The 48,155-nt window shown below is 68.9% G+C and carries 51 protein-coding genes (1 of these 51 only partly in view); 27 read left to right on the top strand and 24 right to left on the bottom strand.

All coding sequences use genetic code 11. The annotated features are described in order from the left end of the window. Positions 1–51: 51 nt before the first annotated feature. Entirely contained in the window at positions 52–684 is a 633-nt protein-coding gene (locus tag EV651_RS39390) for a transposase (RefSeq protein ID WP_238157501.1), read from the bottom strand. Between the two features lie 151 nt (positions 685–835). Between EV651_RS39390 and EV651_RS39385 the strand changes: the two genes are divergently transcribed. Genes EV651_RS39385 through EV651_RS39370 form a run of 4 tightly spaced genes read left to right on the top strand, consistent with a single transcriptional unit; the run spans position 836 to position 4,837 of the window. Continuing rightward, positions 836–1,681, top strand: coding sequence for an NAD(P)-dependent oxidoreductase (locus EV651_RS39385; RefSeq protein WP_238157499.1), 846 nt, complete (start codon positions 836–838; stop codon positions 1,679–1,681). Then, entirely contained in the window at positions 1,682–2,947 is a 1,266-nt protein-coding gene (locus EV651_RS39380) for an enolase C-terminal domain-like protein (protein ID WP_133791004.1), read from the top strand. A 48-nt stretch (positions 2,948–2,995) separates the two neighbouring features. Continuing rightward, positions 2,996–4,261, top strand: a complete 1,266-nt coding sequence (locus tag EV651_RS39375; protein ID WP_133791002.1) for an ROK family protein — start codon at positions 2,996–2,998, stop codon at positions 4,259–4,261. An 18-nt stretch (positions 4,262–4,279) separates the two neighbouring features. Continuing rightward, positions 4,280–4,837, top strand: coding sequence for a GNAT family N-acetyltransferase (locus EV651_RS39370; protein ID WP_133791000.1), 558 nt, complete (start codon positions 4,280–4,282; stop codon positions 4,835–4,837). 93 nt (positions 4,838–4,930) lie between these two features. Here the strand turns inward: EV651_RS39370 and EV651_RS39365 are convergent, their stop codons facing one another. The 3 genes from EV651_RS39365 to EV651_RS39355 form a co-directional block, all read right to left on the bottom strand. Beyond that, the gene (locus EV651_RS39365; protein ID WP_133790998.1) at positions 4,931–6,019 is read right to left on the bottom strand and encodes a Gfo/Idh/MocA family protein; all 1,089 of its coding nucleotides are present in this window, start codon (positions 6,017–6,019) and stop codon (positions 4,931–4,933) included. Positions 6,020–6,087: 68 nt separating this feature from the next. After that, positions 6,088–9,957: a glycosyl hydrolase family 28-related protein gene (locus EV651_RS39360; protein ID WP_238157498.1), complete on the bottom strand. Its 3,870-nt coding sequence runs from the start codon at positions 9,955–9,957 to the stop codon at positions 6,088–6,090. A gap of 136 nt (positions 9,958–10,093) precedes the next feature. Then, complete coding sequence (locus EV651_RS39355) at positions 10,094–11,206, bottom strand: tyrosine-type recombinase/integrase (protein WP_133790996.1); 1,113 nt, start codon at positions 11,204–11,206, stop codon at positions 10,094–10,096. Positions 11,207–11,332: 126 nt separating this feature from the next. On the opposite strand from EV651_RS39355, the gene EV651_RS41725 reads away from it, so the two are divergent. After that, complete coding sequence (locus tag EV651_RS41725; RefSeq protein WP_166658940.1) at positions 11,333–12,526, top strand: hypothetical protein; 1,194 nt, start codon at positions 11,333–11,335, stop codon at positions 12,524–12,526. A gap of 83 nt (positions 12,527–12,609) precedes the next feature. Here EV651_RS41725 and EV651_RS39350 read toward each other — a convergent pair whose 3' ends face one another. Continuing rightward, a complete protein-coding gene (locus EV651_RS39350; protein ID WP_133790994.1) occupies positions 12,610–13,407 on the bottom strand; it encodes an NAD(P)H-binding protein in 798 nt (265 codons plus the stop codon). A 56-nt stretch (positions 13,408–13,463) separates the two neighbouring features. Between EV651_RS39350 and EV651_RS39345 the strand changes: the two genes are divergently transcribed. Continuing rightward, positions 13,464–13,859: a helix-turn-helix domain-containing protein gene (locus EV651_RS39345; RefSeq protein WP_166658939.1), complete on the top strand. Its 396-nt coding sequence runs from the start codon at positions 13,464–13,466 to the stop codon at positions 13,857–13,859. Positions 13,860–13,904: 45 nt separating this feature from the next. Here EV651_RS39345 and EV651_RS39340 read toward each other — a convergent pair whose 3' ends face one another. The 3 genes from EV651_RS39340 to pepN form a co-directional block, all read right to left on the bottom strand. Next, positions 13,905–14,312, bottom strand: a complete 408-nt coding sequence (locus tag EV651_RS39340) for a hypothetical protein (protein ID WP_133790992.1) — start codon at positions 14,310–14,312, stop codon at positions 13,905–13,907. Between the two features lie 276 nt (positions 14,313–14,588). Further along, positions 14,589–15,947 carry a septation protein SepH gene (gene sepH / locus EV651_RS39335; RefSeq protein ID WP_133790989.1) on the bottom strand — a complete coding sequence of 453 codons (1,359 nt, stop codon included), beginning with the start codon at positions 15,945–15,947 and terminating at the stop codon, positions 14,589–14,591. A gap of 204 nt (positions 15,948–16,151) precedes the next feature. Beyond that, entirely contained in the window at positions 16,152–18,602 is a 2,451-nt protein-coding gene (gene pepN / locus EV651_RS39330) for an aminopeptidase N (RefSeq protein WP_133790987.1), read from the bottom strand. Between the two features lie 34 nt (positions 18,603–18,636). Between pepN and EV651_RS39325 the strand changes: the two genes are divergently transcribed. The 3 genes from EV651_RS39325 (at position 18,637) to EV651_RS39315 (ending at position 21,208) form a co-directional block, all read left to right on the top strand. Further along, positions 18,637–19,581 (top strand): aldo/keto reductase, encoded by a 945-nt coding sequence (locus tag EV651_RS39325; protein WP_202870733.1) that lies wholly within the window; start codon positions 18,637–18,639, stop codon positions 19,579–19,581. Positions 19,582–19,696: 115 nt separating this feature from the next. Further along, positions 19,697–20,458: a YaaA family protein gene (locus EV651_RS39320; RefSeq protein WP_133790986.1), complete on the top strand. Its 762-nt coding sequence runs from the start codon at positions 19,697–19,699 to the stop codon at positions 20,456–20,458. A gap of 108 nt (positions 20,459–20,566) precedes the next feature. Next, positions 20,567–21,208 (top strand): HNH endonuclease family protein, encoded by a 642-nt coding sequence (locus EV651_RS39315; protein ID WP_133790983.1) that lies wholly within the window; start codon positions 20,567–20,569, stop codon positions 21,206–21,208. On the opposite strand, the gene EV651_RS39310 is transcribed toward EV651_RS39315, so the two are convergent. Further along, the gene (locus EV651_RS39310) at positions 21,205–22,152 is read right to left on the bottom strand and encodes a MarR family transcriptional regulator (RefSeq protein ID WP_133790981.1); all 948 of its coding nucleotides are present in this window, start codon (positions 22,150–22,152) and stop codon (positions 21,205–21,207) included. The two genes, EV651_RS39315 and EV651_RS39310, sit on opposite strands and share 4 nt — an antisense overlap. 156 nt (positions 22,153–22,308) lie before the next feature. After that, positions 22,309–23,262 carry a DUF389 domain-containing protein gene (locus tag EV651_RS39305; RefSeq protein WP_133791028.1) on the bottom strand — a complete coding sequence of 318 codons (954 nt, stop codon included), beginning with the start codon at positions 23,260–23,262 and terminating at the stop codon, positions 22,309–22,311. Positions 23,263–23,302: 40 nt separating this feature from the next. Here EV651_RS39305 and EV651_RS39300 point away from each other — a divergent pair, with 40 nt between their 5' ends. Continuing rightward, a complete protein-coding gene (locus EV651_RS39300; protein ID WP_133790979.1) occupies positions 23,303–24,712 on the top strand; it encodes an APC family permease in 1,410 nt (469 codons plus the stop codon). Here the strand turns inward: EV651_RS39300 and EV651_RS39295 are convergent. Beyond that, the gene (locus EV651_RS39295; protein WP_133790977.1) at positions 24,654–25,853 is read right to left on the bottom strand and encodes a Cmx/CmrA family chloramphenicol efflux MFS transporter; all 1,200 of its coding nucleotides are present in this window, start codon (positions 25,851–25,853) and stop codon (positions 24,654–24,656) included. The genes EV651_RS39300 and EV651_RS39295 overlap by 59 nt on opposite strands. Positions 25,854–25,963: 110 nt before the next feature. Between EV651_RS39295 and EV651_RS39290 the strand changes: the two genes are divergently transcribed. Next, a complete protein-coding gene (locus EV651_RS39290) occupies positions 25,964–26,572 on the top strand; it encodes a rhomboid family intramembrane serine protease (protein WP_133790975.1) in 609 nt (202 codons plus the stop codon). Here EV651_RS39290 and EV651_RS39285 read toward each other — a convergent pair. Then, positions 26,565–27,485 (bottom strand): threonine/serine dehydratase, encoded by a 921-nt coding sequence (locus tag EV651_RS39285; RefSeq protein ID WP_133790973.1) that lies wholly within the window; start codon positions 27,483–27,485, stop codon positions 26,565–26,567. The genes EV651_RS39290 and EV651_RS39285 overlap by 8 nt on opposite strands. Positions 27,486–27,545: 60 nt before the next feature. Here EV651_RS39285 and EV651_RS39280 point away from each other — a divergent pair, with 60 nt between their 5' ends. Beyond that, positions 27,546–29,432: a propionyl-CoA synthetase gene (locus tag EV651_RS39280; RefSeq protein ID WP_133791026.1), complete on the top strand. Its 1,887-nt coding sequence runs from the start codon at positions 27,546–27,548 to the stop codon at positions 29,430–29,432. Here EV651_RS39280 and EV651_RS39275 read toward each other — a convergent pair. Continuing rightward, positions 29,397–30,182 (bottom strand): alpha/beta fold hydrolase, encoded by a 786-nt coding sequence (locus tag EV651_RS39275; RefSeq protein WP_133790971.1) that lies wholly within the window; start codon positions 30,180–30,182, stop codon positions 29,397–29,399. The two genes, EV651_RS39280 and EV651_RS39275, sit on opposite strands and share 36 nt — an antisense overlap. Before the next feature lie 17 nt (positions 30,183–30,199). Between EV651_RS39275 and EV651_RS39270 the strand changes: the two genes are divergently transcribed. Continuing rightward, positions 30,200–30,850 carry an SDR family oxidoreductase gene (locus EV651_RS39270; RefSeq protein ID WP_133790969.1) on the top strand — a complete coding sequence of 217 codons (651 nt, stop codon included), beginning with the start codon at positions 30,200–30,202 and terminating at the stop codon, positions 30,848–30,850. Between the two features lie 69 nt (positions 30,851–30,919). After that, complete coding sequence (locus tag EV651_RS39265) at positions 30,920–31,327, top strand: OsmC family protein (RefSeq protein WP_238157497.1); 408 nt, start codon at positions 30,920–30,922, stop codon at positions 31,325–31,327. Here EV651_RS39265 and EV651_RS39260 read toward each other — a convergent pair. Then, on the bottom strand, positions 31,317–32,120 hold the full coding sequence (locus EV651_RS39260; protein ID WP_133790966.1) for an alpha/beta fold hydrolase: 804 nt from the start codon (positions 32,118–32,120) through the stop codon (positions 31,317–31,319). The two genes, EV651_RS39265 and EV651_RS39260, sit on opposite strands and share 11 nt — an antisense overlap. A gap of 68 nt (positions 32,121–32,188) precedes the next feature. Between EV651_RS39260 and EV651_RS39255 the strand changes: the two genes are divergently transcribed. Continuing rightward, positions 32,189–32,632, top strand: coding sequence for a MarR family transcriptional regulator (locus EV651_RS39255; protein WP_202870732.1), 444 nt, complete (start codon positions 32,189–32,191; stop codon positions 32,630–32,632). Here the strand turns inward: EV651_RS39255 and EV651_RS39250 are convergent. Genes EV651_RS39250 through EV651_RS39240 form a run of 3 tightly spaced genes read right to left on the bottom strand, consistent with a single transcriptional unit; the run spans position 32,621 to position 34,713 of the window. After that, positions 32,621–33,397 (bottom strand): sugar nucleotide-binding protein, encoded by a 777-nt coding sequence (locus tag EV651_RS39250; protein ID WP_133790964.1) that lies wholly within the window; start codon positions 33,395–33,397, stop codon positions 32,621–32,623. The genes EV651_RS39255 and EV651_RS39250 overlap by 12 nt on opposite strands. After that, on the bottom strand, positions 33,394–34,233 hold the full coding sequence (locus EV651_RS39245; RefSeq protein WP_238157496.1) for a hypothetical protein: 840 nt from the start codon (positions 34,231–34,233) through the stop codon (positions 33,394–33,396). Before EV651_RS39245 ends, EV651_RS39250 begins: the two co-directional genes overlap by 4 nt. Positions 34,234–34,251: 18 nt before the next feature. After that, complete coding sequence (locus EV651_RS39240; protein WP_133790962.1) at positions 34,252–34,713, bottom strand: Lrp/AsnC family transcriptional regulator; 462 nt, start codon at positions 34,711–34,713, stop codon at positions 34,252–34,254. A gap of 93 nt (positions 34,714–34,806) precedes the next feature. Between EV651_RS39240 and EV651_RS39235 the strand changes: the two genes are divergently transcribed. Both EV651_RS39235 and EV651_RS39230 read left to right on the top strand, forming a co-directional pair. Then, the gene (locus tag EV651_RS39235) at positions 34,807–35,658 is read left to right on the top strand and encodes an LLM class flavin-dependent oxidoreductase (RefSeq protein ID WP_133790960.1); all 852 of its coding nucleotides are present in this window, start codon (positions 34,807–34,809) and stop codon (positions 35,656–35,658) included. Continuing rightward, positions 35,655–36,080, top strand: coding sequence for a nucleoside deaminase (locus EV651_RS39230; RefSeq protein WP_133790958.1), 426 nt, complete (start codon positions 35,655–35,657; stop codon positions 36,078–36,080). Before EV651_RS39235 ends, EV651_RS39230 begins: the two co-directional genes overlap by 4 nt. Positions 36,081–36,114: 34 nt before the next feature. Here EV651_RS39230 and EV651_RS39225 read toward each other — a convergent pair whose 3' ends face one another. After that, the gene (locus EV651_RS39225) at positions 36,115–36,714 is read right to left on the bottom strand and encodes a hypothetical protein (RefSeq protein WP_238157495.1); all 600 of its coding nucleotides are present in this window, start codon (positions 36,712–36,714) and stop codon (positions 36,115–36,117) included. Positions 36,715–36,729: 15 nt separating this feature from the next. On the opposite strand from EV651_RS39225, the gene EV651_RS42825 reads away from it, so the two are divergent. Next, positions 36,730–36,972, top strand: coding sequence for a hypothetical protein (locus EV651_RS42825; protein WP_238157494.1), 243 nt, complete (start codon positions 36,730–36,732; stop codon positions 36,970–36,972). Positions 36,973–37,067: 95 nt separating this feature from the next. On the opposite strand, the gene EV651_RS39220 is transcribed toward EV651_RS42825, so the two are convergent. Then, positions 37,068–38,027, bottom strand: a complete 960-nt coding sequence (locus EV651_RS39220) for a YafY family protein (protein ID WP_133790954.1) — start codon at positions 38,025–38,027, stop codon at positions 37,068–37,070. 93 nt (positions 38,028–38,120) lie between these two features. Between EV651_RS39220 and EV651_RS39215 the strand changes: the two genes are divergently transcribed. Next, positions 38,121–39,068, top strand: coding sequence for a YafY family protein (locus tag EV651_RS39215; protein ID WP_133790952.1), 948 nt, complete (start codon positions 38,121–38,123; stop codon positions 39,066–39,068). Positions 39,069–39,082: 14 nt separating this feature from the next. After that, a complete protein-coding gene (locus tag EV651_RS39210; RefSeq protein ID WP_133790950.1) occupies positions 39,083–39,385 on the top strand; it encodes a DUF1905 domain-containing protein in 303 nt (100 codons plus the stop codon). Positions 39,386–39,395: 10 nt separating this feature from the next. Here the strand turns inward: EV651_RS39210 and EV651_RS39205 are convergent, their stop codons facing one another. Then, positions 39,396–39,926 (bottom strand): hypothetical protein, encoded by a 531-nt coding sequence (locus EV651_RS39205; protein ID WP_133790948.1) that lies wholly within the window; start codon positions 39,924–39,926, stop codon positions 39,396–39,398. Between the two features lie 109 nt (positions 39,927–40,035). On the opposite strand from EV651_RS39205, the gene EV651_RS39200 reads away from it, so the two are divergent. Continuing rightward, positions 40,036–40,584 (top strand): isochorismatase family protein, encoded by a 549-nt coding sequence (locus EV651_RS39200; RefSeq protein ID WP_133790946.1) that lies wholly within the window; start codon positions 40,036–40,038, stop codon positions 40,582–40,584. 29 nt (positions 40,585–40,613) lie between these two features. Here EV651_RS39200 and EV651_RS39195 read toward each other — a convergent pair whose 3' ends face one another. Further along, the gene (locus EV651_RS39195) at positions 40,614–41,477 is read right to left on the bottom strand and encodes a LysR family transcriptional regulator (RefSeq protein ID WP_133790944.1); all 864 of its coding nucleotides are present in this window, start codon (positions 41,475–41,477) and stop codon (positions 40,614–40,616) included. Positions 41,478–41,552: 75 nt separating this feature from the next. Here EV651_RS39195 and EV651_RS39190 point away from each other — a divergent pair, with 75 nt between their 5' ends. Further along, positions 41,553–42,062: a cysteine dioxygenase family protein gene (locus tag EV651_RS39190; protein ID WP_133790942.1), complete on the top strand. Its 510-nt coding sequence runs from the start codon at positions 41,553–41,555 to the stop codon at positions 42,060–42,062. Positions 42,063–42,103: 41 nt separating this feature from the next. Here the strand turns inward: EV651_RS39190 and EV651_RS39185 are convergent, their stop codons facing one another. Continuing rightward, positions 42,104–42,943 (bottom strand): aldo/keto reductase, encoded by an 840-nt coding sequence (locus tag EV651_RS39185; protein ID WP_238157493.1) that lies wholly within the window; start codon positions 42,941–42,943, stop codon positions 42,104–42,106. A 165-nt stretch (positions 42,944–43,108) separates the two neighbouring features. Between EV651_RS39185 and EV651_RS39180 the strand changes: the two genes are divergently transcribed. Then, on the top strand, positions 43,109–43,948 hold the full coding sequence (locus EV651_RS39180) for a phosphotransferase (protein ID WP_133790939.1): 840 nt from the start codon (positions 43,109–43,111) through the stop codon (positions 43,946–43,948). 30 nt (positions 43,949–43,978) lie between these two features. Further along, complete coding sequence (locus tag EV651_RS39175; RefSeq protein WP_133790937.1) at positions 43,979–44,731, top strand: cyclopropane-fatty-acyl-phospholipid synthase family protein; 753 nt, start codon at positions 43,979–43,981, stop codon at positions 44,729–44,731. Here the strand turns inward: EV651_RS39175 and EV651_RS39170 are convergent. Then, the gene (locus EV651_RS39170) at positions 44,702–45,184 is read right to left on the bottom strand and encodes an NUDIX domain-containing protein (RefSeq protein ID WP_133790935.1); all 483 of its coding nucleotides are present in this window, start codon (positions 45,182–45,184) and stop codon (positions 44,702–44,704) included. The two genes, EV651_RS39175 and EV651_RS39170, sit on opposite strands and share 30 nt — an antisense overlap. Before the next feature lie 160 nt (positions 45,185–45,344). Between EV651_RS39170 and EV651_RS39165 the strand changes: the two genes are divergently transcribed. The 3 genes from EV651_RS39165 to EV651_RS39155 are packed head-to-tail and all read left to right on the top strand — an operon-like array spanning position 45,345 to position 46,967. Further along, complete coding sequence (locus tag EV651_RS39165; RefSeq protein WP_133790933.1) at positions 45,345–45,740, top strand: tautomerase family protein; 396 nt, start codon at positions 45,345–45,347, stop codon at positions 45,738–45,740. A 1-nt stretch (position 45,741) separates the two neighbouring features. Beyond that, positions 45,742–46,227 (top strand): NUDIX domain-containing protein, encoded by a 486-nt coding sequence (locus EV651_RS39160; protein ID WP_133790931.1) that lies wholly within the window; start codon positions 45,742–45,744, stop codon positions 46,225–46,227. After that, the gene (locus tag EV651_RS39155; RefSeq protein WP_238157492.1) at positions 46,227–46,967 is read left to right on the top strand and encodes a DUF3626 domain-containing protein; all 741 of its coding nucleotides are present in this window, start codon (positions 46,227–46,229) and stop codon (positions 46,965–46,967) included. Before EV651_RS39160 ends, EV651_RS39155 begins: the two co-directional genes overlap by 1 nt. Here EV651_RS39155 and EV651_RS39150 read toward each other — a convergent pair. Continuing rightward, a protein-coding gene (locus EV651_RS39150; RefSeq protein ID WP_133790927.1) for an RNA polymerase sigma factor crosses the window boundary here: on the bottom strand, positions 46,952–48,155 show its 3' portion. Its footprint extends 23 nt past the window's final position; only the last 1,204 of its 1,227 coding nucleotides appear in the window; its start codon lies off the right edge, out of view; its stop codon occupies positions 46,952–46,954. The two genes, EV651_RS39155 and EV651_RS39150, sit on opposite strands and share 16 nt — an antisense overlap.

Raw genomic sequence — 48,155 nt, 5'->3', positions numbered from 1 at the left:
CCAACGGTCGACAGATCCAAGCCAGGACACACCGGTCTGCTCTCACGCGAGTCAAACCGCGGTCCGGGACAGCACGCCATCATCCTCACAGCTCTCACGATTCTCTGGTGCGCAATGCCCGCAGTCGCTGCATGTCTGCGACGTGTACGCAGGGTGGACTTTCTCGACCCGTCCGGGTCCTTTGTCCTGCAAACGGCGTACCAGGCCACCCCATCCGTTGGCGAGGACCGCCCGGTTGAGACCAGCTTTCGCTCGGCGTCGGTTCGGCAGGTAGACATCTGGGCGTTCGGGGTCGGGTTTGGGTTTGGGACGCCTGGTGAGCTGAACGATTCGCAGGTCTTCGACACGGATGACGTCGAATCGCCGGGCAAGCTCGGTGCTGGTCTTCTCCACCCAGTCCTTGCGCCGGTTCCGTGCCCGAGCGAACAGCTTCGCGACCGCCGCCTTCACCTTGCGGCGTCGGGCGGAGCCGCTGCGACAGCGAGCGAGGCGTCGCTGCAGGCTTTTGAGTCGGACAGACGCAGCTCGTGCCTCGGTAAGCTGCCGACACTGCTCAGTAAAGGTCGGTGCCGGGCCCCGGTCCCGTCTCCACATCGACCATTGTTCGAGCGCCAGGTTCCAGACGTACCGGGCATGCCTGCACTGCTCGAACAGGTCGCACCGCTGCACAGGCGAGGGGTACATGCGGAACCGCGACATGCAATCGATCCAATCATCCGGAACCGACAGTTCCGAATGTCGGAATGGAGGACCTGTGGATCCTCTCGAGTCTGACCGACAGAACCTCCTCGATTCTCCCTCCTTCACCTCTTCGCTCAACGGTCGGCGGGTCCTGGTGACGGGGGCCGCCGGCCGGATCGGGCTGGTCACGGTCGAGCATCTGAACGGGTTGGGTGCCAAGGTGACCACGCTGTCGAACGTCGAGCACCCGGATCTGAAGGCGGACCGGGTGCTGATCGGAGACACGCGGTCCGAGACGGACGTGGCGCATGCCCTGGAGGGCGCGGAGTACGTCGTCCACCTGGCAGCGCTCCCGCACCCCTCGGCCGGTACGCCGTACGAGGTGTACTCGATCAACGTGGTGTCGACGTTCAACGTGCTGGCCCAGGCCGGTGCGCTCGGCATCGACCGGGCCGTGATCGCGAGCAGCATCAACGCGACCGGCGTACCGTTCAACCCGCACGAGATCCGGCCGCCGTACTTCCCGTGGGACGAGCAGGCGGCGAGTGATGTCGGCGACGCGTACTCGCTGTCGAAGCAGAACGACGAGAACACCGCGCGGATGGCGTGGCGGCGATGGGGGATCGACGTGGTCGCGTTCCGGTTCCCGCACGTGAACTCGCCGGAAGTGCTGCAGCAGATGTCCGACCATGTCCGGGAGCATCCGGGCAGCGGACTGCGGGAGGGGTGGAGTTACCTGGACACCCGAGACGCGGCGTACGCCGTGGAGCTCGGACTGACCGCGCCGTTGTCGGGCGCCCACACCTTCTTCGTGACCGCGAGCACCACCACTGCGCCGTACCCGACCGAGGACCTGCTGGACGCGTACGCGCCGGACGTGCCGCGGTCGCGCCGGTTCGCCGGACGCGAGGTGCCGATCGACCTGACCGCCGTACGGACCGTGCTCGGCTTCGAGGCCCGGCACGAACTCGACCTACCCACCCTCTCCCTGGAGCACTGAATGCCGCATCACATTCCGGCGAACTTCGACCAGCCGTGGCCCGTGCGGGACGACCTCCGGATCCGCGAGGTGAAGGCGATCGTCACGGCACCGCAAGGCATCCCGCTGGTGGTCGTGAAGATCGACACCACCGAACCGGGCCTGTACGGGCTCGGGTGCGCCACGTTCACGCAGCGCTGGAAGGCGGTCCAGACGTTCGTCGACGAGCACCTGTCCCGGCTGCTCGTCGGCCGCTACCCGGGTGACATCGGCGACCTCACCCGGCTGGCGTCGTACTCCGGGTACTGGCGCGGCGGACCGGTCACGAACAACGCCATCTCCGGCATCGACCAGGCGCTGTGGGACATCGCGGGCAAGCGCGCCGGCATGCCCGTGTACGAGCTGCTCGGCGGCAAGGTCCGCGCCGCCGCCGACACCTACATCCACGCCAGCGGCAAGACGATCGAGGACACGATCGACCACGCGCAGAAGCTGATCGCGCAGGGCTGGCGGCACATCCGGCTGCAGATCTCCACACCGGGCGGTGGCGGGTACGGCGCTCCGCAGGTGCCGACGCTCTACCCGGACGCGCCGTACCGCAACGGCTGGTCGGCGCGGGACTACCTGCGGACCACGCCGGAGCTGTTCGCCGAGGCGCGGCACGCGCTGCCCGACAACATCGAACTGCTCCACGACGTGCATTCGCGGCTGACGCCGAAGGAGGCTGTGCTGCTGGCTCGTTCGCTCGAGCCACACCGGTTGTTCTTCCTCGAGGATGTGCTCGCGCCGGAGTTGTGGGACCGGCTGCCCGAGGTCCGGGCCGCCTCTCCGATTCCGCTGGCCGTGGGCGAGCTCACGACGTCGTTCGGCGACGCGGTTCGGCTGATCCGGGACGGCGGCGTCGACTTCATCCGCTCGCATGTCTCGGACATCGGCGGCCTCACCCCGGCCCGCAAGCTGGCCGATCTCGCCGAGATCTCCGGCGTACGGACGGCCTGGCACGGTCCCGGCGACACGTCGCCGATCGGCGCTGCGGCGAACGTCGCGCTGGACGTGACATCGGTTGCCTTCGGCATCCAAGAGGGGCACATCTACAACGAGGCGACGTACGAGGTGTTCCCCGGAACGCTGCGGATCGAGGACGGCTGGCTGCGGCCGAACGACGCGCCCGGCTGGGGAATCGACATCGATCTGGAGGCAGCGGCTCGTTATCCGGCGGAACTGTCCGGTCACGACGAGTGGGCGGCCGGTGTACGGCGGATCGACGGTGCGCTGGAAGCACCGTGATTCAGCAGTACGATCACGGCCAGTGAGGGACGAGACCGGGAGGTGGCGATGAGCGATTCGGTCGAAGGGCTCGCGGAGCTGCGGCGCGCGGGCGCGAACCAGTACGACCTGGGCTCGTTCAACGAGGCCGTGATCATCGAGACGATCCGGCTGGCCGGCATCATCAGCCGGACCGAGATCTCCCGCCGTACCGGCCTCACCCAGCAGTCGGTGTCGCGGATCCTGCGTCTCCTTCTCCAGCAGGGGTTGCTGGTGGAGGAGGCGCAGGAGCGCGCTGAGCGGCTCGGCAAGCCTCGGACTCCGGTGCGGTTGCGGTCGAAGGCCGCTCATGCGGTTGGCATCCATATCGATCCCGAACTGCTCACCGTTGCCGTGGTCGACCTGGACGGCACGATCGTGCGGCGCGAAACGGTCGACCTTGCCGAGGACCTCGCGGCGGACCAGTTGATCGACCTGACCGCGGCCACGGTGAACGCCGCACTCAGCATCAGCCAGGTCGACCTCGCGTCGATGCTCGGTGTCGGCGTCGCCGTACCAGGCCCGATCGACGCGGACGGGACCCTGCTCGCGCTGCCGTTGCAGCCGGCCTGGCGCGGGTTGAAGATCCGGCAACTGCTGCAGCAGAAGCTGAACCATCCGGTGCTGGTGGAGAAGGACGGTACGGCGGCCGCGATCGGCGAGCGGTGGATCGGCCGGTCGGCGCGGGCGCGGGACTTCGCGTACCTCTATCTCGGCACCGGCGTCGGCAGCGGCCTGATCCTGAACGGCTCGATCTACCGCGGCGGCACGGCGAACGCCGGCGAGTTCGGGCAGATCGCGGCGCTGCGGATGGGGGAGTGGGACCCGGACAACGGGCCGCGGATGGTGCCGGAGTGCAACCCGACGGCATCGCTGCCGGTGATTGCGAGCGAGTTCGGGTACGTCGAGACCGATCCGGCCGCGACCGACGAGGCCAAGCGGTACCGGGCCGTGTGCAAGGCGGCGGCCGACGGGAATGCCGCGGCGGTGAAGGCGGTCACGCAGGTCGCCCGGGTGATCGGGCAGGGCGCGGTCGGCCTGGTGGATCTGCTCGACATCGACCTCGTGGTCCTCGGCGGTCCGGCGTACGGCAAGGAGATCTCGGAGATCCTGCTGACCGAGATCGGGCGCGCGGTGAACGCGCATCCGGTCGCCCGGGAGACCCGGCCGGTCGCGGTCGAGGAGTCGATGCTGCAGACCGACGCGGCCGCGGTCGGGGCGGCGTCGACGATCTTCCACGACGCGTTCACCCCTCGGGTCTCGGGATCGAGTCAGGCACGTAGGCTGCCCAAGTGATGAAACAGTGATGGAACAGTGATCGAACCCCGCCCGCTGACGCCGGACGTCGAGCTCCGGATCGCGACCCTCGACGACGCCCCTGCCCTCGCCGACGCGCAGACCCGGAGCCGCGAACATCTGCGGCCGTGGGAGCCGGTGCGGGACGAGAAGTGGTTCACCACTGCCGGGCAGGTGGAGCGGATGACGTACCAGCTCGAGCGCTACAAGAACGGGCTGGTCGTGCCGTGGGTGCTGGCCTCGGACGATCGGATCGTCGGCCAGATCACGTTGAGCGACCTGGTCCCCGGCCCGTTCCGCAGCGCCGCCCTCGGCTACTGGCTGGCCGTCGACGTACTCGGCCGCGGCCTCGCCACCCGCGCCGTCGAGGCGGTCGCCGAGATCGCCGACACGGAGCTGAAGCTGCACCGTATCGAGGCCAGCACGCTCACCGGGAACGTCGCCTCCCAGCGAGTCCTGCAGCGCACCGGGTTCACCCAGATCGGCATGGCTCCGACGTACCTCCACATCGACGGCCACTGGCAGGACTGCAACCTCTACCAGCGCATCCTGAACTCTCGCGAGCCCGGCGCGTAGGCGGATCCCCAGGCCATCACAATCGTTGTCGGCTCAGCGTGGCCACGCTGAGCCGAGTCCCGCTCGGCACATTGTGATGGCCTGGAGATCCAGTCACCTCGGTGGGAGGCCGACGCCGCGCGACACATCCACGTCGTCGTAGCGGCCTTCGAGTACGTCGAGGAACTTCACCGGGCGTTGCAGGGTGGAGGCGATGTAGACGGCCCGCACTGTGGCGAGCGCGTCGATCGCGTCCTGCACGGTGATGGCCGGCGGGGTGCCGTCGGCGATCGCCTTGAGGATGTCGTCGTACTGCGCCTTGTGGCCGCCGGGACCGCCCACGTCGACGGGCTGGTCGTCGGTGGAGCCGTCCACGTTCAGCCGGCGGAGGCGGTCGTCCTCCACCTCGGCGCCGCCTTCGGTGCCGTGCACGGAGACCCGGGTACGGCCGCCGGGGAACGCCGCCGTGGTGGCGTGCAGCGTGCCGACGGCGCCGCTCTCGAAGGTGATCGTGGCAACGACCGTGTCCTCGACCTCGATCGCGTGGTGGGCGGCCCGCAGCGCCTGGGCCTGGATGCTCACCGGGCGGCCCATGAACCACAGCATCAGGTCGACGGTGTGGACGCCCTGGTTCATCAGCGCGCCACCGCCGTCCTGCGTCCACGTCCCACGCCAGCCCGCGGACGCGTAGTACTCGTCGCTGCGCCACCAGGCCACCGTCGCGACGGACGACGTCAGCTGCCCGAACCGCCCGGCGTCGATCGCCTGCTTGACCACCGCGCTGCCGGCGTCGAAGCGGTGCTGGCTGATCACCGACGACAGCACACCGTGGCTCCCGGCCCGGGTCGCCGCGGCGCCGAGGCGGCGGGCCCGGACCAGGTCGACGTCGAGCGGCTTCTCGATCACGACGTGCTTCTTCTCATTCAGTGCCTGCTCGGCCAGCGCCGCGTGCGTGCCACTGGGGGTGCAGATCGCGACGAGGGAGACGTCCGACCCACCCAGCGCGGCGGTCAGGTCGGCGTACACCTTCGGCTCCGGCTGCCCGAGTTCGACCAGTTGTGCCTTGAGTGCCTCCGCGGCCGCGGCGTCACCGTCCACCAGGGCGGTGACGATCGCGTCCGGCCGTTCCGCGATGGTCTTGGCGTGGGTGCGGCCGATGATGCCGCACCCGACGATCGCGACCTGCTGTTGTGTGTCAGCCATCTCGCTCCTACTTCGGTGTCAGAGGGTGACTTGGAACTCTCGCCTACTGCGCGGCGCAAAGTCCCAAGTCACCCTCTAAAGTTGGCTATCAGTTTCTGGTCCGCGGAGACGGTGAAGGTGTACGACGGCGTTGTCGACACCACGGTCCCGTCCACGGTCCAATCTCGGAAAACGCTATCCGATCCTGGCGCTGCCGTCACGGTGACCTGCGCGCCGACCTCGTACGTTCCGGGCTCGGACTCGTTTCCGGTGATCTTCACAGTGCCGTTCCCGTTCGTCTGGACGGCAATCGTGCGCTGGACGACGTTGATGACCATCACGTTGTGCAACGTGGCCGGTCCGCTCAGCGTGGCGCCGTTGTAGCGGGCAAGGTTCGTGGCCTCGACGTCGCCACTCACGACCCGCACGGTGTGCCCGTCGCCGCCGAGGTTGTCGGTACCCAGGTTGAACGCGTCCACCTGCCCGGAGTTCACCACGAGGCCGTCGTGGAACCCGTACGCGAACACGTTGAGCAGTGTCAGCCCGCTCGCCCCGTCGACGGTGACGATCTTGGCGGTCCTCCGCATGTACTTGTCGATGACGAGCTCGAAGATGCGGCCCTCGTTCATCCAGTACGGCTGCTGGTACCCGACCCGGGTGACCGCGTTCCCGTTCGAGAGCACGCCCTCGACGCGGCCGTCGCGTCCCGGGCCGATCGCGATCGCGTGGTCGAAGAACGCCCCCGCGACCTTGCGGACCACGACGCCGTCGCCGCTGAGGTCGATGCCGTTCCAGGCGTTCGGGAAGCCGGCGTTGATGACGTAGTTCCCGCCTGCGTGGCCTCGGACGGCGTACGGATAGGGGACGACGCTCTTGGCCGGGTTGTTCTCCGGGTAGAAGATCCGCAGTCCGCGGATACCGGCGCCCTTCCCGGAGAACGTCAGGAGAGCGGTCGCCGACTCTCCCGCGCCACGTCCCTCGAACGCCTGCAAGACCGTCCCGCCGCTCGCCCCGCCCTGGTCCCGGTTCGGTACGGCGGAAGCACCGCGCAGCTCGACCGTCGCCGGAACGCTCAGATGCGTACCGATCCGGTACCAGCCGGCGGGCAGGTAGACGATCCCGCCGCCCTCACGCCCGGCGCGATCGAGCACCTTCTGCACCGCACGCGTCGCGTCGGCGGCCGGCAGGTACCCGACCCCGTGCGGCGCCTCCACGACGTACAGCTTCTGCACCGGCTTGGGCAGCGGCTTCTGCGTGTACGTCGGGGCGCTGCCGGACATGCGGTGGATGATTCCGGTTTGTGCGCCAACGACCTCCGTACCGGTGATCTTCACGTAGCCGCGGGAGTTGTTGGTGATCCCGCCGTCGACGTGACCGCCCGCCAGGGTGAGTCCCCAGCGGTCGTCCATCACGTCGACGAGCAGCCCGGTCCCGGCCCGGCGTACGTCGGGTTCCAGGAAGCTGCCGGTGAACTGGGCGCGCTGGCCCGCGACGACGTGGATGCCGACGGCGTAGTCGGAGAGCATGATCCGGTAGAACTGGTCCCACTCGAGGTCGCCGAGCACCAGGCCGGTGCCGTGCGCCCGGGTCCACGCGTCGAGGGCGGCCCGGGACGGCGGGTGGAAGGCGGCCGGCGCGGACGACCAGTACGAGTTGCTGAAGGCAACGTTCTCCCAGGTGCCGACGTCGGCGCCGTTGTAGGCGCGGGCGCCCTCGAACAGCGCCGTACCGCGAACGTTGCGGATCGTCGTCGATTCGTGGACCTGACCCGAGCTGGGGGCGTTGCCGTGGTCGTTCGGCATCGTGCTGACGCCGATGCCGCGGTACGAGTTCAGCATGGTGACGTCGGAGACCGTCGCCATCATGTAGTTCTCGTTGCCGATCCAGGCCCCGCCGGGGATCTCGAACGTGTAGTTGTACGGGACCGGAGTGTTCGCGCTCTGATGCGGGTAGTACGTCGTCACGCCGAGAACGCCCGCGCTGCCGCCGATCCGGAACAGGCTCGGCCCGTCGTCACCCGACGGCAGGTCGGCGACGATCACCGTGCCCGTGCCAAGCTTCTGACGGTGGTCACCACGGAGACTGCAAAACGCGTGCACCTCGATCGTGTCGGTCACCCTGTACTGCCCGGCCGGCAGCCACACCGTTCCACCGCCCGCATCCTGACAGGCGTAGATCGCCTGCTGGATCGCCTTCGTGGAGTCCCGCCTGCCACTGCGGTCGGCGCCGAACTGTGTGGCGTCGAAGTCCGCGACAACGCCGTCCTCGGTCGGATTGCTTGTCGCCACGAGCCGCGGCTGCGGCTTCACGACCGGCGCCAGCCGCAGCTGCAACTCCTTGACGGCAAAGGAATCGGCCCCGGTCATCGCGACCCGGACGTACCGCGCGCTGACCGTCGCGAACCGCGTCCGGCTGAACTGGTTGCCGCCCGGCGACCCGATCCGGCCGGCGCTGACGAACGTCCGGCCGTCGTTGGACACCTGCACGGAGTAGTCAGGGGAGGACGCGTCGCCCCATTCGACCCGCACATCGTTCACGGGACGCGGCGCGCCGAGATCGATCTGCAGCCATGAGTCCGCACCACCGGTCCATACAGTCTGATGGTCGTTGTCGTTGACCTGAGCAGCCCCGGTCCCACCGCTCGCAGTCGCCGTACCGTCGTCCGCGAAGTTGGTGTCCACGACCGACGCTGTGAACGCATCCAGCTTGGCCTGCAACGTGGTGAGCGCTTCCTTGACCTGTACGTCGGTGACGCCCGGAGTGGACGCGATCGCCTGAGCATTGTCGATCGCGTCCTGCAGGATGGCGCGGCTGCCGGCCGGGTACTGCCCGTCGCGCGTCCCTTCGCGGGCGGCCTTCTCGGTGCGGGTGGCCTGACCGATCAGGTCGACGAGCCCCTTCGTGACGTCGAGTGTGGTCGCGACCTTGGCGACGCGTACGGCGGCGACCTTGAGATCGACTGCGCCGTCGCCGTTGTGGATCCGGAAGTCGCCGCCGTTCGAGCGGTTCGTCATCACGGCATCCGGCAGCGCGAACGTGTACGTCTTCCACGTCCTGGTGTCGCCGTACCGAACGACCTCGGAGTTCTTGAACTTGTCCGGGATCGTCTCGCCGGGGGAGTCGTAGTGCAGACCGAACTGCCCGCTGCCCTCGTCGAAGTAGTCGATGCTGACCAGCACCAGACTGCGGTTGTCGTACAGGTAGGTGTCGGCAACGTTCAGGTAGAAGAAGTTGGTGCCCGGCGCCGGCGCGGTGCGGTCGGTCTGCCAGTACGGGCGACCTTCCTGGACGCCGGTGATCAGGTGTGAGGCGTCGTCACCGGCGCGCGGGCTGATCCCGTTCTGGACCGGCGTCGCGCCGAGCTGCACCGACGCTCCCGCCGTACTGATCCGCAGGCCGGCGATCGTGATGTCGGCGCTGCCGAACAGGCGGACGTCGGCGTCGCCGAGACGGTTGGTTAACGCGATGCCGGTCAACGAGAAGACGCCGGTCTTCCACTGGGCGGTGTTCGTGAGCTGCACGTCGGTGGTGTCCTGCTGCGGGTCGGCCTCGGCGTCGTACTGGAGTTCGAGCGTGCCCGAGCCGCTGTCGAGATAGGTCACCGTCACCAGGACGTCGTCGGTGCCGATCTCGTCGACGTAGTCACTGTCGACATCGAATTCCAGATACCCGGTGCCGGCGGCCTGGTTGGTCTGCCAGTACGTGCGACCTTGTTCGGTCCCGGTCCGGAGACCGGCCGGGTCGTCGCCGGCGGCGGGCTGTACGCCGAGCGTGGTCGGGGTCGGGCCAAGATCGGCACCGACCCCACTGGGATACATGGTGGCAGCGCGCGCCGACGGCAAGGCGAGAACGCTCGTGAGAAGCACGACGGGAAGAACCCGCGCGAGCAGACGTCCGGAAGCGGGGAGCACAACCCCCATGACCCGCCGCGCCGGAGGCGCGGCATCAGATACAGACATGCGGAAACCTCCAGGTGGCGGACCGGAGTACATGCGAGGGCAGCTGCGCGGATAAGTTAAACCAAGCGTGTTACTTAATCAAGAGCCTGGCTTCGAGGCGCCCGGGTGGGCATCTGGGCGAGCGCCCGGGTGGGGTTCAGGTAGGGGTCTTGAGGTGGCGGGGCACGGCCGTCATGACGCGGCCGAGGTCGTCGGTCAGCGCGGCGACCCGTTCGGCGCGGCCGTCGTCGTCGATGTAGATCATGACGGTGCGGACGTCCGCGTGCCCGGACAGTTCCTGGAGGTCTTCGGCGCTGTGACCGCGGCGCTTCTGGTCGGTGATGGCGGTGGCACGCAAGGAGTGCGGGCCGACGGTTTCCGGGCGGGGGATACCGGCCGCTCTGGCCAGGCGGCGAAGCAGCCGGGTGACGTCGTGCCGGTCGAGCCGATCGCCGTCGGCATCGGCGATGAGCGGGACCGGTCCCGTCCCGGTCCAGGCCGGACGGCTCGCGCGGTAGAGGTCGAGAAGCTCGGCCACAGTCGTCTCGAGTGGTACGCGGATCGACTTCCCGCCCTTGCGGGTAACGACAAGCCATGTACGCCGGCCCTCGTCCTGCCGGTCGGCGTCGTTCGCACCGCAGAGCTCGGAGACTCGCAGAGCGCCGGTATAGAGGAGGCCGACGACCAAGGCGTCGCGGACGTCACCCGCTGCGGCGAGCAACGCGGCAACCTGTTCAGCGTCCAGGACACGCGCCGACGTGGCGCGCCGTCCGCGGTGGAACTTCGGTCGGTGGTCGTCGTCGGAGATGGGGGACACCACGGGCAGGCCCCAGCCCGCGGCGTACCGGTACAGGCTGGACAGCGTCGACAGACGGCGTGAGACCGAGGACGCGGCCGCCCCCGCGTCCTGCTGACCGGTCAGCCACATCGTCACCTCGCCGCGGTGCAGGTCGAGACCGAACCGCTCCCGGCCGAGCTCACGGCGGGCCCAGTCGGCCCACAGCAACAGGTCGTCGGCATACCCGATCCGCGTGTCGCGACTTGCCCGCCTGGTGCCGCCGAGCCACAGCACGACCAGCGCGGTCAGCTCCGGGGTCAGGGCTTCGGCGAGCAGGTCGAGGCGGTCGACGGGGGCCGTACCCCGATCGTGGAGGGGGCGTCGGCGGCCGAGGACGCGGCGTACGGCAGCTTCCGTCGTCGCATCGGGTCTCGGGAGCTCAACGGCAGTCTCCGTCGGGCGGAACACGAGCGGCGCCGGCAGATCGTCCACAGGAGAGAAACTAGCGCATAACGGGGATTATGCGCTAGTTCAGTTCAGTTTCGTTGTGTCAAGATTCGTAGACGTTACCCATACTCAAACCGGAACTTTATCGACGAAATCCGATAGGGTGGCGTCATGACGACGACGGAGGCGGAAGCCCTCGCGCGGGCCCGGGCGGGGCTGTGCGAGTTCCCTGGGGTGAGTTGCGCGAACCCGAAGCAGGTTGATCCCGGCACGCCGGGGCGACCGCCGAAGTACTGCGGCCGTGAAGGCGCAGGCGTCGACGGCAAGCCGGTCGTCCACAACAAGGCGAACGCGTGGGCCGCGAAGAATCGGCTGGCCAGACAACCGGTGCGCTCTGACACCGCGGCTCCCGGCTCCGAACCGGTGCCGGGCAGGGTGACGGCGGCCCGGATGACGCTCGAGCAGTTGATGAAGAGCAACCTGCCACGCTTGGTGGACGAGCTGGAGGGATACCTCGCGCAGTTGGCGGACGCGGTCCGCACGTACGGCGACGCGGAAGCGGTCGCGGCCGAGGTGGAGCAGTTGCAGGCGGAATCGCGTGCGGAGCTGGCTGACCTCGAGCGGCGGCGTGGGGAGGAGGAGCACCGGCGTCGGAAGGCGGAGCAGCAGGCTGCTGAAGCCGAGGACGCGCGGGAGGAGGCCGACGAGGCTGCCCGGGAGGCCGTGGCGGCGCTCGACGAGGCTCGCGTCGATGTCGCGGTCGCCGAGGAAGCGGCAGAACGGGCTCGGCGAGAAGCGGCGGCCCTGCGTGAAAGCGCCGCCGCTGAGGTGGAGCAGCTGCGGCAGGAGATGGTTGTCGTCCGCGAAGCAGCAGCTGCGGAGGTGGAGCAGGTGCGCGCCGAGGCCGAGCAGCGGATCCGCGACCTTCAGGCCACGGCCGAGGAACAGCTCCGCCAGGCCCGTGGCGAGCTCGAGGCCGCACGAATCGCCCAGGCCGCAGCTGAGGCCGAACGCCACACCGGGCAGCAGACCGCAGACCAACTCCGCACCGAGCTCCACCAGGAACGCGAGCGACACCGGGCGGAGCTGGACGCCCTCCGCACCGAACACCGCACCGACCGGGAACAGCTACGAGCCGACCACCAGGCCCAACTGGCCGACGCCAGGCGATCAGCCGAAGACCGCGTCGCCGCCCTGGCCGCCGCCCAACGAGCCGCCGAACAATTCGCCGAATCCCTCCGCGACCAACTCGCCACCCGCTCCACCCCGCCACCTGACGCGGAGGAGCTGACGACCGCGCCGCCGACCACCGGCACGAAACAGAAACCCCGCGACCACGACAACCCACCCACGCCCGCGGGCTAACCGCTACGCCGCCGCCACAGGAGCCTGTGCCGCCGCGCCAGGCGACTGTGCTGGACGCCGCGGCAACAGGCTGTGCTTGTGGGTCAGCGGAAGGCGGCTAGGTTGCGGGTTAGCCAGTCGGTGAAGGTGTGGGGTGGGCGGCCTAGGACCTTCTCGACGTCGGGGCTGATCGCTTGCTCGACCGGTGTGGGGGTACTGAGCACATCGAGCGTGGCCTCGACGACGGCTGCCGGCATGAACGCGAGCATGCCGGCCCGAGCCTCGTCCCGGCTCAGCTCCGTGAAGCTGATCGGCGTACCGATCGCGTCCTGGATCGACGCCGCCTGCTGGCGCGGTGAGATGGCCGCGGGACCGGTCAGCGTGTAGACGGCGTTCGCATGGCCGGTGTCGCGGAGTGCCGCCGCGGCGACCTCGGCGATGTCCTGCGGGTCGACGGCCGGTAGCGCGACGTCCGCGAACGGCGCGGCCATCGCACGCCGGGTCCGGATCGACTCGGCCCACGCGAAGGCGTTGCTGGCGAAGTTGCCAGGACGCAGGATGGTCCAGTCGAGACCCGATCCGGTCACGGCGTCCTCGTGCACCGAAGGGTGGCGCCCGGTGGTGACCCCTTGGGACGAGAGCAGCACGACGCGCGGCACGCCGGCGTTGCGGATCACGTCGACGACGGGCCGGAGGTTGCCGCCGGCAAGGAAGTCGGCGGAGGTGAGCAGGAAGACGGCTTTCGCGCCGTCGAGGGCCGGTGCGAGAGTTTCGGGACGGGTGAGGTCTGCCTGGTGGCCGTCGCCGTGCCGTGACACGGGGACGACGTCCTCGCCGGCGGCGGTCAGGATCTGGACGAGTGGGCGGCCTACGTTGCCGGTTGCTCCGGTGATTACGATCATGCTGATGACGCTACTGGCCTCGGGATAGTAGGTACCTAGAGGATAGTATTGGATTTGTGAGCCAGAACACAGCAGTTGATGCGGCAGTCGATCCCGTGCAGGCCTGCCCGATCGCGCCGGTCGTCGACCTGGTCTTCAGCCGGTGGACGACGCCGATCCTGTGGACGCTGAACGAGTACGGCCGGCAACGGTTCGTCGAGTTGCAGCGCCGGATCGGGGTGATCACGCCGAAGGTCCTGACGCAGCGCCTGCGTCAGCTGGAACGCGACGGCCTGGTCACCCGCACCTACCACGCCGAGGTCCCGCCGCGGGTCGAATACGACATCAGCCCCCTGGGCCGCAGCCTCGCCCCGCTCTTCCACTCCCTCGCCGATTGGTCCCCCAACCTCGCCAAGGTAGAGGCGGCCCGCGAAGCCTTCGACACGCACGAACCCGCCCACCGCCGCCCCTGACCCCGCCAGCCCGTTCCGCACGCGACGGGATATCCGGCGTTGTGGTCAGGCGACGCCGACGAGGTCTCGGGTGCGGAGGGTGTCGAGCAGGGTGAGGAAGTGCGTGGTGGCGTCGGCGAGGCGGAGGAGGCCGGCTTCGTGGTGGCGCCAGCCGAACTCGAGTTCGCCGTCGATGGTGCGTTCGTCGAGCGGTACGGCGTACCGGCTGAGCGTCACGCGGGCCGGTCCGGTCTGTGGGTGATGGTCGCCGCAGCCGCACTCGGCCGGGATGGTGATCGTGGTGAGGGCGTCGGGGGAGTAGCTGCGCAGCCGGAGCGTCGTACCGCGCGCCGTGAACCGCACGATCGTGGCGTCAGGCAACTGGACGAGCAGCTCGACCGGTACGGCGTACGAACCGGGAAGGAGCCGGAGACCACGGGATGCGAGCAGATCGGCGAGAGCCGGGAGATTCATGCGAATTCCTGTGAGTGCTGTGTGTCGGCGGGCGGGCCACGGAAAAGGTCAGGGCCTCGTGCGCCGGGAGCCGGCGCGCGTCAGCGACAACAGCAACAACACAGCATCTGCATGCCGAAGATGATGGCAGAGCACTCCTCTCCTGCCAAACACTGTTCGCGATGCGAGACGACTGTCCGTGATGGGCCGGTCGAAGAACTTGCTGGCGGGGTGCAGCCGGTCGCCGGCAGGGGTGTCGCACCCTGCCGGGTGGTGTCGGCCCACCGCAACGTCCGGTCAGTCGGCTTTCTTGCCGAACATGATCTCGTCCCAGCTCGGCACGCTGGCGCGCTTACCCCGGCGGGCGGGCTTCTTCTTGGGCTCGGCCATGGTGTCGTCGGTTGCGGGCTGGGTGGTGTCGGCGCTGTCGGGCAGGTCCGGTTGCACGGTGGCTGCCGGGGTCTGCTCGGGAGTGGTCGGCGGCTCGGGGGTTGCCGGCTCGCGGACAGGGTCCGGGCGGCGAGCTTCCGACGGACGGGCTGCCTGCCGCGGTGCTGGTTCCGGGCGCTCCGGGCGAGCAGCCTCGGGGTGGTCGTCCGGGGTGGCGGGGGAGGCGAAGGCGGGTGGGTCGGCGGGTCGTTCGACAGCGCGTACGGCGGGGCGCGGGGCCGGGGGCTGGTCGACCGGTACGTCGATCAGCGTCGGCTCCTCGTCCGGGTCCGGCACCGAATGCACCCGCCGCGGACCTCGATCCGCTTCCCGTGAACCCTCGCGCGCAACCTCACGCGGATACTCACGCCCACCATCACGAGCGTCCCGAGTATCGCGGGACTCCAGGCCGAACTCGCGGCCGTCGCCGGCTGCATCACTCCCGCTGCCGCGGGGGGCAGGGTGGTTGCGGCGGCGGAGGCCGACGGTGTCCTCGAAGCCTGCCTCGTAGCTGTCGGCGCCGTGGTCGGGGGCGATCAGCGGGTCGATGTCCGCGACCGCGGTCAGCCGCCGCTCACCAGGCTGCGGCTGCACCGGCGTCGTTGTCGTCACCTGCGCCTGCTCGCCGACGAGCCAGCGCGCCTCGTCGTCGTCGGGCACCGCGTACCGCCCGGGGGCGTCGTACGCGAACATCGCGATCTTCTCGTCCTTCGGCTCCGCCCCAGAATCGGCACTGTCCTCGGACTCGACGAAGTACGACACCCGGACGGCCCAGCGGCCGTCCTCGCGCCGCCACGCGTCCCACTCGGCCGAGGCCGGGTCGACGTGCCGCGTCCGCAGCCGGTCGGTGACCCAGGCGCCGAGGTTGCGCGTGGGTGCGTCACCGCCGCCGCGACGACGCACGGAGGCACGCTGCGCGAGGCTGGCGATGTGGTCCCGCTCGGCCAGAACGGGGCCGGCGAACGCCATCACGCGTTCCATCGGCATCTGGGCGACGGCAGCGACCGCCTCGGGACTTTCGCCGGCGCGGATACGAGCCTGGATGTCTCGTGGGCGCAGCGCGCTCTCCATTTGAATCTCCAGCTGGCCGAGTCGGGCACGGTCGCCGCGGAGGGCCGCACGCAACCGGTCGTCGACCGGTACGGCGAACTCCTCACCCGTCTCTGCCATCGCCAGGATGAGCTGATTCCCATCCTGGCTCAGACCGACGAGCCTCGCCTCGCGCATTGACCTTGTTCTCCTGTGCGGTTCTAGACAGTCTCTCCCGGACGCTGGGCCTGACCAAGACCGGCGCGCCGTGCCGCCCGGTCATTGTGGAGGTTACGTCACGAAAACACATCTTGCCTGGTCACCAGGGTCCTCCTGATCACACCAGTCACATTAGTCACAACACGGTGTGACTGCTAACGACTCGTCAGCTCTGCAGCTGACTCAGAAGGCGGATCGCACCGCAAGCGCACGCTTCAGGTCGTCGACGCTGTCGCCGACGGATCGCCGGATGCCGGCCGCGACAGACTCGTCCGCGATCAGGTCGGCGGCCCGGTCGACGACGCGCTGCTCGACCGCGTACCTGGGGAACGCGAGCTTCGCGCTGGTTGCCACGACCCAGCCGGAGCGCAGTTTCTCGGTGCCGGCGATCTCCGCGAAGTACCGGTCGACGTACGGCGCGGTGAGTTCGGCCTGCGTCGGGTACCAGAACCCTTCGCACGCGGCGTACAGCTCGTAGTTGGCGATGTCGGCGTCGGTGGTGATCTGCGCCCACGCCCGCTCCTTCGCGGCGGCCGTCGGCAGCGCGGCGCGGCAGCGGGTGGCGTGGACGATGCCTTCGGACGACGAGTCCCGTTCGAGCTCGGCGTCGATCTCGGCCTCGCCGATCGCGCCGAGACGGGCCAGCTGCAGCGTCACGATCCAGCGCAGGTCGGCGTCCATCGTGACGCCCTCAGGTACGCCCTGGCCCGCGAGCCAGCCCTGCAACCGATCGACGTCGTCGCTGAATCGCGCGAACCCGCGGGCGACCGACAGTTGCACGCTGCTTCCGGCTTCGACGGTCTCCAGACGCGCACGCAGTACGTCGGCCAGCTGCCCGCGGTACGGCTCGTACGGCAGGTAGACGCCGAGCAGGTGGGTGTTCGACCAGTTCAGCAGCGTCCCGACCGCGATGTCGCTGGTCTCGGTCGGCAGCATCCCGAGGACTACGTCGAACCCGATCCTCGGGTCCAGCTCGGCGTCGGCGACGGCGTCCCGCACGCTGTTCAGGATGACAGCGCGCGTCACACCGTCGTCGATCTTCGGCAGCAGCGTCGCGAGGTTGTCCAGGCTCACGGAGTCGAGCCGGATCTTCGCCCAGCTGTCGTCGCCGGCGTCCGGGATCACGACCGCGAGGGACGGGTCCAGGTCGACGTCCACCTCGTCGGCGTCGATCAGTACGTCGACCGTCGTACGGCGGCCCTCCGTGTCGTACCCGCCGACAGTCAGCTTGTGCGGCCGCGTTGCCGGGTAGGCCTCGGGCGCCTTGCGGTGCAGCTTGATGCCGGTGGCCGTCCGGGCGACGCTGATCGTGTCGACGCCCGGCGTCCGCAGCCAGGCCAAGGCCCAGTCGTCCAGACCGACCGCGCCGGCTTCGGTCCACTTCGCGACCAAGTCGGCGAAGGTCGCATTGCCGAACTCGTTGGCGACGATGTGCGCGTTGACGCCGGCCAGGAACACGTCGTCACCGAGGTACGCCGCCAGCTGCTTGAGGACCGCGGCGCCCTTCGCGTAGGAGATGCCGTCGAAGTCGTCGAGCGACGCGAGTGCGTCCTTGACCGCGTCTGCGGCGACCGGGTGGGTCGAGGACCGCTGGTCGGCCTGCAGACCCCACCACTTGCGCATGTAGGCGAAGTCGATCCAGTTGTCGGTGTACCGGGTCGCCTCGGTCGACACCCGGTGCGCCATGTACTCCGCGAACGACTCGTTCAGCCAGAGGTCGTTCCACCACTTCATCGTCACGGTGTCGCCGAACCACTGGTGCGCCATCTCGTGCACGATGGTCCGGGCCCGCTGGCTGCGCTCGCCGTCGGTGACCGCCGAGCGGAACACCATCTGGTCCCGGAACGTCACGCAGCCCGGGTTCTCCATCGCGCCGGCGTTGAACTCCGGGACGAACGCCTGGTGGTAGTCGCCGAACGGGTACCGGTACCCGAACATCCGGTGGTACGCGTCGAAGGACTGCTTGGTGACCTCGAAGATGTCCGCGGCCTCCCGGTCGAGCGCGTCCTTCAGCGACTGCCGCGAGACGACGCTGAGCGCGATGCCGTCGTGCGAGTCGGTGATCTGGTGGTACGGCCCGGCGACCACGGTGACGAAGTACGTCGACAGCGGCTTGGTCTCGGCCAGCTCCCAGCGACCGGGGGAGACCTGGGTCGCGGCGCCGTTGCCGAGCACCAGCCACTCTTCCGGAGCCGTCACCTTGAATCGGTACGGCGCCTTGAGGTCGGGCTGGTCGAAGCACGCGAAGATCCGCGGGCCGGCGTCGAGGAACGACATCGCGTACGTGTAGGCGAGACCGTCGGCGGCGTCGACCGCACGGTGCAGTCCCTCGCCGTCGTGCGAGTACAGCATCGACGCGACCACGACGAGTTCGTTCTCCGGTTGCAGGCCGGTCAGCTCGAGCCGCCCGTCGTTCAGTCCGGCCACGTCGACCGCCGTACCGTTGAGGGTCACGGAGATCAGCTCGTCGGGTTTCACGTCCACCCAACTCGACGACTCCGAGGCGGTGAACCTGATCGTGGTGGTGGACCCGAACGTCCGCTCGCCCTGGGTGAGGTCGAGGTCGACGTCGTACGACTGGACGGAAAGCGCGGCGGCCCGAGTGCGGGCCCCGTCGACGGTGAGACTCGGCATGAGGGCCACTGTATGCCGAGACTAGGCTGAGCACATGGGCGATATGGAGTACCGGCAACTGGGTGACTCGGGTCTTACGGTGAGCGTTGTCGGACTGGGGTGCAACAACTTCGGTCGGCGGCTCGATGCGGGCCGGACGGACGCGGTGGTGAACGCCGCGGTCGACGCGGGGATCACGTTGTTCGACACCGCGGACATCTACCGCGGCGAGCACGGGTTCAGCGAGGAACTGCTCGGCAAGGCGCTCGGTGCGCGCCGCGACGAGGTCGTGATCGCGACCAAGTTCGGCGGTGACCTCGGCGGTGTGAACGGGCCCGACTGGGGCGTGCGCGGCTCCCGCCGATACATCCGCAAGGCGGTCGAGTCGAGCCTGCAGCGGCTCGGGACCGACTGGATCGATCTCTACCAGCTGCACTTCCCGGACCCGGTGACGCCGATCGAGGAGACCCTGGCGGCGCTGTCCGAACTGGTTGCCGAGGGCAAGGTCAGGTACATCGGCAGCTCGCAGTTCGCCGCCTGGCAGGTGGTCGACGCCGACTGGACCGCCCGGTCGAACGGCCTGGAGCACTTCATCAGCGCGCAGAACCAGTACTCGCTGCTCGAGCGCGACGTCGAGGACGAGCTGGTCCCGGCGTGTGAGCATCTCGGGCTCGGCATCCTGCCGTTCTTCCCGCTCGCCTCCGGTCTGCTCTCCGGCAAGTACCAGCGTGGTGCGGCGGCGCCCGACGGCTCCCGGCTCGCGACGCAGCCCGACCGGCTGGCAGGTGCGGACTTCGACAAGATCGAGGCGCTCGAGACGTTCGCGGCCGAGCGCGACCTGACGATGATCGACGTCGCGATCGGCGGCCTCGCGGCGCAGCCCGCGGTCGCCTCGGTGATCGCCGGCGCCACGACACCCGAGCAGATCACCCAGAACGTCGCAGCCGGCCGCTGGGACCCGACCCCCGCCGACCTAGCAGCCCTGGACGAACTCACGTGACTGTGTTGAATGCCGCGCTGCCGCGCGGCGGGTCATGGGGCTGTAACTCCCGGCCTTCCCTCGTCGCTCCGGTCGCTTCGCTCCCTGCGCTCCTCAGTCCAGGCCGGGAGGCCCCATGACCCAGATCCTTCTGCCGCCCTCCGAAGGGAAGACTGGACGGGCGCGTGGGCGTGCTGTCGACTTCGGTACGTTGTCGTTCCCGGAGCTGAACCCGGTGCGCGAGCAGGTGCTCGAGACGCTGGCGAAGGTCTCCGCATCCGCCGACGCCCACGACGTACTCGAAGTCGGCGCCTCGCTGCGCGACGAGGTCGAGCGGAACACCCGCTGGCGCACCGAACCGTCCGTGCCGGTCTCCGAGCTGTACTCGGGTGTCCTGTACGACGCCCTCGGCTACTCCACGCTCTCTGCGGGAACGAAGCGCCGCGCCGCGAATCGCCTGCTCGTCATCTCGGCGGCCTGGGGCGCGCTGCGGCCCGCCGACCGTGTCCCGCCGTACCGGCTGTCGATGGGTACGACGCTGCCGGGCCACGGACCGCTGGCGTCGGTATGGCGCGATCCGCTGAACGCCGCGCTGGCCGGCGTCGACGGCGTGATCGTGGACTGCCGGTCATCGACGTACGTCGCGCCGTGGCGACCATCCGGCGACCAGGCGGACAAATGGGTCTCGGTGAATGTGGTGCGAGAACGCGACGGTGTGCGGTCGGTCGTCTCGCACAACGCGAAGCACACCCGCGGCCTGGTCGCGCGGCACCTGCTCGAGTCCGGCAAGGATCCGGGAACGCCGAAGTCACTGCACAAGCTGATCAGTGAGCGCTGGAACGCCGAACTGGACCGCGCCTCGACCGGCTGGACACTGACCGTCGTCGAACACGACTGACGTTCACTGGACTGTAACTGGTGGGTGGTTTCCTGCAGCGCGTGATCGGGGAAGGCTGAGGGCAGCAACGTCAGGGGGGATCCGCCCTAACCCTCGGAGGCCTGACCGATGCGACGCCGGACCAGACGTACGACCGCGCTACTGACAACCTTGGCCGCGGCAACGACCGCGTGGACGCTGAGCGCCGGACCGGCGCTGGCGTACCCGCCGACCCCGCCGTCGGCGAGCACCGCCGCGACCCAGCTGGCGAGCCTGGCCGTGAAGGCGGAGGGTTCCAGCGACGGCTACAGCCGGGACAAGTTCCCGCACTGGATCACCCAGTCCGGCACGTGCGACACCCGCGAAGAGGTGCTGAAGCGGGACGGCTCCGGTGTGACCGTGGACAGCAGCTGCCAGCCGACCGCCGGCCGCTGGTACAGCGTGTACGACTCGACCTGGGTGAACGATTCCTCGGGCGTCGACATCGACCACATCGTGCCGTTGTCCGAGGCATGGAAGTCCGGCGCGAGCGCGTGGACCCAGGCCAAACGCCAGGAGTTCGCGAACAACCTGACCATCTCGCAGCTGATCGCGGTGACCGCGTCGAGCAACCGCTCGAAGGGCGACAAGGACCCGTCGGAGTGGAAGCCGCCGAACACCTCGGTGCACTGCATCTACGCCCGCGAGTGGATCTGGGTGAAGTACACCTACAAGCTGTCGCTGCAGTCCGCGGAGAAGACAGCACTTACACAGATGCTTGGCACCTGTTAGTCCTCGAGTAGGTGGCGGCGCTGGGCCTGGATGCCGGCCTGGAAGCGGGTTCGCGCGCCCAGCGTCTCCATCAGCTCGGCCACCCGGCGGCCGACGGTCCGGCTGCTCAGCGCGAGCTGCCGCGCGATGGCGTCGTCCTTGAATCCGGCGGCCAGCAACGTCATCAGCCGCGCGTCCGTCGGGTCGGCCTTGGCGGCCGGGACCACGGGCACTGCCTGGTCCCACAGCAGCCAGAACATCTCGATCAGCGCGTCCAGCAACGCGCAGGGGTGTACGACGAGAGCGCTGTCGACCAACTGGTCCACCGACAGCGGCAGGAGCGCGATCTTCCGGTCGAACACGGCCAGCTTCATCGGCACCTGCGGATGCACGCGCGATGTCTCGCCGGCGTCGGCCGCGCTGTACGCCTCGTCGACGCCGCCCGGGATGTCGAGCGAGTCGGGGGAGTAGATGCCGTGGACGACGACCCCGTCGCCGAGCAGCCCGCGCACGGTGCTGTCCGATTCGGCGGCCTGCGCGGCGTACGGCGGCCGGTCGAGGACGAGCAGCTGGTGCTCGGTCCCGTTGAGCAGCTGCGCGAACCGGGCGGCGATCGCTTCCTGGCCGACGATCACCTCGACCAGGTTCTCCGGCCGGTACTGCTCCTGCGTGCTCAGCTCGGACAGCAGCACCCGGGCCTCGGCGCGCACCCGATCGAGCTCGGCCCGGCGTACGGCGACCAACGCGTCGACCGCGACGTCCGGACGGGTCGGGAGCAGGCGGAGCGGGTCGTCGGAGGTGCTGGTCAGCAGGCCGAGCTTCTCGAGCCGGCCGATCGTCGCGACGACCTCCTGCTCGTCACGGCCGAGCTGGTCGGCGAGCTCGCGGACGCCGCAGCCCGGGGCCGACAGCAATGCACGGTACGCCTCCTCATCGGACGGCTCCACCCCCACCGACTCCAGCATCCGATCAGGCTATCTCGTCGGTTGGACGGACTCGACCGGTTTGGCTACTTCGCGCCATGTCCGGGATACGTCAGCACATTCGCAGGTGCGGGGACCCGTCAGGTGGGGTATGTCTGACGGTGCCGGGCGCGCGCGGATCGGACAGGGGACGTCTGGTCAAGCCTCAACGCGCGCGCCCGTCCTTCGCTTCACCTTCAGGTAGCTGCGCCAGATCAGTCGCTGCAGCATGAGGGTGACGACGCCGGCGGCTGTCATTCCGGCGAGGTTGATGCCGAGCTGGGCCGCGGACCCGCCGATCTGGTGCGGTGCCCACAGGGCGACGGACAGCGCGAGGTCGCCCGCAGCGGGGACGGTCGTGACGGAGATGAACACACCGACCAGCGCGTTGCCGCGGCCGGCGGTCTGCGACAACACCCCGGCGCATCCAGCGAGTACGGCGACCACCGCGGACCACCTGTCCGGTCGCCAGATGAAGCCGGTGAGCGGCCGCGCGGCCGTGACGTCGCTGACGTCGACCCAGCCGACCGCGCGGGCCAGCAACGCCGTGAGTGCTGTCAGTGCGATCGCGAGCAAGAACCCCTTCACGAGCAGGGACAACGACCGCTGGGTCAGACCGCCCTTGCGCAGGAAGATGCCGACGGCCAGAGCAGCAACGACGCCGAACTCCGGACCGACCACCATGGCGCCGACGACGAGGATCGCGGAGTCGGTGATCACGGCAACCGAGGCGATCATGGTCGCGAGCGTGAGGAACGCGTAGTACACCCAGGACCCGCCGGCCTCGTTGTACGCCTGGTCCACGACGGCATCCCAGATGACCGCGTCGTCGGGCGCGCCGGGCGCCGCCTTCTCCGCGGCCTGGGCGTTCCGCGACGGCGCCGCGTCCACGGAGGCCAGCGCCACAGAGCCCTCGTCGTACAGGCCCTGTGCCTTGAGCCAGGTGAGGATGTCGGAGGTGGCTTCGCGGGTCACGTCGCACTCGACGACATCACCTTCGGGGCGGCGGGCGGCGCCGGGCAGCCGGACGATGCTGGTGACTCGCGGGTCCGCGACGAGCGTGTTCAGGACGCGGTCGCTGCGGTCCGATGGGACGATGAGTCGAAGGTGCATCACGGGCCACATGCTGTCAGATCGACTCCGGGGAGCCTTCATGAGTGATTCCGCCGCAGTAGTGCAAGCTGGTGAGCGTCCTGAGCTGAAGCGGGTCATGGGCCCCGGACTGCTCCTGCTGTTCGTCGTCGGGGACATCCTGGGGACCGGTGTGTACGCACTGACCGGCAAGGTCGCCGGTGAGGTCGGCGGCGCGGTCTGGCTGCCGTTCCTGTGCGCGTTCGTGGTCGCGCTGCTGACAGCGACCAGCTACCTGGAGCTCGTCACGAAGTACCCGAAGGCCGGTGGCGCGGCGGTCTACACGCACAAGGCGTTCGGGATCCATTTCCTCACCTTCCTGCTCACGTTCGCGGTGATGTGCTCCGGCCTGACCTCGGCGTCGAGCGCGTCGAAGGCGTTCGCGGCGAACTTCTTCTCCGCCGCGCACCTCGACGCCGACCGCGGCGCGCTGCTGATGATCACCGCGCTCGGCTTCATGACGCTGATCGCGCTGGTGAACCTGCGCGGGGTCGGCGAGAGCGTCAAGGCGAACGTCGTGCTCACCTGCGTCGAGCTCAGCGGTCTGCTGATCGTGATCGGGATCGGCGCCTGGGCGCTGATCGGCGGCGGCGGCGACACCTCCCGGCTGACCGACTTCCACGTCCCCGAGGGCGAGTCGCCGTTCAGTGCGGTGACTGCCGCGACCGCCCTGGCGTTCTTCGCGATGGTCGGGTTCGAGGACTCGGTGAACATGGCGGAGGAGACCAAGGACCCGGTGCGGATCTTCCCGAAGATCATGCTGCTCGGGCTGTGTATCACCGGCGTCATCTACGTGCTGGTCGCGATCTCCGCGGTCGCGCTGCTTTCGCCGGACGAGCTGAACAAGGGCGCGACGCCGCTGCTCAAGGTCGTCCAGGCCGGCGCGCCCGGGTTCCCGCTCGAACTGTTCGCGTGGATCACGATGTTCGCGGTCGCGAACTCGGCGCTGATCAACATGCTGATGGCCAGCCGCCTGCTGTACGGCATGTCGCACGAGCAGGTGCTGCCCGGTCCGCTCGGCCGGGTGCTCCGCCGGCGCCGTACGCCGTACGTCGCGATCCTGTTCACCACGCTGCTCGCGTTCGTCCTGATCGGGTACGCCGATCTCGCGGCGCTCGGCGGTACGACGGCATTCCTGCTGCTGTGCGTGTTCGCGATCGTGAATGTCGCGGTGCTGGTCCTGCGGCGGGACCGGGTCGAGCACAAGCACTTCCGCGCGCCGACCGCGTTGCCGGTGCTGGGCGTCGTGCTGTGCGTGTACCTCGCGAGCCCGTTGTCCGGGCGGGACTCGGCGGACTACAAGATCGCCGGCTGGCTGATGCTCGTCGGGGTCGGGCTGTGGATCATCACCTGGCTGCTGAACAAGTACGTGTTCAACCGGCACGCCGACTTCGACCCGTCGCACCTCGACCCGCAAGGTCCGGTGAACTGACGGGGACGAGCGCCGCGAACAGCACGGTCGCGAGGGCCACGGCGCCGGTGCCGACGGCGATCCAGCCGAGTGCGGGGTAGCCCGCACCGGCGTCGATCGCCAGGCCGCCGAGCCACGGCCCGACCGTGATGCCGATGTTGAACGCGGAGAAGTTCGCCGCGGTCGCGAGTCGCGGCGCGTCACCGGCCAGGCTGAAAACGCGGGCGTTCAGGGCCGGGTTCGCGGCGAAGCCGAAGCCGCCGAGCAGCGCGATCACGCAGATCGCCACCACCGGATCGGTTGCCGTGAGCGCCAGTACGGCGGAGAGCGCGATCAATCCGACGATGCTCATGAAGAGGGTGTGGAACGGCAGCGCGTCCGCGAATCTGCCGCCGATGGTGATCCCGATGAACGACCCGAGACCGTAGAGAGCCAGCACACCCGGGACGGCACCGGGCGATAGACCAGTGGATTCCGTCAGCAGCGGAGCGAGGTAGCTGAACACGACCAGGATCGTCGCTGTGACCATCACTGTGGTGCCGAACGCGAGCCAGAGCCGGGCGTTGCGGAACACTCCAAGTTCGTCGGTGAGGCGTGGTGCACTGGCGGGTTCCGGGCGGTCGGCCGGCAGTGTGGCGAAGACGCCTCCCATCGCGAGCACGCACATCCCGGCCACGGTCCAGAACGCCGACTGCCAGCCGAGGTGCTGACCGAGGACCGTTCCGAGCGGGAGACCGACGATGGTCGCGATCGTGAGGCCGCCGGTGACGATGCTCATCGCCCGCGCTCGGCTGCTCGCCGGTACGAGGGCGACCACGGTCACCGCGGCCACCGACCAGAACCCGGCGTACACGAAGGCACTGACGATCCGGGTGGCGAGCAGTACGGCGTAGCTCGACGTCAGCGCGCCCACGACATGGGTGAGCGCGAAGATCGCCAGGAAGACGAGTGCCGCCGTACGCCGGGACCAGGTGAGCGTGACGACCGCGAGGATCGGGGCGCCGATGAGCATGCCGATCGCGAACGCGGAGATCAGCAGGCCGGCCTGGGGGATCGAGACATGCAGATCGGTCGCGAGTTCCGGAAGCAGTCCGGCCAGCATCAGTTCGGACGTGCCCTGCGCGAAGATGCTCAGCCCGAGGACATAGACAGCTATCGGCATCGTTTCCCCTCGCCTCGACGAATGCCACTCGTAGTATCTCAGGGATCACTGTCCGCCGTCGCCGCGCCTGTCGCTGGTTGAGATTTGAGGTGATGCGGCATCGTTGAGGTATGAGCTTTCAGACTCCGGCGAAGCGGACCGGGCGGGCTGTGGACACCGCCCGGATCGGGAGCGGGCTGAAGCTGCTCGTTGCTCTGGTGGGGCTGATGTGGCTCAGCGAGGTCGTCGACACCGCGACGCACGGCGCGCTCGACCAGTACGGGATCATCTCCCGCGAGCCTCGCGGCCTGTTCGGGATCCTGACCGCGCCGTTCCTGCATCTCGGGTTCGGTCACCTGATCTCGAACACGCTGCCGCTGGTCACGCTCGGCGCGCTGATCGCGGTCAGCGGCGCGGCCCGGCTGTTCGCGGTGACCGCGATCGTGACGGTGATCGGCGGGTTCGGGACCTGGCTGATCTCACCGCCGAACACGATCACGATCGGCGCCAGCGGACTGGTCTTCGGGTACGCGTCCTACCTGATCCTCCGCGGCCTGTTCAACCGCCGGCTCGGGCAGGTGCTGCTCGGCATTATCGTCGTGATGGTGTGGGGGAGTGCGTTGCTCGGCGGGCTGCTGCCGCAGGACGGGATCTCCTGGCAGGGTCACCTCTTCGGCGGCATCGCCGGTGTCCTCGCGGCGTGGGTCCTGGCCGACGACAAGCAGCAACGCGTCAAATGAGCGTGGCGGGGTCGGTGTTCGCCCCGCAGACCACGACGACCACACGCTCACCGGTCGCCGGGCGGTAGGCACCCGACAGCAACGCGGCGTACGCCGTTGCGCCGCCGTGCTCGGTCGCCAGGTGGTACTGCTGCCACAACTCCTTGCGGGCAGCAACGATCGCCTCGTCGTCGACGAGCACCGGTCGGACGCCGTACGTCTGGGCGGCCTCGAAGGCCAATGAACCGATGCGGCGCGCACCGAGCGAGTCCGCGGCCACTCCGCCGACGGCTCCGTCGGTCGGCTCGCCGGTTTCGAGCGCCCGCTGCAGGGTCGGGGCGAGCGCCGGCTCCACGCTGACGACCTGGGCGTTGTCGCCGATGGCGGTTGCGATGCCGGCGATCAAGCCGCCGCCGCCGACCGCGACGAGGACCGTGTCGAACCTGCCGGCCTGGTCGAGCAGTTCGAGACCGACCGTGCCCTGCCCGGCGACGACCTCAGGCTGGTCGTAGGCGTGCACCAGCAGCGCATCCGTCTCGTCCCGCGCCGCGAGCGCCGCCTGGTACGCCTCGGCGTACTCCGATCCGACCTGCACGATGTCCGCGTCGAGGGTCCGCAGCTTCCCGAGCTTCGCGGCCGGTGTCGTCTCAGGGACGAAGATCCGGGCCGGTACGCCGAGCTCGCGGGCCGCGTACGCGGCCGCCAGCCCGTGGTTGCCGCCGGACGCGGCGACGATCCCCTGACCGGTCAGGGCGCCGCTGTCCTTCGCGGTGATTAGCCGGTTGAACGCGCCGCGCGGCTTGAACGAACCGGTGTGCTGGAGCAGTTCCAGCTTGAACGTGAGTCCCGGCGCCACCTCGATCACCGGCGTACGCCGTACCCGCCCAGTGATGCGCTCCGCGGCCTGCTTCACGTCGTCGAGGCTTACCGTCATACCTCAACCCTGCCACGATGGTGAACAGCCGACGGACGGGAGGCCCTGCACATGAATGGGATGGGCGTGTACGAGGAGACTTACCGGCGGAGCCTCAACGACCCGCACGGGTTCTGGCTCGAGGCGGCCGAGGCGATCACCTGGACGACGGCACCCACCCGGGCGCTCGACGCGACCCATGCCCCGATCTACCACTGGTTCCCGGACGGGACGCTGAACACGTCGTACAACGCGCTCGATCGGCATGTCGAAGCCGGAGACGGGCAGCGGCCCGCTCTGATCTATGACTCACCCGTGACGGGAACCGGCCGTACCTACACCTACGCGCAACTGCGGGACGAGGTGGCGGTGTTCGCGGGCGCGCTGGCGTCACTGGGGGTCGGCAAGGGCGACCGGGTGATCGTCTACATGCCGATGATCCCGGAGGCAGTCGTCGCGATGCTGGCCTGCGCAAGACTCGGGGCGATCCACTCGGTGGTGTTCGGCGGCTTCGCGCCGCGTGAGCTCGCGGCCCGGATCGAGGACGCCGGGCCTCGCGTGATCGTCGCGGCTTCGTGCGGCATCGAGCCGACGCGGATCGTCGAGTACAAGCCGATCATCGACGAGGCGCTGAAGATCTCGTCGCACCAGCCCGAGCACACCGTCGTCTTCCAGCGCGAACAAGCCCCCGCTGAACTGGGCGAACGCGATCTCGACTGGACCACCCTGACCGCGAAGACCCAGCCGGCAGGCCCGGTGCAGGTCGCGGCGACCGACCCGCTCTACATCCTCTACACGTCCGGTACGACGGGACGTCCGAAGGGCGTCGTCCGCGACAACGGCGGCCACGCGGTCGCACTCGCCTGGACGATGCGCAACGTGTACGACATCGGGCCGGGTGACGTCTGGTGGACCGCGTCCGACGTCGGCTGGGTCGTCGGCCACTCGTACATCGTCTACGCACCGCTCCTGGTCGGAGCGACCACGGTCCTGTACGAAGGCAAACCGGTCGGGACGCCGGATGCGGGCGCGTTCTGGCGGGTGATCTCAGAGCACGGCGTGAAGGCGTTGTTCACCGCGCCGACCGCGATCCGCGCGATCAAGAAGGTCGATCCCGAGGCGGCCGAGCTGGCCAAGTACCCGCTGGAGCGGTTCCGGACGTTGTTCCTGGCGGGGGAGCGGCTCGACCCGGAGACGTACCACTGGGCGCACGAGCATCTCGGCGTACCGGTCGTCGACCACTGGTGGCAGACCGAGACCGGCTGGCCGATCGCGGCCAACCCGCGCGGACTGGAGCCGCTGCCGACCAAGCCGGGCTCGGCGACTGTGCCGATGCCGGGCTGGAACGTGCAGATCCTCGACCCGTACGGCAAGGAGTTGCTCGCGCACGAGGAGGGCGCGATCGCGATCAAGCTGCCGCTGCCGCCGGGCGCTCTGCCGACGCTGTGGGGCGACGACCAGCGCTACATCGACAGCTACCTCAAGGAGTACGACGGCTACTACCTGACCGGGGACGGCGGGTTCATCGACGACGACGGCTACATCTTCGTGATGGGCCGCACCGACGACGTCATCAACGTGGCCGGCCACCGCTTGTCGACGGGCTCGATCGAGGCGGTCGTCGCGGCGAACCCGGCGGTCGCGGAGTGTGCGGTGATCGGTGTGCACGACCCGCTGAAGGGCCAGCTGCCGCGGGCACTCGTCGTACTCAAGGCAGGCGCGACGGTGTCGGACGACGTACTGCGGGACGAGCTCGTGGCCGCCGTACGCCGGGAGATCGGGCCGGTCGCGGCGTTCCGGGACGTGTCGGTGGTCGACGCGCTGCCGAAGACCCGCTCGGGCAAGATCCTGCGCCGCACGATGCGCGGAATCGCCGACGGCCGCGACGAACCGGTCCCGTCGACCATCGAGGACCCCACCGTCCTGGACGCGCTACGCCCGGTCCTGCGCGGCGGTCAGGAAGGTTAGGACCGCCGGACTCGCGACCGACCGGAACTCGTGGAAGTAGGCGTGCCGGGCACCCGTGATGAGTTCGGCCCGAGCCCCCGGGATCCGGTCGGCGAGCAACTGCGCGTTCGCGGCCGGACTGAAGATGTCGTCGGTGCCGTGCAGGATCAGAGTCGGCGCGGTGACGGACGGTAGGCCGTCCCACGCGTCGTGCTTGTTGCTGGCCACCAGATGCCTGCGCTTGGCGTACGACGGCATGGTCGGGTCACCGAGCACGTGGTACGGACCGGGATTGTGTGCGAGCCAGGCCGGGGTGTACATGAGCTCGAGCAGCACGCGATCGGCTCGCTGCGGATCGGCCAGCGCCTTGCGGATCTCCTGGCTGCGCTCGTAGCCGTGCGCCGCGCCGGGTGAGGTACAGCCCAGGACCAGTGCGTCGACACGCTGAGGATGGTTGATCGCCAGCCACTGCGCGACCCGCCCGCCCATGGACGTTCCGTAGATGTGCGCACTGTCCAGCCCGAGGTGATCGAGCACCGCGACCACGTCGTCCGCGAACCCGACCGTGCTGTAGACCTCGTCCGGCTTGTCGCTCTCGCCGGTTCCTCGCCAGTCCAGGGTGATCGTCCGGTACTGCGCCTCGAAGTCCGACCGGACCGGATCCCACCAGGTGTGGTTGTTGGACTGCCCGGCGAGCAGAACAAGTGGTTGCCCGACGCCCCCAACCTGGTAGGCGATCCTCGTCCCGTCAATGGCTGCTGCGTTGGGCACAGAGATAGTCTGCAGGTATGCGAGTCGTGATTGCGGGTGGACACGGGCAGATCGCGTTGCGGCTGACCCGGGTGCTGAGTGCCGACGGCCATCAGGTGGTCGGGGTGGTGCGGAACCCGGATCACGAGGCCGACATCGCGGCAGCCGGCGGTGAGGCCGCCGTACTGGATCTCGAGCAGGCCGAGGTCGGCGCGGTCGCCAAGGTCCTCGCGGGCGCGGACGTCGCGATCTTCGCGGCGGGCGCCGGGCCGGGCAGCGGGAACGCGCGCAAGGACACCGTCGACCGCGGTGCGGCCGCCCTGTTCGCGGACGCCGCCGAGCAGGCCGGCGTTCGGCGGCACATCCAGGTCGGCTCGATGGGCGCGGACCTCGCCCCGTCACTGACCGACGACGAGACGTTCACGGTCTACCTCCGGGCCAAATGGGCCGCCGAGGAAGATCTGCGGGCCAGGGACCTGGACTGGACGGTACTGCGGCCCGGCAGTCTGACCGACGATCCCGGGACCGGCACGGTGTACCTCGCCGACAAGACCGGTCGCGGCCGGGTCACCCGCGACGACGTCGCGCTGGTGCTGGCCGGCCTCTGTGACGCTCCGGCCTCGATCGGCCGGACGCTCGAGCTCATCGGCGGGGACACGCCCGTCGCTGAGGCCCTCGAGAACCTCTGACCCTATGACGTTGCCACAAGCAACAGAATGTGACGGGACTGCGACACTATGGCAGACACACTGCGGCAGGTGACCTTCGAGCGCCTGGCGAACAGCAGCTACGAGGTGCGGAACGCCCGCGGCGGGACCATCCGGATCGGCTCGGGCGGCGAGGACACCGACTTCACGCCGGTCGAACTGCTGCTGGCCGCGATCGGGACCTGCTCGGCGATCGACGTCGACGTCGTGGTGAGCCGCCGCGCCGAACCGACCGAGTTCAGCGCGGTCGTCCGCGGCGACAAGATCCGGGACGCCGAAGAAGGCAACCGGATGGAGAACCTCGCGGTCGAGTTCACCGTGCGCTTCCCCGAGGGCGAGGACGGTGACAAGGCCCGTGAAGCCTTGCCGCGCGCCGTGAAGATGTCCCACGACCGCCTCTGCACGGTCAGCCGCACCGTCGAACTCGGCACCCCGGTCACCACGACCGTCAACGACTGAGCAGCTCGCGAAGGCGCTGTGCATTGGCCTTCGGGTGGCTGAGGTTGCCGTTGTGACCACCTGGGAAGGTCTGCAGGTCCTGGCCGATGAGCTCGGCCAGGGCCTCGGCGCACTGGTAGTCGAAGACGGTGCGCGGAGTCGTCGTACCCGCGGCCGGGACGATCCGCACGTCGGTTGCTGACAGCTCGGCGGGATCGAGGTCGTCTGCAGCGGCGGCGGTGAAGTCGTGGCGGATGAAGTAGTCGAAGTTCGCGAGCCGGTTGGCGTCCATCGGGAACTCGGTGCGGCCCGGTTCGCCATTCGACGGGTCGATGCCGAGTGAGCGGACGATCGCCGGGATCGTGGCCTGGAGTCCGTTGGCGAGGTAGTGGTCGCGAAGCTCCGTGAGTTCGTCGCGGTGCAGTTTGGGCTTGGGCTCGGCGAGCAGCCACGGCGCGATCGGCTCGTGCGCGACGAGCGTGTGCAGCTGCACCGGATGCTTCACGGTCAGATGCAGACCGATGACCGCGCCGAGGCTGCAGCCGAGCATGGCGACGGGTTCGTCGGTGACGTGCTGGAGCAGACGGTGTACGTCGTCCGCGTGGTCGGCGATCGTGGCGCCCGGTTCTTCGAGCTTGCTCCGGGACAGGCCTCGGCGGTCGTAGGTCAGGACGGTGTACTCGTCGACGAGCTGGCTGACGAGGTCGGTGCTGCGGTCGGCATCGCCTTCACCGCTCTGCGAGATCAGTAGCAGTGGCCCGTTGCCTTCGAGCTGGTAGTGGAGGACAGCTCCGGGAACATCGATCGTGGTCATGGCCGTAGATTACATCGAAGTAGATACATCTATCAAGATGTATCTGATTTGATGTAGATTCTCCCGGTGTGAATGGTGTGGAGCTCTTCCTGCTCGGGCGGGCGCTGATGAAGATCGGCGAGGACGCGTTGCCGGAGCCGCCGGGCGGTGCGGCGAAGTACGCCGGCAGCGCGCGGATGGTGCTGATCGTCGCGAGTGACATCGCCGAGCATCCGGCGAGCGCTGTGGGGGAGATCGCGGCCCGCACCGGTCTGCCGCAGAGCCAGGTGTCGACCGCGATCGCCCGGCTGAAGGAGGCCAGCTCGGTCATCACGACAACCGACCCCGCCGACCGCCGCCGGGCATTGGTCAGTCAGGCGCCCGACGTCTCGGACCGCTTGGCTCAGGTCCGTGCCACGAGCATCGAACCGGCCCTCGTCGCGGCGCTGGGCACCGACGACCCCGCTCGCGTCGCCGAGGTCGTGCGCACTCTGCAGCAACTCGCTCGCGACCTGCAGAGGTCAGGCGAGTAGGAACTCGTCGGCGGATCTGAGGCGCGTCTTCAATTGCTCTTGAGTACGCCGGGAGTCGAGCTGGATGTCCGACGGCTCGCCCGGCTCCGAGGGCAGCTGATCCGGATCGAGTCCGTCGCGGATCGCGATCCTGCGGCCCAGCTCGTACCGGCTCAGGGCCTCCGGTCCCGCGACATGGGCGATGCCGGTGACGTCCGACGTGAGCAGTTCGAGCAGCGCGGCGGCGAGGTCGGTGACGTGGACGGGACGACGGATGTTGCCGCTGTAGAACACACCGGGCTCGCCGGCCGCCAAGCGACGTACCCGCTGCTCCTCGCCCGACTGTCCGTCCGAGCCGACGATGATCGACGTCCGGACGATGACCGCCTCGGGCAGCATCGCCTGGATCGCGGTTTCGGCCGCTGCCTTGGCCGCGCCGTACGGCGTGATCGGACAGGGCGAGTCGTCCTCTCGATAGGCCGTTTCCCGCGGGCCGAACACAGCGTCGCTCGACACGAATACGAGCCTTGCACCACCAGCTGCCAGCGCGACATTGACGGCGCCGTCGGCGGTCGCGGCCCAGTCGTCCTGCTTGTAGGCGGTGTGGATGATCCCGTCCGGCCGGATGCTGCGGATCACGTCGCGCACCGCGTCACGGCGCCGTACGTCGAACTGCACGCCACCTGGCACAACCTGCGAGTGATACCCAGGCACGACCTCGTGGTCGGCCGTGCGCAGGAGTTCACGGCCGAGCAGACCAGCGGCTCCGGTGACGAGCAACCTCACCCGACCAGCCTATGACGCTCGAGCCGCCAGCCGGCGGTCCGCGTGGCGCGCTTCACCTCGGCGAGCGTCCGCACCTTCCGCGGCGACATCCACGACTGCGACGGCTTGTGGAACATCCACCCGTCTCCGATGGTCAGCGCCGCATGCTGGACCAGCCGCGCAGTGTCACGCCAGACGAACACCGTGCCCGGTACGTCGTCCTGGCCGCCGCGCTCGGTGTGGTTCGCCAGCCATTCGTCGAACGGCTCGCGCAGCATCCAGACCGTCTCGGCACCTTCGATGCCGCAGGCCGCCATCACGGTGCCGAAGCAGTTCGGCCCGCTGCCGTCCGCGAACGTGCCTGCCAACTCGCGCACGCGCGGCAACTCCGCGGGCCAGGTCCGGACCTCGGCATGCCGGCTCGGCCCGAGATCCTCGCTCACGACATCGGGCAGCACGCGCGCCGGCTCCCGGAGCAGCGACTTCCACCAGACGAAGCGATGCCCGTCCGCCTGCTGCCGAACCTCCGGCCCGACGATCCCCGCCCATCTCCTCACCGTCGGAACTGCCCCACGGTCGTAATCCACCTGCGCCCGGACCAGTGCGGCACGTGTCGCCTTCGGTAGGTCGCCGTACGCCGCCTCGCTCAGCCAGGCAGTCCGAGCAGCCTTCCGGTCGACCCTGTACGTGCGGTACGTGTCGTGATCCTCGCGGCTCGGCTCCCGATCGTCCGTCGCCAACTTCCAGGCAGTCGCCTGCCTTTTCGTCACGAAGAACGGCTGCTCGTCCGGCGCGAGCCAATCGACCCATCGATCCAACAGGTCAGGCGAAACGTCGACACCCAGCACGGTCAGCACCCGGCCAACGGTTCATCCTCAGCGCTGATCGGCCATCGGTTTCTGCGGGCCGCGGTAGCGCTGGGTCTGTGAGTAGACAAGGTTGGTGGTCGTGCTGCCGAAGTCGGTGAGCTCGTTGACCAGTTCCTCCAGGTGCGGCATCGACGCGGCCGCGACCTTCAGCGTGTAGCAGTCGTCGCCGGTGGTTCGCAGGCACTCGAGGATCTCGCGTCGCTCGGCCAGCAGGCGGTGCAAGGGCTCGTGCTTGTTGCCGGGGTACTTCAGCCGTACGACGGCGAGCACCGGGTAGCCGACCTTCGTCAGGTCGACCTCCGCGCGGTAGCCGGTGATCACGCCGATCGACTCCAGCCGACGTACCCGCTCGGTGGTGGCGGAGGGGCTCAGGTTGACCCGCTTGCCGAGCTGCGTCAGCGACAGCCGGGCATCCTCCTGCAGCTCGGTGAGGATCGCCCAGTCGGTCGGATCGAGACTCTCGGTCATACGCACAATCTACCGCTGATTTCCCGGTGCATGGCGGCGTACGCCGGGAAGAATGCCTTCAGAATCAGGGCGTCGCCTGGATAGCCTGAGGGCGTGGAACTTGGAGTGAACGTGCCGAACTTCGGCCCGGGGACGAATCCGGCGCGACTGCGGGACTGGGCGCGCGTCGTCGAGGGACTCGGGTACGACCTGCTGATGGTGTCGGACCATGTGGTGATCACGCCGGACGTCGCGGAACAGTACCCCGCACCGTTCTACGAGCCGTTCACCGCACTGAGTTGGCTGGCCGGGCTCACCGAGCGGGTCCGGCTCGGCACGACGGTGCTGATCGCGCCGTACCGGCATCCGTTGCTGGTGGCAAGGATGGCGGCGAACCTCGACGCGTTGAGCGGCGGGCGGTTCGTGCTCGGTGTCGGGGTCGGCTGGGCGCGGCAGGAGTTCGAGGCGCTCGGCGCGGAGCATGCGCACCGCGGTCGGCGTACGGACGAGGTGCTCGCCGAGGTGCGACGCGCCTGGGCCGATACCGCCGACTACGGGGACGGGGCGATCCCGATCTGGGTCGGCGGTTCGAGTACGGCGGGTTTGCGGCGGACCGTTCGGTACGGCGACGCGTGGCATCCGTTGCGGCAGACGATGGCGGAGCTGCGGTCCGGGCTGGATCGCCTGCGGACGGTCGCGGCGTCGGAGGACCGGCCGGTGCCGGGGTTCGCGCCGCGGATCCTGGTGCGGCTCACGGACGAGCCGCTGGGCGAGGATGATCGAGTGGCGGGGGAGGGCACGATCGAGCAGGTGATGGAGGATCTGGTCGTACTGCGGGAGGTCGGCGCGCAGAGCGTCGTACTCGATCCGTTCGTCGGCGACCCGGACGAGACCGAACGGCCCGAGGCGGCCTGGCAGGCGCTGGCGACGGTCGCCGCGCGACGAAGTGGACTGGAGACGACGTGACACCTGAGGCAGAAGGATTCCTGCGCCGTGCGATCGAACTCGCCGCGGAGGCACGGAAGGGCGGGAACCCGCCGTTCGGCTCGCTACTGGTCGGCCCAGACGGCAGCGTGCTGGTCGAGGAGCGGAACACGACGATCACCGAAGGGAACATCAGCTTCCACCCGGAGCTGAAGCTCGCGGTGTGGGCGGCTCAGCAACTGTCGCCGGAGGTCGCTGCCGGCACCACCATGTACACGAGCTGCCAGCCGTGCGGGATGTGCTCGGGGGCGCTCGCGAGGTCCGGCCTCGGCAAGGTCGTGTTCGCGCTGTCCGGTGAACAGCTCGACGGACTCAAGTCGATGGGCGGCTTCCCCGCCGTACCGCTGGAAGGGCCGGCGCTGTACGACGAGGCGCGCGTGCCGGTGGACGGGTACTACAGCTGAGCCGGGGGTCCCGTCGCCGGGACCCCCGCACTCGCTACTTCACCGGGGTCAGGCAGAGCGTGTACTTCGTCGAACCGCTCTGGTAGACGTACGACGCCTCCGCGTCCTCGCCGCACTGGCTGTCATCGGTCGAGTCGTCGATCTTGTCGACGATCTTGTACTCGGCCTCCGAGGACGTGCAGTCGACGACCTTCACGTCCGGCTTGGCCGCCGTGCCCTGGTTGACGACGCAGGCGCCGATCTTGGCCTTCGACTCGGTCGAGTTCAGGTTCGCGAACACGATCGCCGCGATCAGCGCGACCGGCAGTAGCAGACCGAGGATCGCTGGCCGCTGGAACAGCGGTTTGCCCGGATCCATCGGGCGGCCCGGACCCGGCGTCGGCTCCGGAAGACCCTTGAACTTCTGCATCGGGCCGATGTTCAGCAGCATCGTGATCGGGTTGACGATCGACGACGCGATGCCCCACCAGCCCTGCCAGAGGCTCTTCGCGGTCATGTCACGCACCGACGCGATCCCGCAGGTCCGGCAGAACGGGCCCTGCAGCTTCAGGAACCGCATGATGATGATCAGGCCCTGGTGGCCGCGCACGGTGGCCTCGGCCGCCGGGTAGCCGCCGCAGAAGCGGCACGCCATCTGGCCCTGCGGCGCGTGGCCCTGCTGCGGGAACGACTGGTACTGCTGCTGGCCCTGGTACTGCGGGCCCGGGTACTGGCCCTGCGGCGGGTACTGCTGGCCGCCGTACTGCTGGCCCGCGTACTGCTGGCCCGCGTACTGCTGCTGACCCGGCTGACCCGGCTGAACCGGCTGAGCCGGCTGTTGAGGCTGGCCGGGCTGGTCGCTGTACTGCGGGAACTGCTGCGGCGGCGGACCGTAGCCGGCCGGCTCACCTGAGTACGGGTTCTGCGGCGGCTGGGGAGGGGATGTGGTCACGGATGGTTCCTGGGGCTGATCGAGGGGCGGTGTCGGGACACGTTGACCACGGCACCTTACTCATCCAGGTGGTCCACCGCGGCATAGCGCCGCGTCAATTCCCGGCCAAGTCGCGCCAGCTCGGCCTGCACCGACGGCGGGTCCACGACCTCGATCGACCCACCCCAGCCGGCGAGGTGCTGCGCGATCATCAACGGAGTGGGCGCTGTGACCTTGAGCCGGACCCGGTCACCGTCGGTCCCGTCGACCTCACAGTTGCGGCCGAGCCGGTCCTGCATCACCCACACGAACCGCTCGTCCATCAGGACAGTTGCCGTCAGCCCCGATCGGCGTTCCTCCATCCGCTCGACGATCTCGGCCCACGCCGTCGACAGCTCGAACCCGTCCGGGCGCTCGAAGGTTTCGCCGGTCGCGTCCGCGTCGACCACCCGATCGATGCGGAACGTCCGCTGACCCTTCCCGGTCCACGCGATCAGGTACCAGACGTCGTCCTTGTCCACGAGACCGAGCGGATCCACCACCCGCTCCGACGTATCCCGGCCGCGTCCCGAGTAGCGCAGTCGGACGCGTTCCCGGCCTACGACGGCGTCCTGCAGGCGACGTACCAACTCTGGCCGTTCCTTCACGTGCTCGCCCCAGCGGGCGGGGTCGATCACGACCGCCTCGGCCGCCGCCTGGGCGTGCTCGCGGAAAGTGTCCGGCAGCGCCCGCACGAGTTTGCGCAGGGCGGCTTTCGCGTCGGGAGCGATCGACGCCGCAGGTCCGACGAGCAGGAACAACGCCTGCGCCTCGGTCGCCGTCAGCCCGCTCAGATCGGTCCGGGCACCGCCGACCAGCTGCCAGCCGCCGTTCCGCCCCGGCTGTGGATAGACCGGGATGCCGGCCGTCGACAACGCCTCCAGGTCCCGGCGCGCGGTCGCCACCGAGATCTCCAGCTCCGCCGCGACGTCGGCCGCGGTCACCCGGCCCCGGGCCTGCATCAGCAACAGCACCGCCACCAACCGATCCGCCCGCATGACCCCGATCGTCGCAGACAAACCGCTCACCGTCTGAGCAGTTAAAACGGGTTACCCTCAGTTCCGGACGGCCTTCTTCCGGAATGGTGACTGATGGCGTACGACGTGAGCCCGACGGCGCGGACCCTGATGGTCCTCGAGCTGATCCAGAACAGTCCCGGCATCACCGCGGAGCAGCTGGGAGACAAGCTCGGGGTCTCCGAGCGCGCGGCCCGCCGGTACGTCGCGATCCTGCGCGAGGCCGACATGCCGATCGAGTCGGTGCGGGGGCCGTACGGCGGCTACCGGGTCGGACGGGGTCTACGGCTGCCGCCGTTGATGTTCAGCCCGACCGAGGCGCTCGGCCTGGTGATGGCGGTGCTCGAAGGACCGCGCGGCGCCGCGGATCCGGTCGAGGACGCGCTCGGGAAGATCGTCCGGGTGCTCCCCGAGGCCGTCGCCCGGTCGACCGACGCGATCCGCCGGGTCTCCGCGCGCGGACCCGATCCCGGGGCCCGGACCCCTGATCCCGAGATCACCGCCGCCCTCGTCTCGCACAGCGCGGACTCGCGGCGCGTGACGATCCACTACCGACGCCACGAGGACGAGTGGCCGATGGACGTCGATCCCTGGGCGGTCGTCGTACGGCGTGGCCGCTGGTATCTGCTGTGCTGGTCGCACGCCAAGGACGCCCGGCGCGTGCTCCGCGTCGACAAGATCACCAAGGTCGAGGCGCAGTCGGCCTCGTTCGCGGCGCCCGCCGATCTCGATCCGCTGGCCGCCGTCGAGGAACACCTCGCGATGGGCTGGCGGTACCCGATCGAGGTGGAGATCGACGCACCTCTCGACGCCGCCGCCTGCTGGATCCCGCGCAGCATGGGCCGCCTCGAACCCATCGACGAGAACCGCACCCGCCTTCTCGCCAGCACCGACGAACCCGACTGGTACGCCGGCAAACTCTCCGAGATCCGCGCCCCGTTCCGAATCATCAGCGGCCCCGAACTCCAATCCGCCTGCCAACTTGTAGCCCACCGCCTCCTCACCGCCAGCACCCCCGACTGATGGCTGGGAGCGGGATGAACGAGGTCGAGTTTTCGGGGGAGGTTTGGTATTGGCGGGGGCCGGCGCCTTGGTACTTCATCACGGTTCCGGAGGAGGAGAGTGCGTATTTCGAGGCGGAGTCGAACTTCGTCACGTACGGGTGGGGGATGATCCCGGTGACCGCCGAGATCGGCGCGAGTGTCTGGGACACGTCGATGTTCCCGAAGGACGGGCGGTACATCCTGCCGGTGAAGGCGTCCGTACGGCGGGCCGAGGACCTCGACGACGGCGACGTACCGACCGTGCGGCTGCGATTGCGGAGCTGGACGAAGGCGTGAAGTCCGGTCGTCAGCCCAGTGTCCGCGAGGGCAGCGAGCGCCGGATCTCCTCGGCAACCTGTGAAGCACGGGTGCCGGCTGGCCCGCGTTTCGCTCCGCGCGCCGACGTGAGGCTGTCGCTGGCCAGGTTCTTGCCGTGCATCCGGATGATCGACAGTTGCCAGCGACCGTTACGTGGCGTAGACCGAAAGACCAGCTCGACGCCTGCGATCTCGACGAGCGGCACAGCCGTGTGCGTGACACCGCGGCGAAGGTCGATGGTCGGGAGGTAGAGCCGCTCGGCATCCATCCGGATCGGGCGGGCGGCGTTGATCCCGAGGCACAGCCAACCCAGCGCGATCGCGTACCCCACCAGCGACATCACCAGTGCGACGATGCACCAGACCCGCTCGCTCGTACTCGAAGCATCCATGAACCCGACGGCGACGCCGAAGACGTCGACCGCCACCATCCCCACGAAAAACGCGGTGCCCAGAACGATGTTCGAGATCGGAAAGAGCGCACCGGCGCGGAATCGCCTGGGTGCACGGCGGACCGACATGGTCAAAGCGTGCCACACCGGCCGGCCGTACCCGAGCCCGTTCGAGCCCTGAATGTCGGCGGTCGGGTCTAGCGTTCGCCGTACACGTTGTCGAATGGGAGGAGCCGAGATGTCCACGCTGTCCGACCGGCCGCACACGGCCGTGCTCGTGATCGACGTCCAGAACGGTGTCGTCGGGGAGGCGTACGAGCGGGACCGCGTCGTCGCCAACATCAGCACGCTCGTCGGCAAGGCCCGCACCGGGGGAGTCCCGGTCGTGTGGGTCCAGCACTCCAGCGAGAACCTCGTCAAGGACAGCGACCAGTGGCAACTCGTGCCCGAACTGTCCCGCGACGGCTCGGAGCCGCTCGTCCACAAGACGTACGCCGACAGCTTCGAAGCCACCGACCTCGAGGACGTCCTCGCCCGCGCCGGCATCGGCCACCTGATCGTCAGCGGCGCGCAGACCGACGAGTGCATCCGCTCGACGATCCACGGCGCGATGGTCCGCGGGTACGACGTGACGCTGGTCGCCGACGCCCACACCACCGAGGACCTGAGTGAGTACGGCGCCCCCACCCCCGACAAGGTGATCGCCCACACCAACCTCTACTGGCAGTACCACCGCGCCCCGGGCCGAACCGCCGCCGTCCAGCAAACCGACGAACTCACCTTCTGAGCGATGCCTCGAGGGGCGGAAATGCGATGTCAGTGTGCGGCCGACTGCTGCAGTGCGTCGAGGAGTGCAGCAACGGGCGGTGGGTCGGGCGGTTCGCCGTACGTCGCGGCGTACACGTGACGTCGTGAGCCCGGCAGCTCGTTGGCGGTGATGCCGGCTGCGTGGTGGGTGCGCAGCGCGAGGTCCGGCATTGTCGTGACACCGAGTCCGGCCGCCACGAGGGCCTGCATCACGACCATGTCGTCCGACGTGTATCCGATTCGCGGCTCGTAGCCCTCCGCGGCACAGAGCGCGATCAGATGGCTTCGGCAACGATCGCACCCGGCGATCCAGGTCGCGTCGCGCAGGTCGGCCACCGTGGCCGGTCCGTCCGACAGCACGTACAGCGGATCGTCGACCAGATGGTGCAGTCGTACGCCGGGTGGCTCGGGCTCGGTCTCGTCGTACCGGAACACGATCGCCACGTCGACCTTCCCGGTGCGGAGCAGCTCGAACGCCTCGGGTGGATGCGTGTCGACGAGGCTGACCTCGAGCCCGGGATGCTTCGCGGCCAGCTCGGCCATGGCAGCCGGAACAAGCGCGCCGATCGCCGACGAGAAGCCCGCGAGCCGGATCCGGCCCGCGCTCAGGCCGATGTGCGCCGCCAGCTCCGCATCCACGGCGTCGATCCGGCCGATGATCTCCGCCGCCCGGGCCGCGAGCAACCGCCCGGCCTCGGTCAACCGGATCCCGCGGCCGACCCGTTGCAGCAGTTGCGCGCCGGTCTCGGCTTCCAGGCGCCCGAGGTGGTGCGTGACCGACGGCTGGGAGTAGTGCAGCTCGCGCGCGGCAGCAGTCACCGAGCCGTGGCGTGCTACCGCGTCGATCACCCGCAACCTCGTGACATCGAGCATGTATCAACTCTATCTATCAATGAGCACGAAAGTTGGCATTGGACGTTATGGGTTGACCCGGCGCAATCTCGAGACATGACCACTACGGCAACCGAAACCAGCGAACTCACCGCCCTGATCAGCAGCGTCCGGCACGCCATCGGCCGGCACTCCGACTGGAACCAGACCGCTCAACACGTCGGCGACGGGCTGCGGCGCAACTTTCCGAGCCCCGACGTACTGACCGCCGAGCAGCGCCTCGGATCGCCCGACAGCTACCAGAGCCACACACTGCACGTCGAGCCGGACGGTGCGTTCTCGATCATCGCCGTGGTGTGGCGGCCCGGGCAGCTGACGCGGATCCACGACCATGTGACGTGGTGCGTGGTCGGGGTGCTCCAGGGCGTCGAGCACGAGGAGTTGTTCGACGCCGACCTGCGGCTGATCGGTGAGAGTGACAACCACGTCGGCGAAGTGAGCGCGTTCGCGCCGCCTGGCGACATCCACCGGGTCCACAACACCTTCGACGAGACCGCGATCTCGCTGCACATCTACGGCACCGACGTGACCCGGATCGGTTCGAGCGTCCGGCGGTACTACGACTGAAGCCGGCGCGGCTTTCACGACCGCGCCGGCCGAGGCTGGAATCAGTCGACGAGCGAGTCGAGTACGGCGAAGTCCTCGGGGGAGAGGGTGAGGTCGCCGGCTCGCAGGTTCTCCTCCAGGTGTTGCGGGCTCGACGTACCCGGGATCGCGAGCACGTGCTCGCCACGGCTCAGCGTCCACGCCAACCGCACCTGCGCAACTGTCGCCCCGTGGCGATCCGCGATCTCCTGAACCGGCCCGGAGTCAGGCACCCCGCCGGCCTCCCGCGACTCCGCGGTGAGCGTGAAGAACGGGATGAACGCGATCCCCAGCTCACCGCACAACTGCAGGATCTCGTCGTTCACCCGACCGAATCCCACGCTGTACCGGTTCTGCACCGCAACGACCGGCGCGATTTCCCGTGCCTCGTGGAGGTGCGCGACCCGCACGTTCGAGACACCCAGGTGCCGGATCATGCCCTTCTCCTGCAGCTCGGCCAGCACACCGAAGTGCTCCGCAATCGACTCCAGCCCCATCTGCCGCAGGTACACGAGGTCCAGCGAATCCACCCCGAGAACCCGGAGATCGCGCTCCACTAGTTCCCGCAACCGATCCGGCCGCGCCAGCCCGTGTTCGGTCGGCCCGACCTTCGTCGCGAGCATGAATTCTTCCGGGTACGGCGCGAGCGCGCGACGGATCACGTCGTTCGCCCATCCCAGGCTCTCGAACCGCGTCCCGCCGGCCTGGCCGTGACTCGGGTAGAACGCCGCGGTGTCGACGTGATTGACCCCGAGCTCCACGACTCGCCGCAGAAGCGCGATCGCCCGGTCCTGGACGTCGGCGCCGCCGCTCTCGCCGCCCGCGAGCCGCTTCGCGCCGAACCCGATCCGCCGGACCGCCACGTCTCCGAGCGTCCAGAATTCGCCGGACTTGCTTTCCGCAATTTGCGATGATAAGTTAATTGGTAGGGACGCATTCTCCTGTGAATTCTGCATTCGGCCAGGATAAATCTTTCCAAGTAATTCGTCCACCTTTTCCCGCATATTTATTGCGCTACTCTCGTGCGCGTGGGACTCACCGAGCGACAGCAACAGCTCCTCGACACCTGGCTGCCGTCGGCGGCGATCGTGCGTGACCACAGCTGGGGCCTCATCGGCACGCTCGTCCTGGAGCTCGAGCACGGCGGACAGCGCTACATCGCGAAGGCCGGTGACGACACCGACCACCACCTGGCCCGCGAGATCCGTGCCCACCGCAACTGGTTGCAGCCGTGGACCACGCGGGGCCGAGCGGCCGAACTGCTCAACGCGGACGAGGACGCCAAGCTCCTCGTGACCCGTTTCCTGCCCGGTCAGCTCGTCGAAGGCACGCCGTACGAATGGGCTTCGGATACTTATCACCAGGCGGGCGAACTGCTCGCGGCATTTCACCGGCAATCCGCCGTACTGGACGACGACTACGAAGCCCGTGAGAACCAGCGCGCGCTCGGGTTCCTCGACAAACCGCACCGGATCGCGCCGGACCTCGCCGACGTTCTCCGGGCCGCGATGAAGGCCTGGCCGACACCTCCCGCGACGCTTGTGCCGACGCACGGCGACTGGCAGCCCCGCAACTGGCTCATCGACAACGGCATGGTCCGCATCATCGACTTCGGGCGTGCGGCTCTACGCCCGGCGTACACCGATCTCGTCCGACTGGCCGCGCAGCAGTTCCGCTCCGAACCGAGCCTGGAGCCGGCGTTCATCACCGGCTACGGTGCGGACCCGCGCGAACCGGCGGCCTGGCAGCGCGCCCGGCTCCGGGAGGCAATCAGTACGGCGGTGTGGGCGCACCAGGTCGGCGACGAATCGTTCGAGCAGCAAGGACATCGCATGATCGCCGAGGCCGTCGCCGAAATTGCATTGTGAGTTCACGGAGGACGCTGCCATCGTCACTCCATGTCCAGCGAACTCCTGCGCGAAGCGCTCACCCTTGACCGTTATCCACGATCGAACACCTACGACCAGCAATGGGTCGTCGACAATCTCATGGGCCCGCACCCGCTGTGGAGCGCCGAAAGTCTGCTGCAGGCAATGCCGCTGCGGCCCGGCATGCGAGTCCTCGACCTCGGCTGCGGTACGGCGCTGACGTCGATCTTCCTGGCCCGCGAATGCGATGTCGACGTGTGGGCCACCGACCTCTGGGTCGACCCCACCGAGAACTGGCAGCGTGTTCAGGACGCCGGCGTGGCGGGCCGGGTGCATCCGATCCGGTCCGACGCCCGCAAACTCCCGTTCGCGCAGGGGTTCTTCGACGCGGTCGTCAGCGTCGGCGCGTACAACTACTTCGGCACCGGCGTCGACTACCTCCCGTACCTCGCCGACTTCGTCCGCCCGAACGGGATGCTCGGCATCATCGCCCCAGGCATCCGGACCGCTCCCGACTTCACCCCGCCCCCGTACGTCGCGGATCGCTGGGGTCCGGATCTCTGCACCTGGCTCCCGCCCGACTGGTGGCGGCACCTGTGGGAACGCACCGGCCTGGTCACCGTCGAAACCGCCGATTTCGTACCGAACGGCTGGGCCGACTGGCTTCTCTGGTTGCAGACGTGCGCAAAGGTAGGCCGCGGATACGAACCCGACGAACACCTTCTGGAAGCCGACCAAGGAAACCTCCTCGGACTAACCCGCGTCGTCGCCCGTCTCAAGTAGACGCGTCAAATGCTGCTGTAGCTCAGGCGGGTAGATCCCGAATTCCTCCAGGTCCGCCGCGTCGGCCCATCGCAGTTCGAAATGATTCGTCGCAGAATGCTCGACCGCTTCGTCACCTGACAGTTCTGGTACGCCGTTCACATCGCTGATCAGGAAGTAGTACGCCGGCCGCCCGTTGTGCGTGCCGGTCCACAGCAACCGCCCCACGCTGCCGGTGAGCGTCGTCTCCTCCTCGAGCTCCCGAAGCGCAGCACCCGCCGCCGACTCACCCGTCTCCACATGCCCGCCGGGCAGAACGGCGTACCGATGCCCCGCACACCGAGGCCCCGGCACGTCGCCGTACTCGCACATCACACACTCAGCCGACGCGCCCTGCCGCAGATACCGCTTCACCACCAGAACCTTGCCGGCGTCAACCACAACCGCCGCCCCACGCGGAATCCTCGAACCCATATCGCCGAGTCTCCCAGCCCCGACCGACAAACCCGGCCGTGCCGTGGCGGGCCGCTCCCACCCATACATGTGTCACAGGAGTCGGATATTCGGTCGCCGGAGTGGCGGCTTCGTGGTGGGGTCGGGGGTGTTGTCGTCGATCGTGGAAGGATTGTTTTAGATGCCCAGTGCGCAGATCGAGGTTCGTCGGGAGTACTCCGAGGCCGATGAGGCGGGTCTGATCGAGGCGGTGCATGGTGCGCTCGTGACCGCCTTCCAGATCCCGCCGCAGGACAAGGACGTGCGCCTGGTGGTGCACGCGCCGCACCGGTTCGCGTGCTCGCCGCGGCTGACCGAGCCCGAGTTCTTCACGCTCGTCACCGTCGACTGTTTCGCCGGCCGCTCGATCGACGCCAAGCGCAAGCTCTACACCGAGATCGTCGGCAACCTGAAGCCGTTCGGCATCCCCGCGGACCACGTGACCATCCTCGTCCGGGACCACCCCACCTCGAACTGGGGCATCCGCGGCGGACAGGCCGCGTCCGACCTGGACCTCGGCTTCAACGTCAACGTCTGACGTGTCACTCCGCTCGGCCCGGCACCTGACGTCGGTCTTCCTCGTGCGGGAGGGGAGCGTCCTGCTCCTCTACCGCCGCGGATCCCGCGCGATCGCGGACTCCTGGGTCGGCATCGGCGGTCACCTCGAGCCACACGAGCTCACCGACCCCACAGCGGCCGCCCTCCGGGAACTCCACGAGGAGATCGGTGTCACGGCCGATCAACTGACCGACCTCGCGCTTCGGTACGTCGCCGTACGCGACACCGGCGACGAGGTGCGTACGACGTACTACTTCACCGCAACCCTCCGCCCCGCGGCGCCGTTGCCGACGGAATGCACCGAGGGCGATCTCCGGTGGTTCGATCTGACGATGGATCCAACGACGCTCGACATGCCGCCCACCGCGCGCATCGCCTTCGCGCACTGGCTCGCCAGCGGACGTCACGACGAGCAGCTTCGTTTCATCATGATCAACGCCGACGGCCGCGAGACGGGCCCGTTGTGATGATCACCGTGCAGTTCCATCCCAATTGGCCGCACGGTGCGCGGACGGTGATCGAGTCGCTGGCCGCGGACGGGGTTTACCGGTCGCAGTTCGCAACGGGCATCTCCAACGGCGGGCTGACGGCGTTCCGCGGGGGAGACCGGTGGGTGTGGGAGAGCCGGTTGTTCTCCGGGCGGTACGACGACCGACCGGAACTGGATCGCCCGGTCTACGGGGTGTGGAACCGGCGACGTGACGTGTACGGGGGAGCGATCCGCTTCGGGTCGTCGTACCTGCGCCTGAAGCCGGGCACGATCGAGAGGGCGACGTTCTGTTTCCCGGACTCCGCGCTCGAACCGGCCGATTTCGGCGACCAGAGCGTCCTGCCGCACCTGTGCCAACTCGCCGACGCGGCGCCTCTCGACGACCTGGACGATTACGTCGAAGCACAGGTCCACGGGCCGGTCCGCCTCAGAACCGACGTCGAAGCGGTGGTCCTGGACCCGTCCTTCATCGGCACACCCGTCGAGGACGCCGCCCGCGAGCTCGGTTGCCCGATCGAGTACCACCCGGGCTTTCGCGCGGCGCCGGCCACCTTCGACCCGGCGTACCGCGGCCCCGAGATCGTCGACCTCGCCCGCTCACTCGGCCCCGAACTCACCCCCGACCTTCTCGGTCGAGCGGCCGGCGCGCATCCGGCGCAGTCGATCAAGTACGTCTGGCACTACCTCGCGCGCTACGGTCGTCAGCCGGCCAACTGATCGCGTCGGCGGCTCAGGTACGCGACCTCGGCAGTGTTCTCGGCCAGCTCGATCGCTGCGTCGTACGCGGCCCGCGACTCCTGACTGCGACCCACCCGTCGCAGCAGATCGGCGCGCGCGGCGTGATACGCGTGGTACCCGGCCAGCTTGTCGCCCAGCCGGTCGATCGTCGCCAGGGCAACCTCGGGACCGTCGACCTCCGCGACCGCGATCGCGCGGTTGAGGGCGACGATCGGTGAGCGATCGACCCGGACGAGCTGGTCGTACAGCGCCACGACCTGCGACCAGTCGGTGTCCGCCGCGTCGCGCGCAGACGTGTGTACGGCGTTGATCGCGGCGAGGATCTGGTAGCGGCCTGGAGGCATCCGGGTCGCGAGGCGCTCGCGGACGAGACGATGGCCCTCGGCAACCAACGCCCTGTCCCACGCGCCACGGTCCTGGTCGCGCAGTGAGATCAGTTCGCCGCTCGCCGACACTCGTGCGGTACGGCGGGCCTCGGTGAGGAGCATCAGTGCGAGCAGACCGGCGACCTCGCCGTCGTCGGGCAGCAGTGCCCGGATCAAGCGGGTGAGCCGAATCGCCTCCGCGGTCAGCTCGTGACGGATGGGATCCGTGTCGGGACCGGTCGCCAGATAGCCCTCGTTGAAGACGAGAAACAGCACCGAGAGTACGCCGGACACGCGTCCCGGAAGGTCTTCCGCGGACGGGACCCGATACGGGATCTTGGCGGCCTTGATCTTCGCCTTCGCACGGGTGATCCGCTGACCCATCGCGGTCTCCTGGACCAGGAACCCGCGGGCGATCTCCGGCACGGTCAGACCGCCGACCATCCGCAGCGTCAGCGCCACCCGGGTCTCCATCGCCAGCGCCGGGTGGCAACAGGTGAAGATCAGCCGGAGCCGCTCGTCGTCGATCACGCCGAGAGGCTCAGGCGGTTCGTCGTACGACATCTGAGCCTCCTTCTGCTTGTCGTCACGTTTGCTCTCGCGCCGGATCCGGTCGATCGCCTTGCGGTTGGCGGCGGTGGTCAGCCAGGCGCCGGGGTTGGGCGGTACGCCGTCCGCGGGCCAGCGCTCGACCGCCGTCGCGAACGCCTCGGCGGCGGCCTCCTCGGCGATGTCGAGGTCACCGAACCGCCTGGTCAGCGAGGCGACCACCCGCGCCCATTCCTCGTGGTGGACCCGGGTG

The sequence above is a fragment of the Kribbella sp. VKM Ac-2571 genome, from assembly GCF_004362255.1.
Lineage (GTDB): Bacteria > Actinomycetota > Actinomycetes > Propionibacteriales > Kribbellaceae > Kribbella > Kribbella pratensis.
This window is presented reverse-complemented; position numbering and strand designations above follow the sequence as displayed.

Bases quoted from the DNA above. Each gene is read 5' to 3' on its own strand.
- EV651_RS39190 (WP_133790942.1), top strand. From the start codon at position 41,553: ATGACCACTACGGCAACCGAAACCAGCGAACTCACCGCCCTGATCAGC.
- EV651_RS39155 (WP_238157492.1), top strand. From the start codon at position 46,227: ATGATCACCGTGCAGTTCCATCCCAATTGGCCGCACGGTGCGCGGACG.
- EV651_RS39390 (WP_238157501.1), bottom strand. From the start codon at position 684: ATGTACCCCTCGCCTGTGCAGCGGTGCGACCTGTTCGAGCAGTGCAGG.
- EV651_RS39225 (WP_238157495.1), bottom strand. From the start codon at position 36,714: ATGGCGTGCCGCTTCTGCGGCGGCTACCCGGCGGCCGAGGCCACCGTG.
- EV651_RS39315 (WP_133790983.1), top strand. From the start codon at position 20,567: ATGCGACGCCGGACCAGACGTACGACCGCGCTACTGACAACCTTGGCC.
- EV651_RS39325 (WP_202870733.1), top strand. From the start codon at position 18,637: ATGGGCGATATGGAGTACCGGCAACTGGGTGACTCGGGTCTTACGGTG.
- EV651_RS39360 (WP_238157498.1), bottom strand. From the start codon at position 9,957: ATGTCTGTATCTGATGCCGCGCCTCCGGCGCGGCGGGTCATGGGGGTT.
- pepN (WP_133790987.1), bottom strand. From the start codon at position 18,602: ATGCCGAGTCTCACCGTCGACGGGGCCCGCACTCGGGCCGCCGCGCTT.
- EV651_RS39300 (WP_133790979.1), top strand. From the start codon at position 23,303: ATGAGTGATTCCGCCGCAGTAGTGCAAGCTGGTGAGCGTCCTGAGCTG.
- EV651_RS39210 (WP_133790950.1), top strand. From the start codon at position 39,083: ATGAACGAGGTCGAGTTTTCGGGGGAGGTTTGGTATTGGCGGGGGCCG.
- EV651_RS39310 (WP_133790981.1), bottom strand. From the start codon at position 22,152: ATGCTGGAGTCGGTGGGGGTGGAGCCGTCCGATGAGGAGGCGTACCGT.
- EV651_RS39260 (WP_133790966.1), bottom strand. From the start codon at position 32,120: ATGACCACGATCGATGTTCCCGGAGCTGTCCTCCACTACCAGCTCGAA.
- EV651_RS39170 (WP_133790935.1), bottom strand. From the start codon at position 45,184: ATGGGTTCGAGGATTCCGCGTGGGGCGGCGGTTGTGGTTGACGCCGGC.
- sepH (WP_133790989.1), bottom strand. From the start codon at position 15,947: ATGCGCGAGGCGAGGCTCGTCGGTCTGAGCCAGGATGGGAATCAGCTC.
- EV651_RS39380 (WP_133791004.1), top strand. From the start codon at position 1,682: ATGCCGCATCACATTCCGGCGAACTTCGACCAGCCGTGGCCCGTGCGG.
- EV651_RS39240 (WP_133790962.1), bottom strand. From the start codon at position 34,713: ATGACCGAGAGTCTCGATCCGACCGACTGGGCGATCCTCACCGAGCTG.
- EV651_RS39165 (WP_133790933.1), top strand. From the start codon at position 45,345: ATGCCCAGTGCGCAGATCGAGGTTCGTCGGGAGTACTCCGAGGCCGAT.
- EV651_RS39340 (WP_133790992.1), bottom strand. From the start codon at position 14,312: ATGAATCTCCCGGCTCTCGCCGATCTGCTCGCATCCCGTGGTCTCCGG.
- EV651_RS39350 (WP_133790994.1), bottom strand. From the start codon at position 13,407: ATGATCGTAATCACCGGAGCAACCGGCAACGTAGGCCGCCCACTCGTC.
- EV651_RS39270 (WP_133790969.1), top strand. From the start codon at position 30,200: ATGCGAGTCGTGATTGCGGGTGGACACGGGCAGATCGCGTTGCGGCTG.
- EV651_RS39195 (WP_133790944.1), bottom strand. From the start codon at position 41,477: ATGCTCGATGTCACGAGGTTGCGGGTGATCGACGCGGTAGCACGCCAC.
- EV651_RS39220 (WP_133790954.1), bottom strand. From the start codon at position 38,027: ATGCGGGCGGATCGGTTGGTGGCGGTGCTGTTGCTGATGCAGGCCCGG.
- EV651_RS39365 (WP_133790998.1), bottom strand. From the start codon at position 6,019: ATGGCTGACACACAACAGCAGGTCGCGATCGTCGGGTGCGGCATCATC.
- EV651_RS39215 (WP_133790952.1), top strand. From the start codon at position 38,121: ATGGCGTACGACGTGAGCCCGACGGCGCGGACCCTGATGGTCCTCGAG.
- EV651_RS39375 (WP_133791002.1), top strand. From the start codon at position 2,996: ATGAGCGATTCGGTCGAAGGGCTCGCGGAGCTGCGGCGCGCGGGCGCG.
- EV651_RS39305 (WP_133791028.1), bottom strand. From the start codon at position 23,262: ATGCACCTTCGACTCATCGTCCCATCGGACCGCAGCGACCGCGTCCTG.
- EV651_RS39280 (WP_133791026.1), top strand. From the start codon at position 27,546: ATGGGCGTGTACGAGGAGACTTACCGGCGGAGCCTCAACGACCCGCAC.
- EV651_RS39205 (WP_133790948.1), bottom strand. From the start codon at position 39,926: ATGTCGGTCCGCCGTGCACCCAGGCGATTCCGCGCCGGTGCGCTCTTT.
- EV651_RS39290 (WP_133790975.1), top strand. From the start codon at position 25,964: ATGAGCTTTCAGACTCCGGCGAAGCGGACCGGGCGGGCTGTGGACACC.
- EV651_RS39175 (WP_133790937.1), top strand. From the start codon at position 43,979: ATGTCCAGCGAACTCCTGCGCGAAGCGCTCACCCTTGACCGTTATCCA.
- EV651_RS39320 (WP_133790986.1), top strand. From the start codon at position 19,697: ATGACCCAGATCCTTCTGCCGCCCTCCGAAGGGAAGACTGGACGGGCG.
- EV651_RS39200 (WP_133790946.1), top strand. From the start codon at position 40,036: ATGTCCACGCTGTCCGACCGGCCGCACACGGCCGTGCTCGTGATCGAC.
- EV651_RS39285 (WP_133790973.1), bottom strand. From the start codon at position 27,485: ATGACGGTAAGCCTCGACGACGTGAAGCAGGCCGCGGAGCGCATCACT.
- EV651_RS41725 (WP_166658940.1), top strand. From the start codon at position 11,333: ATGACGACGACGGAGGCGGAAGCCCTCGCGCGGGCCCGGGCGGGGCTG.
- EV651_RS39295 (WP_133790977.1), bottom strand. From the start codon at position 25,853: ATGCCGATAGCTGTCTATGTCCTCGGGCTGAGCATCTTCGCGCAGGGC.